The sequence below is a fragment of the Streptomyces sp. NPDC094032 genome, assembly GCF_040303965.1.
GTDB lineage: Bacteria > Actinomycetota > Actinomycetes > Streptomycetales > Streptomycetaceae > Streptomyces.
Genome location: NZ_JBEOUE010000001.1, coordinates 1 through 57671, shown reverse-complemented (window position 1 = coordinate 57671; position 57671 = coordinate 1). Strand labels below are relative to the sequence as shown.

The following is a 57671-nucleotide window of genomic DNA, read 5'->3' as shown; positions in this document are numbered from 1 at the left end:
TCGCCGCGACCGGTGCGGACGGCCGGAGGCGGGCCCCTCCCGCCGGTCGACTCGCTGCTGACCACCGAGGCCGCGCGCAAGGCCTTCGCCAAGGATCTCGGGCAGTTGTTCGGCAGCGTCAGCGACCGGCTGGAGACCGGCTTCACCCGCTTCGGCGAGGGCACCATGGCCAAGGCCTTCGCCGACCGCATGGGCGACCTCTTCCAGAAGCACCTGGCCGGGGACGGCGCGGGCCTCGCGCTCCAGAAGGAGATGCGGAACCTCGGCACCGACTTCGGCGACACCTTCCTGCGCAACTGGAGCAGGCTCGGCGCCGACCACACCGGGCTCTCCGAGGCGCTCCAGAAGGCGCTCGGCGGCCTGGGCGGCAACCGGCACCTCACGTCGCTGGCCGACGCCCTGCCCGGCCTGTTCTCGACGGCCGAGGCCCACGGGAACGCCTTCACGCAGCCCTTCCGCCGCATGTTCCTGGAGCAGAACCCGCTGCACGGCAACCCGCTGTACCAACTGGGCGGAGCGGTCGCCGAGGCGCTCAACGAGGGTGCGGAGGAGGCCTTCAGCGAGGCGTTCTACAACGTCATCTTCGAGGGCAAGGGCTTCGAGATGACCTGGGGGCCGTTCGCCGCCGGTGTGTCCATGGGGCTGCTCGGCAAGGGTCTGCACAAGATGTTCGAGCCGGCGATGATCCGGTACCAGGAGTGGGTCCTCAGCCACCAGTACGCCGACAACCCCAACGACGCGAAGTACTTCGGCATCCTGCACCCCATCAGCATCGCCTCGTTCGTGTCGAACCTGACCGGCCACCCGGCACCCTGGCCGGTGCCCCGCCCGACCGGGGGCGAGCGGGACGGCCTGGTGGTCAACGAGCTCAAGTCCATGGCCAAGTGGGTGTTCTCGCACCCGTGGACGGGCGTGTCCGTCTTCGACATGCCGCTTCCCGGGAGCGGTGGATCCCACCACGGGGCGGACGGCGGTACGGGCCGCGGTACGGACACCGGTACGGCGCCCGCACCGGAGGCGGCAGGCCCGCAGCGCCCGCGCACCGAGAGCGACGGGTCCGTGCCCGACTTCGGGCTGCCGGACGTGCCGAGCGACCCCCGCTTCGCCCAGGACCTCGACGCGGCGCTCGACCAGGTGGCGGCGGGGCTCTCGCCCCGGACGGAGACCGGGTCCCGCGACCCGTTCTCCGGGCTCTTCTCGGGCGAGGACGACGCCCCCGGCACGTACGGCGGGAGCGAGGGCGGCGGGAGCAAGAGCGACGGGAGCCTGGGCGGCGACGCGGGTGTGCCGTTCGGCACGCCGACCGCGCTGCGGGCGGACCTGCTCGACCTCCCCCTGTCCGAGGGTCCGGTCGCCCGGACCCCGCAGATCGTCACCGTCACGGACGGCCCGACCCCCGCCGAGCCCGTGACCGCCGTCGTGGAACCGGCCGCACCGGACGTACGCGGCGACGACGGGACCTCGACCGACCCCGCTCCCCCGGACCTCGCGGGCACGCAGGCCGATCCGGACGTGCCGCCCGTGCCGGAGCCGTCGGTGCGCGACATGCCCGCCGGGCTCATCCTCGGGGACAACCTCAGCCCCGCCCAGGTCGACGCGCTCCGCAAGCTGCCCAGGACGCCGGGTGTGTTCGTGGTGGGCATGCACACCGAGCGCGGCACGTCGCCGGACGTCGCCGGCACGGTCGCCGCGCTGACGAAGGCGCACGACGCGGGGCTCCTGGAGGGTGTCACCCGGCTCCAGTTCACCGGCTGCTCGCTCGGCTTCTCGCTCGACGCCACGACCGTGCGCGCGGTGATGTCCGGGCTCTGGCAGCACCGTGCGCGGACCTCGGACGGCGGCCGTTCCACCCTCGGCGATCCGCTGCGCGGCTTCGCCGCCACCGCCCCGGTCTGGTTCGTCCCCGGTGCGGAGGGCTCCGGCACGCCGGGCACCACCGGTACGGGTCACCTCGTCGTCGCCCTGAAGGTCGGCCTCACCGACGACCTGAAGCCCGCCGTGGTCTCCTCCGGCGCGCTCTGGCGCGAGTTCCACGACCAGGGCGGTCCTGACCACCCGGCGGCCGAGTCGGGCCTGCGGCACGGGCATCTGCCGGAGGACGGTTCGGCGGACCGGCCCGCGCCCGAGGGTTACACGGAGGTACGCGGGGAGGACGAGCTCACGCCGGGCGCGCGGCTCGCCGGAGCCGTGATGTTCGGCACCGACGACGGCACCCCGGACGAGGCGGGCCCCTCCGACTCCAGATCCGACTCCGACCCCAGCACCGACCCCAACACCGATTCCGATTCCGACTCCGACTCCGTCTCCCTCTCGGTGAGCATGATCGGCGGGGATCTGACCAGGGCGAGCCGGCTCACGGTCTCCTTCGACAAGGAGTCCAAGACACTCACCGCCGACGAGCAGAAGCGGCTGCGCGACTTCGCCGAGGGGCTGCTCCCCGAGCTCGCCTACCGGCACGCCCGGCAGGCGGAGAAGCTGGTGGTCGACGTCTCCGCGGGCGGCAACAGCCTGTTCTTCGCCAAGAACACCGGCGCGGAGCGGGCCCAGGTCATCGTCGACGCGCTCGACCGGCACCTCATGGACCTGACCGCGGACCGGCCGCAGTTGCGCGCGCTGGTCGACACGCAAGCCGTGTCGCGGGGCCGTGACCTGGACGAGGCCGATGAGCCCGAGCCCCGGCGCAAGGCGGACCGGCGCCGGTCGGCGACGCTGTCGACGCTGCTGGACATCCAGCCCGACCACAGCGCGCACTACCGGACCGCGGCCGGGCTCCTGTCCGACGGGCGGGTGCGCGGCGTGGACGCGGCGGACCTCACGCTCGCCGTGGCGCATGCCAAGGGCGATCGGTCGATGCCCGCGCGGTCCGACGGGCTCGACGAGGCGACGCTGGCCGGGGTCAAGCGCGGCCAGCTCGGTCTGAAGCGGGTCCACCAGCCCGTACGGCACAGCGCCACGCTGACGCTGGCCGCGGTCGACGCGTACCGGAATCTGGCGGACAACCTCGGCACGGACCACACGGTGCTGCCGAGCCCCGACCTGTTCGGCGCCCCGGCCGCCTGGAAGACCGGCGACTCGCACCGGCCGTCGCCCGACCACAACGTGGTCTTCGAGGTGGAGCCGCAGACGGCGCGGGACGCCGGGCCGATCCTCGGGCCGGGCCGGGTGGTGTTCGCGCCGGACGCCCGCTTCGAGGTGACCGGCGTGGGCCGGACCGACGACGGCCGCAGCCGGATCACGCTGCGCGAGGTCCGGCCGAAGGCCGAGCCCGGCACCGGGGCGGGCCCGTCGCTGCCGCGTCCGAAGGACGCGCCGGTCATCGGGGTGCCCGGGATGGCGTACCCCGGGCCGAGCCGGCCGCTCGACTCCACCCTCGTGTTCGACCCGGGCACGAAGCAGTACGTGTTCCGGGGGCCGAAGTACATCCACCGCGGCGAGGTCGAGGTCGAGCTGGTCGGCGACAAGCCGCACGTGCGCATGTACACGGCGGTGACCAACGAGACCCCGCTCACCGTCGATCCGAGCCGTCCGGGCCGGGCGACCTCGCCCAAGTACAAGGACATCCAGCAGAACCCGGCGGACGGCACCGTCGTCCTGAGCACGGGCGGCACGGGGGACGCGGTGATGTGGACGGGGGTCGGCACCCCGGCCCGCGCCATCGCCTGGGCGATGAAGTACAAGGCGGAGGACCCCTCGGCCAACAGGCCGCTCATCCGGTCCTATCTGGTCCCGATGGACGTCTTCCACCGGATCTCGACGGAGTCGGTCCCCGAGCAGGACGCCAAGCAGCCGGGTGCCGTCTTCCGGGGCGACGCCTCGTTCGGGGGCGCGCCGACGCCCGAGCTCACCGGCGGCCACGCCGGGTACACGGCCAAGTGGGACGCGCGCCGGGACGGGACCGCGGTCGCCAAGCCGCTGGGCGACGGCGACACCCCGAACCGTGACCGCACGATGAACACCGACCAGCCCGGTGAGCGCAACCAGTTCGGCATCCGCGGCGAGGCCCTGGAGCTGCTGCGGCGCAGCATCCTGCCGCACTCCCTCATCACGTACCACGAGGGCGTGGACGGCCCGAGCAAGGACGCCGAGGGCTCGGCGTACTCCAAGCACGGGCGCAGTGTGCATGTGAACGCCCTGCGGCGGCGGCTCGACATCCCCGACGTGGAGAGCAGGCAGCTCCAGCCCAAGTACAACCCGTGGCTCGACGGGTCCCGGCACCGCAACGACGCCGACCAGCTCAAGAAGATCTCCTCGGAGCTGCGGCAGTTCTACGTGACCTGGGTGCACTTCCAGCAGCAGCCGGCCGCACGCATGCCGCACCCGCTGCTGGACGGCACCCAGGCCGGCACGTACGACCGGCGGCTCGCCGACCTGAAGCGCTTCCTGTCCGAGCACGCGGCGCTGTTCGCCGCCGACCAGGGGCTCAGCCCCGAACTGCGGGTGCTCGACCCGGACATCGAGGCTCCCGGGCACGACCGGGCGTCCGTGGACGCCTTCATGCACGACACGGTGCTGAGCTGGGCCTCGCACGCCGAGATCGCGCACCTGCTGTCGCGGCAGGCCGACGAGGTGAGCGCGGACGGCGAGCTCACGGACGCGCCCGTGATGCACGACTTCGCCGACCGGCGGCGGCACGTCGAGGAGAACGTGCAGCTCCAGATCCGCGCCGGTGACAAGATCACCGCGCTCTGGCAGCAGGGCGCGCCGACGTACCGGATGATCGACCGGTTGATGCGCGACTACCCGGAACTGGCCCACCTGTACGGCCAGATCTGCGCGGTCAACGAGAAGTACAGCTTCTTCGAGCACGCCCAGATGGTCGTGGGCCAGTACCTGAAGCTGGCCTCGATCGACGGCGCGGACCCCGGCCGGCTGGTGCCGGTGGACGCCGTGGTCAAGGCCATCCTGTTCCACGACATCGAGAAGATGAACTCGAAGGGCATGTTCGGCGACGGCAAGAGAGAGCACGACGCCGAGCCGGAGCACCGCGGCGCGGTCGAACTGATGGGCCGGTTCCGGCATCTGTGGGGCAGCGGGCCCGAGGCGAACCGTTCCTTCAGGGCCGCGGTGATGATGGTCGACTCCGACCCGTTCGGCTTCTACTACCGGGGGCTGCACCCGGGGAAGACGGAGGAGCAGAAGCGTCAGTACACGTTCCAGTGGCTGGCGGAGGCGGCCCTGCGGCTCGACGGGCGCGACGTGGTCGTCAACCACGGCGACGGCCGCCGGATGGCCGACCTCACGGACGAGGACGTCTCGCGGGTCCAGCGCCTCTTCCACGAGTTCCACCAGTACTACCAGGCCGACCACTCGTCGTACACGAGCTACAGCAGCTACGTCCGGAAGGACCTGCTGATCTGGGACCGGCGGGGTGACGAGGCGGCCGGCGGCGGTCGCCGGGCGACGGACGAGACGTCGTCGATCGAGTCGGGCCGGACGGAGGAGTCGAAGAAGTCGAAGACTTCGGAGGGGTCCGAGCGGTCGGGCGCCACGGGCCGGACCGGGGAGTCGCGTGCCACCACCATCGGCGCGCGTCGCCCGGGAGACGACGCGGTCGACGCGGGGGCCCTGCCCGGCAAGCCGTCGTTCAACGGGCATGTGCTGCCGGCCGACGGGCAGCCCACGCCCGAGGGCAGCCGGTATCCGCTGGGCGGCGGGCCGAAGCTGGCCACGGACGCCTCGGGCGAGCCGGTGCGGCCGCTGCGCTTCGAGTTCGCCAACCGCTACGAGGCGATGTACCACGAGCTCGCGGCGATGTTCGCGACGCCGGACGCCGTGCGGCGGCACTTCCGGGAGATCGGGCAGGCCCGCCTCGATCTGGAGACCCGCCGGCTCGGCGGCGTCCCCGCGCCCCGCGGCCCGAACCCGGGCGCGGAGGCCACGGCCCAGGACAAGGGGAAGGGCAAGGGCAAGGCCGTCGAAAGCCCTGTCACCGAGAGCCAGGCCGACGACGATCTGTTCGGCCCCGGTTTCGGGCTGTTCGACGAGACGGGGTCGGAGGACCCTGCGCCGCCGGACACCTTCGGCGGTCTCCTCCCCCCGGACGTGCCCGTCACGGACCCGGTGGCGAGCCACGCCGACGCGAGCTCCGGGACCTCGTCGGACGACTCCTCGGACGGCGAGGAGATGGGATCGGCGCTGTTCGACCTGTTCGCCACCGACACCGACACGGGGACCGGGATCGACCCGATCGACGGCGCCACGCGGTTCGGCGACGACGACGAGGACGGCACAGGCACAGGCACCGACACAGGCACAGGCACAGACGCCGGTACCGACACAGGCACCGACACCGCCCCCGACGCCGTGGACCCGCTCCGGGTCCGAGAGCTCGTCGACGCGATCACGGACTCGCTCCAGGGCAACGGCGTCCATCACCTCATCGACCCCTCGACCGACCCCGCCGAGGCGGCGAAGCTGCGCGACACGGTCGGCCGCTTCCCGCGCGACGAGCGGTTCCTCACCCTCGCCACGCACGTCGTACGCCCCGACGGCGCGCCCACCTGGCGGGGCCGCCCGGTGCCGCCCGCCGAGCTCGCCGCCGTGCTGTCCGAGCTGGTCGGCAGGGGTACGTGGGACCCGGCGAAGCCGCTCCGGTTCGCCGGGTGCAACACCGGCCGCGGGCTGAACCAGTCGTACGCCGCCGACACGCTGCGCGAGCTGCGCGTACTGCGTCCCGAGGTGCCGCTGAAGGCGTACGCGCCCCAGCGCACCCTGTGGTTCGTGCCCGCGGTCACCGGGCCGCACGCCACCGACTCCACCGGACCCGGCCACAACGTCGCCGCGCTCCAGGTGGGCTGGGACGCCGACGGCAGGGCGCGGGTGCGGCCGGACCACTGGGTGGAGCTGAGCGTGGCGGCCCACCAGGACACCGTCGACGTCCGGGTGCTCGACGCCTACATGCCCGTCGACGACTCCATGCCGCCGCGCACGCTGCCCGCTCCGGAGGGCTACACGCCCCTGGAGCCGGACGGCGGGAGCCCGATCGCGGAGCTCGACGCGCAGGACACGGCCGAGTTCGGGAAGGACGGGGTGCACCGGGCGCTGTACGCCGACCCCGCCTACGAGTCGGCGGCGGTCGCGTTCGAGGAGCGGGTCGGTCTGGCGTTCGTGAACGACCGGAAGGTCGGCGAGGCCGTCGCCCAGTCGCTCCACGACCTCTCCCAGGTCCTGCACGGTGCCCACCCGTCGGCCGATCCCGACGCGCTCTACCGGCTCTTCTTCTCCGACGACACGACCGTCCCCGGGCAGACCGGGCTGCCGGAGCCGGGCAGGGCCGCCGAGGCGTTCACGCGCCTTGTGCGGTCGGGCAACCTCCGGGAGCTGATGACCGCCTTCCACAACGCGGTGACCTCCGACTCCGACCTGTCCCTGGGCAAGGTCGTCGACGAGATCGTGGCCGCGCGGGACTGGACCCGTGCCGACGCCCTCGGCCTCGACTCGTCCGTTCTCCGGGACCGGATGAACGGCGCGGCGCCCGAGGACACCCTGGCGGCGTTCCGGTCGGCGCTCGGCACGGCCGCGGGCGGGTCGGCGCGCGCGTTCGAACAGGACCTGGTCAAGGGCGGCGGCATGCTCCGGCCGACCGACGAGTGGCAGGCGCACACCGGCGAGTACGTCACCTCCGTACTGGCCCGGCGCACCCGTGGGCCGGAGCAGCCGTCCCCGCACCCGGCGCCCCGTACCCCGGGGGACTTCGCCCGGCGCGGCGCCCCGCTCAGCGGCGCCGAGCTGGCCCTGCTGCACAAGGCGGGGAGCGCGCACGGCGACGACGTGCCCACCGGCTGGCGCTCCCGCTCGGACCGTTTCGCGCTCGATGCCGACTCGGCGTGGACGCGGGAGATGAAGGACCGCGGCATCCCGGCGCTGACCGGTGTCTCGGGCACGGCGGCCAAGGTCATGAGCGCCTACCTGGCCCTCGGCTCGGGCAAGCCGGAACGTTTCATCCAGGGACTCTACGGCTGGCTGCTGCCGACCGGGGAGCACTCGCTGTACGAGGTGGTGGCGGGCGTCCGGATGTCCGGCGTGCTGGGCGACCGGCCCCAGCGCGACTACGCCGACGCCGCCGACCTGTACCGGAACATCCCCGGCCTGCCGCTCCAGTTGCTGCGGACGCTGCCGGACCTCTCGACGCTGCCGCACGAGCAGGTGTACGGCGCCGCCGTCACGGCGGGTGCCCTGTCGGAGGCGCACGGCACGATGGTCGCGGCGGCCGACATGAACCGGCGGGACTTCTCCGACGCCAGGAGCGGGCGGCGGGTCATCGGCGTCACGGAGTGGCTGGCCGCCAACGGCACGACCGCCCAGCGCATCGTCGAGACGCTGTCCCCGTCGCACTTCCTGGCCCTGGCCGTCTACACGGGCCCGGCGTACGCGCTCATCAACCCGCTCCTGAAGTACAGCGGGGCAACCCAGGAAGCCGCCCTGCGTACCGCCGTGACCTCGCTGGTCGAGAACTTCGTGGACAAGACCGTCCAGGGCCAGCCGGCGGACGAACTGCCCGCGACGCTCACCGCCCTGCCGGGCATCCTGGGCCTGCTCGGCACGCCGATGGACCGTATCCCGGCGATCAAGGAGCAGTTGAAGAGGGACGCGGTCGCCCTCGTGCCCGCCATCCGCCAGGAGATGGCGCTGCACACGCACATGGCGCTCGACGCGCTGCGGCTGCTGCCGCCGGCCGTGGGCCAGGTCTACCGGGGCGGGCGCTCGATCGGCGCCGACCCGGGCAGCACGCTGCGTTTCCTGTCGGAGTACGGCAGCGACGACGTCACGTTCCAGCACTTCGCCAGCTTCAGCACCGACGAGCAGCAGGCGAAGCACTTCGCCGCCCGTGCCGAGGCCAACCAGCTGTCCCACCGGATCCTGTGGGAGCTGAAGGCGAGCGGTCACAACGGCGTCAGCATCGCGCCGTTCTCGCGGGTCCCCACCGAGGCCGAGGTCCTCTTCAAGCCGGGCACGCGCGTGCACATCACCGAACGCCACGCTGCGGGGCCGAGCGGGATCACCCGGATCGTCGCCACCGAGGAGCCCACGGGGCTGCCGTATCTCGGCACCGGCGCGGGCCCCGGGCTGCGCAGGCTGCACGGCGACATGGCCCGGCATCTGGAGCAGCTGGGGCAGGGGCCCGTGCGCACGGCGCGCGACCTGCGCGGGCTCGCGGAGCGGATCGGGCTTCCGCCGGACCTGTCGGCGTCCGCGAAGGTGTCCGACTGGCTGAACCCCGGCCGGGGTCTCGACCGGTCCGGCACCCGTGTCTGGCACCTCGCCCATGTGACCCGCGAGGTGTACGGCGGCATGAGCCTGGTGAGCGTGCCGACGCTCAAGGCGATGCGGGCGCTCGCCGACGGGGTGCGCGTCTCGCAGCAGCTGAGGGTCGGCGAGGAGGTGCGCTACGAGCACCTGGAGAAGTTCGTCCGCACCCATGCCGGGATCGCCGCCGGCAAGCGGGTGCGGCGGGCGGACATCCAGCAGATCCTCGCGAACATCGAGTACCTCCACGGGTCGGACGTGGAGCTGAACGGGCGGCAGGTCATCGCGCTGGCGAGCGGGACCGGGCAGGGGTCGGGCGGCACGTCCGGCGGTTCGGTGCTCGGCGGCGTGCTGGCCGCCATCACCGGAGCGAAGCCGTTCGGCGAGACCGGCGCGCCGCCCGTACCCCTCACGCCCACGGCGTCGGTCCATCGCGACCCGCGGTACGCCGTGGCCGCCGAGTCCTTCGAGACCCGGCTCGGTGCCTACGCCCACGATCTGCCCGGGGCCAGGGACGCGGCGCGGAAGACCGTACTGCACCTGTTCGAGAAGCTGAGCGAGGCGCATCCGGAGAAGAGCAGCGCGGAGGTGGCGCGGGTCTTCCTCAAGGACGACCCGACCTCGGCCGGGCAGGTGGGCACGGCGCTGTCCCTCGCCGACTTCTTCGACCTCATGGAGCACGGCACGACGCGGGAGCTGATGACCGCATTCTACAACGCCGCCTACTTCAACGACTCGGCGCTGAGCCTGAAGTCGCTGCTCAACGGGATCGTGGAGGACCGGGACTGGCGGCGCGCCGAGGCGCTGGGCCTGGACCGGGACGGCCTGGAACGGCAGGGGGACTTCCTCAACGGCTGGACCCGCGCCGGGCTGCACTCGGTCCTCTCGCGGCTGCTGCCGGGCCGCGCCATGTTCGACAAGGACGTGTTCGCGACCGGCGGCATCCTGGCGCGGACCAGGGACCCGCTGCGGCAGGGCGGGGAGTTCACCTCCAGCATCTCGGCGCGCGGGCCGCGCCCCGAGGCGGAGCGGTACGACAGCCCGCACGCCAGGACGCCGCGCGACTACCGCACGCTCGGCGTCGAACCGACCGGGCGGGAGCTGGACTTCCTCCGGAGCCACCCGGTCGCCATGGAGCTCCTGGGACTGCACGCCGAGGACCTGGCCCCCGATCAGGTCCCCCGCGACACGGACGGCGGGTTCGACCTGGCGGCGCTGCGCGCCCGGGACGACGTGGTCGAAGCGGTGGTACGGACGGACACGGACGGCACGCCGACGGGCGTCACCCTCGTCACCCGGCGCCCCGGCACCGTCGACCACCCCCGCGAAGCCGATCTCCCGCCCGGCGTCGAGGGACCCGAGCTGCCGCTGAGCTGGCAGTCCGGCCGAGCGCTCAACCGTCTGAAGCAGGACAGTCCCTGGTACCAGGACGTCCACGACACGCGCGGCATGCCGGTCGCCGCCGGGATCTCCGCCACCACCGCGCGGCTGCTCAACGCGTTCAAGCTGCTCAAGGTGCCCGGCGTCGAGGACACCGCGATGCTGCACGCCCTGATGGGCTGGATGCTGCCGTCCGGCGACCACTCGCTGTACGAGATCCTCAAGGGCGCCGAGATGGCGGGCACGCTGCCCGAGCTGCCTGCGGACGCCTTCAAGGACGCGGCGACGATGTACGGCAACGTGCCGGGCATCGCTCTCGACGAGCTGCGGGCGAAGGTCGCGAAGGACGGTCTGCTGCCGCACGAGCAGGCCTCCCGGGGCTTCGACCAGGTGCCGGGGGCGGTCCCGTTCGGCGAGACCGCCGGTCCCGCGCTGCTGCCGCTGGCCGGTTCCGTGGCCTTCGGCACCGATCCGTACACCCTGTCCACGGCGCAGCGCGGGCGGCTGGAGCTCGACGAGCAGGTGCCGTCGGTGCTCCGCGACGCGCGGAACATCGACTCCCTCCTCGCCGCGTTCATCGACGGCGGCACCGAGATGCTGCTCGACGACGGCGTGTTCGACTCCGCCGACCAGATCACGGTGGCGGCGCTCCGCGAGAAGCTGGCCGACGACTTCGTGGACGACTGGATGAACGGCGGTGCCCTCGCCCGCAGGTCCGCCCCGACGCGCAAGGAGGCGGAGGTGCTCTCCGCCCTGCTGCGCACGTCGAACGAGTGGCGCGCCGGGTTCGACGAGCTCCTGCCCGGTCTGCTCTACAACATCACCGGCCTGGAGACGGTCGTGACCGCGCCCGACGGCGCCTTCCGCGGCGAGTTCGAGCCGACCCCGAACACCGTCAACCTCTCGCTGCTGCCCACGTCCGGGCAGGACGGCGCCCGGTTCGTCGCCGCCGTCGCCCCGGGCCACACCCACGCGGCACCGGCCGGCAGCTACCGGTACGGCGACACCGACGCGGACGCCGCAACGCGGGACACGTACGCCCAGGACGCCGCCGCCCCCACCACCGACGGCCCGTCGGACAACGGCGACGGCGACGCCGGTACGGCTCCGCCGTCCGCGCCCTCGGCGCGCTGGACGCCCGCCCTGGACGAGGCCCTCGGCGGGACCGACCCGTACGAGCCCCGTCCGACGGAGCGGACGGAGCGCCTGGAGCGGGAGCTCTCCGAGCTCCTCGACACGGCACCCGGCGGCACCCCGGCCGAGCGCTGGACGGCCCTGCTCTCCGACGCCGACGCCCTCGGCTCGGAGGCCGTGCGCGCCTTCCTCGCCGACGCCGTCGCCGACCTGGGCCATGTCCTCGCGGAGCGCGCCGCCGCCGACACGGCGACCGCCGAACGCGAGCGGGCACGCTACGAGCTGCCCCCGGAGCACCCGCGTACCCGGCCGGAGACCGGGGACCCCGACATCCAGCAGGCGGCCTTCGACCGGCGCGCCAACGGGAACCTGGCCGAGGGCCGCCGGATGCACCGCGCGGCCGACAGCGGCCAGGCCGAGGTCATCGAGGACCTGCCCGGCCACTCGGAGCTGAGCGTCAAGGAGGCCGCCGCCTATCTGACGGCCCTCGACCGGGCGATGCGGGAGGCCCTGGGGCGCGACCCGGGCGCCCGCGAACTCGGCGCGTACAAGCGGGCCGAGGCCGCCGCGAAGGAGATCCTGGCGGCGCACCCGCTGCTGCGGCACGCAGCCCGGGACACGACCGGGGCGGCACTGGAGCACCTGGTCCGCACCGACGACACGGCGGCCGCGCTGGACGCCCTGGTCGACGCGGTACGGGAGGCGGGGCCCCGCTCGGGCCTCGCGGCGGCGGACCTGCTCGCGCTGCCCGGCGACGGGCTCCCCCAGCTCCTCGACTTCGGCTCCAAGCACCCGTTCGGCCCGGTCAGCGAGCGCGACTGGTCCGATCCGGGGACGCGGGAGGGCCTCAAGGCGCTGGCCGGGCTGCTGGCCGGGCGCGACGGCGCCGGTCCGGCGAGCCGGGAGGGGTCGCCCTCGCCGCTGGCCGCCGGGGCCGCCGTGAAGGGCTGGCGGGCCCGCCTGGACCGGGTGCCGGTGCTCCTGGCGGAGCTGGACGCGGCGACCGGCGGGCACGGTGCGGACCGGCGCCTGCGCGAGCTGCGGGAGGCCGGCGGCCTGGCGCTGCCCCGGCGTCCACTGGCCCGGCGCGGCGGGCCCGGCGCCCGCACGGCGCAGGAGTCGGTGACGGCGTTCACCGAGGCGGCCCAGCGGTTCCGCGACACGAGGAACACGCCGGTGCCGTACGAGGTCCGCGACAACGTCCTGGGCGACGACGCCGACGGCGGGCGCCCGTTCGGCCTGGAGATCACCTTCAAGTTCCCGCTGTGGATGTCGGACGAGGCGAAGGAGCAGGCCCACCAGGCCATCCGGGAGGAGTTCGTCACGGCCGGTCTCAGCCGCAGCTCGAAGGAGTACCGCTCCGACGAGATCCTCGACGAGGGGTATTCGGAGGACGCCGACACCTGGCGCATCGAGCACGAGGTGGGCGTCGCCGGCGAGGTCGTCACCCCGGTGATGCGGGACACCCGGCAGAGCTGGGAGAACCTGCGGACCGCCCTGGACATCATCAAGCGGCACGGCGGCGAGACCCGCAACGGCATCGGCGGCCTGCACATCAACCTCGGCACGGGCGACTACGGCCCGAACGACTACGCCGCCCTGGTCAAGCTCTTCCTGTGGCGCGAGGACGCGCAGTACCGGCTCTGGCAGGACCCCAACAGCGGCCAGCACCGGGGTCTCGCCAACTGCCGGCCCAACGAGACGCCGCCGCCGCAGGGCTTCAGGTCGCTGGGCGAGGTGCGCAACCCGAGCAAGGGCCGCTACTTCGCGCTGAACATGATGAACACCGACAACCGGGCGAGCGACCGGGTCGAGCTGCGCGGCCCCGACGCGGTCCTGGACGCCGGGGTCATCCAGGCCCGGATCCGCCTCGCGCGGGCGATGGCCGACCTGGCGCCGCACCTGGACTCCGTCCTGCGGGCGGCCGACCGGCAGCCTGACCTCGACGCCCCGGAGCCCATCGGCACCCACTACGGACAACTGCGCGGGCACGGCCGCGACCTCAAGGGCGACGCCCTGCGGCAGGACGCCGAGTCCACCGTCGAGCTGCTGCGCCTGCTGTTCGACGGCGATCCCGCGGCCGAGGAGCAGATCGCCGCCCTGTACGGGAAGACGGTCTGGCCGAAGGACCTCACCCAGCGGCCCGACGCGTTCATGGGAGACCGCACGGACCGGCGGCCCCCGCCCGCCCCCGGCCCGGAGAACTCTCCCGAGAACCCGGCGCACGCGACCGACCCGGTGGTCTCGCGCGACCTGGTGGACTCCTCCGGACGCCAGTTCGGCAACGCGGTGTTCAACGACGCCGACTGGCAGATCCGCGAGGACCTGTACCGGCAGCTCCCGGACCTGGAGTGGTACGAGCAGCGCGACTCCTGGCAGCAGGGCACCGGCCGCTTCCACAAGGTGCCGTGGGACCCGAAGAACGCGTACTTCTTCGCCGGGCACGCCGACGCGGAGGGCTTCCGGCTCGACAAGCCGACCAGCGGCACCGACCTCGGACTCCAGATGCGGAGCTGGCCGTCCTTCCGGAAGTGGACGGCCGGCACGGACGCGCCGACCCCGCCGGAGCAGCCGCGGCGCCGGGCCGACATCGTGCTGGCCGGCTGCGAGTCGGACACGCACGCGCAGGAACTCGCCGACGCCACCGGGCACGTGGTGCACGCCCCGACCGGGCGGGTCGGCGTGGTCAGCGACGACCCGGCGGCGCCCTTCGACGGCGCCAAGCAGGCCGTCCTCTTCGTCCGCAGGACCTCCGACGACACGGACGGCGTGTTCAGGACCTTCCACCCGCGCCCGAAGACCTCCGAGGAGCCCCCCGGCCCGCCGGCCCCCGACCCGGGCGGCCGGTCCACGGAGTACGACGTGAAGGGGCGGGACGACGGCGCGAGCCTGGTCCGCCCGTACGGCGACCCGCAGAACGGCGACGACGAGGGATCCGTCACCCTCGCCTCGGGCGCCCGTCTGGGCGGCATCGCCCGGCGCGGCAACAACATGCCCGCCGACATCCTCGCCCTGATCGACCGGATGGAACGGCTTGGCGTCGGCGGCGACCTGTCCGGCCTCGCCGAGCTGCGCACCACGCTCCGGGGCCTGCACGACACGAACAGGCGCCAGAAGCGCACCTGGGTCGCGGGCGCGGGGCGGCCGCCGCAGGAGCCGGCCCCCGCGTCCGTCGCGCCCGTGCTCCTCGCGTACGCGCAGGCCCTGGCGTCCCCGCTGACGCCCGCGCAGGCCGTGAAGCTGGGCCTGGTGGTCGGCGACTCCGTCGGTCCGGGCGGCGCGAACCGCCCGGCGGACGTCGCCAAGGTGCGGGAACTCCTCGACGGCTTCGACCTCCCCCTGCCCTCCGCCGAGTCCGACGCGGCCGAGGCCGTCCAGGTCCTGGTGAGCGCCTACCTGGCCGGCGACCTCGCCCCCGCCGCGCACGCCGGGCGCCGGGTCTCCCTGGCCCTGGAGGGCCTGGCGGACGACAACCTGTCGATGCACTGGCAGCCCTCCGGGTTCACGGGCGCCACCGACTTCGTCCGGTGGGCGAAGGACACCGCGGCGAAGGGGGAGGCGCCCCCGCTGGGCCCGGACTCGGTGCTCAACTGCTACGAGACGGTCATGCTCGCCGCGTACCACGAGGGTGTCCTCAGCAAGGAGTGGATCGCCGAGACGTACGCCGTGCCCGAGGGCATGACGGCGGACCAGGCCGAGGCGTCGTTCCAGCGGCGCCTGGTGCAGCGGCTGCTGCCCGAGACCCAGAACATCCGGCGCTGGCAGGACGGCCAGGGCCCCCAGCCGCGCAGGGGCTCCCTCATCGTCAACGGCGCCACCGCCGACCATGTCGCCGTGGCCACCGGGGAGAGCTCCGCCACCGACGGCACCCCGGTGACGGTCGGGCTCGGCGCGAACGTCGACGACCGCGATCCCGACCGGGTGGAACGCTTCCCCCTGGGCGAGTACGACCAGGCGTCGTCCGGCGTCCTGTTCGGCGTCCCGCCGTGGGACCCGGTACCCCACGCCCCGACCCTGGACCCGTCGCTCCTGCCCAGCCCGGAGAACGGCCCGGTCCTCAGCCATCCGGTCCCGACACAGACGGAGGCACAGACGCAGGCACCGGCACAGGCACAGGCACAGGCACAGCCACAGGCACAGACGCAGCCCCCGGCACCGGCACCGGCACCGGCACCGGCGACGACCGCGCCCGCCCCCGTGCCCCGCGCCCCCTGGTACGTGGCGGACGGCGCCCTCGGTGACGGATACGTCTCCGCCGTGCGGCCGTTGTCCCGTGAGGAGGCCTCCGTCTGGCTGCTCCGCACCGGCGACACCCTCCGCCGGCTCGGGGTGCCGAACGGCACGGTGGGCAAGCTGCTCGGGCGGCTGCGGCCGCTCCTGACCAGCGAAAGCCCGGGCGAATGGCAGCGCCTCCTCCAGGAGGGGCTGTCCTTCCGCGCCGACGGCAAGCCGGTCCGGCTGACGTTCTGGCCGGAGAACCTGCGCCATTCCCAGGAGATCCCGAAGGCCGACACCCGGCCCTTCACCCGCCAGAACGAGCCGACCGTGAACCAGTCGGTCTCCCGGGACACGAGCGCCCAGTCCTCGGTCCCGCTGGACATGACGCTGCCGCTGACCGGCGCCGCTCCCCTGGCGGCCGTGGCGCCGTCCGTGCGGGTCCAGTTGTCCGGCTCGCAGGGATCGTCCCGTACGGTCAGCGTGGACACCCAGGACGCCAGCCGCACGGTCGCCGACGAGATGCACGCCTTCACGGGCGATGTACGGGTCACCCTGCGGCTCGACGACGGCTCGCCCATGACCTTCCGCGTCCCCGACCGGCTGACCCTGGCGTTCCCGCAGGCGTACAGCCCGGCGGAGCCCGCCGCCTCGGACGGCCCGCGGCCCGTCGTCGATCCGTCCGCCGTCAACACGGTGGTCTCGACGGTGAACGCGCTCGCCCCGCAGCCGCTCGTCGACCGGCTCGCCGAGCACCTCCGCAAGGCACAGGTGCCGCCCGCCCAGGCCGCGTCCTTCCTGAACCAGGTCACCGAGGACCTGCTGAGCGAGAAGGCGCTCAAGGACGGCAACCGGTGGTGGACCACGGACAGTTGGGCCTCCAAGGTGTTCACCGTCGACGCGGGGCCCAGGCGCTCGCTGGCGGGGCACTTCCAGGTGAGCGCCCGGCTGGAGACGGTGGAGCGCAAGGGCGAGACGGACCGGCCGCTGCGGGTCCGCGAGGACCTGTCCGACAGTTTCGCGACGAAGACCGTGGCCAAGTACGGCACCAAGGGCACGCTGAAGGCCGGCATCGGTCTGACGACGCTGCTCACCCCCGCGGTGGTGTCGCCGAGCGTGGAGTTCGCCGTCGGCTCCGCGCGCTCGCACCAGCTCGACACGGCCGGCTCCGACCAGACCAAGGACATCCTCCAGCACGACAGCACACCGCAGGTCGACTACCGCGCGACGGCCACGTTCCGGGTGGACTTCAAGACGCTGTCGACGCACACGATCCCGCCCTTCGAGGCGCCCGTCGTGCTCGCCCTGGGCGTGCCGTCCTCGCAGGCGGCGAAGTTCGAGCGGGCCCTGCTCGGGCCGGGGCACGGGGCTGTCCCCGCCGCGCCGCCGCAGACCCCCGCGCCCGCTCCGGCGCGGCGGCCCATGCCGGTCACCCACGCCGTCCGGGAGCTGCTGCGCCTGGCCCGCCGCGAGCCCGCCCTGAGCCATGACGCGGGCGCCCGGCGCCCGTTCCCGAGCGGCGGGATCCCCGACGTCCGGGGCCTGTACCGGATCGCGAGGCGCCACCCGGTCGAGCTGGCGGTGCCGGACGGCGTCGCCCCGCGCGGCGCGGGCTGGGACAGGATCCTGAACCACCCGAACGTCACCGTGGTGCACGGCCAGGACGGCTACTCGGTCGGAGCGCCCGGCGGAGCCCGGCGCACCCCGGCGTTCCGCTACCTCGCGGACGCCCAGGGCGCGATCGTCGGCGCCCAGCGGCTCGCCACCACCTCCTTCGAGGGTCTTTTCGGGCGCATCGGACGGGCCGACGAGGGCGGCCTGACGACCCTCGCCGACTTCCTGGCGAACCACCCCGAGGTGGGTCTGCGGGTCACCGCCGACCCGGCGTTCGGGACCGGCGACCCGGACGCGGCGGACCGGTTGGCCGAGTTCCTGGCGCATCCGCAGGTCGGGGCGCCTCATGCGGCGGGGGTACGCACCGTGCTCGACGCCCGGATCGCGGCGGACGGCACGATCGAGCTGCCGGCCTCCTTCCGGCACCCGGTCGAGCAGGTCGCGCGCAACCTCGACGTGGCTCCGGCGCCGGGCCCGGGCGGCTCGGGGATCTCCCGCCCGTACGCGTACCACCGCATGGACGACCCGGCGGCGATCGGGCACCTGGAGGACTTCGCCCGGCTGCACGGGCCGGTCCAGGTGCAGATCAGCGACGCGTACGGGGACGCCGACCGGCTGCGGACCGCGCTGCGGGACAACCCGGACGTGCATCTGCTCGACGCGCTGGGCCGGCCGCACCTGCCGGATGCCACGTTCCAGGGCTCACCGACGTACCTCCTGGTGGTCGACGGGCACGGGCGGGTCCTCGACCCCCGGCCGGTCCGGGAGTTCCCCGCCGATCCCCGGGAGCCGGTGTCGCTCGCCGCGCGCAAGGGGGTGGGGCCCGGCATCGTGGCCGAACTGCCCGGTGCCGAGAAGGTGTTGCCCGACCTGCGCACCTGGGTGGACACCCACCTGAGGGCGAGCGGTCTGGACACCGCGCTCAGCGAGGAGGAGTACGGTCTGCTCGGCCGCGAGCTGGGCGCCGCCTTCGGCGCCCCCGGCATCCGCGCGCGGTTCGGCCGGCTGCTCGGCGGCGGAGTGCCGCTGGTCCGGGACATCGGCGGCGCCGAACTGCGGGTGCACCTGCGCACCGAGCTGCGTGAGCTGCGGGGCACGACGGAGGAGCCGGAGGTCAAGATGGACCGCCGCGCGACCCGAGGCGCGAGCTACGCGGTCGGGCAGACCGACCAGTTCTCCGTGTCGGTCGGCGGCTCGACGGACGTGCGGGTGGGCGTCGGCGGCGGCTTCCGCGCCGACGTGCCCGGCGTGGACGTCTCCACCAGTGCCTCGTTCTCCTCCAAGGGCTCCGTGACGAGCAGCGTCAAGGCGTTCCACCGGGAGAAGTCCAGCGGCTCGGTCACCGCCTTCGAGTACGCGGCGGTGCACCACCTGAGCGCCACCCTGCACGACGCGAACGGCAAGCTGGTCGCGGCGCTGCACCAGGAGTACGGCGACGAGCGGACGTCCGCCGTGATCCGGGTCGCCGAGGAGAACCTGGCGACCGCCCCGCACGACCCGGTGAAGCTGGCCACCGTCGGCACCGTGGAGGTGTTCGGGGCCGCGCCGGGGCCCGGCTGGCCGGGGACCGGACGGCCGGACGCCGTCCCGCGGTTGGTGCTGCCCGCGTCCGGTATCGGCGGCCTCCATCCCGAGTTCCTCGGCACCCGGGAACTCGCCGCGGCCGTCGCCGGACTGGTGGCGCGGCGCGGCGGCGGGGAGCACGCCCCCACGCCCGCCGACACCCTGTACTCGGAGCGGTCCGGGGACGCGGTGGCCGGCGTCCGGCGCGGGGTCACGGCCGAGATCGAGGAGCTGTTCTCGTCGAGCCGGCTCCGCGCCGAGTTCGAGCAGCTGGTCGGCGAGGAGGGGGCCACGCTGGCACTGCCGCCCACGCCGGACGGGCGGGAGCAGGCACTCGTCGTCAAGCTGCGGACGGGCACGCCGGAGCACGAGACGAGCGGCACCGGGACGACGCTGCTGCACTCCGCCGAGACCGGCGCGAAGGCCGGCTGGACGACGTCCCGTGGCGGCACGGTCGGGGCGGGCGTCAGCGGCGGCTTCGGCGCGAACTTCGCCACCGGGCCCGCGGCGCCGGGCGCGGCCCCCGCGCCCGGCATGCCGGGCAGGCGCCCGGGTGCGGGCTTCGCGGTGCGCGCCGGTGTCGACGGCAGCCGTACGGCCTCGAAGTCGAGGTCCGTGGTGTCCGGCAACAGCGCGCAGACCACCGCCACGTACGCCGGGACGACCCACCGCTATCGGGCGGACGCCTACCTGGAGATCAGCCACCACACCTGGCTGCCGGGCGGGAAGTTCAAGCCGGTGGCGGACGTGGAGACGCTGTACGCCAAGGTGCACGGAGCCGTGGAGCTCACCGTGCCGCACCTCCAGGCCCAGGACCTGGGCCTGGAGGTCCCCGAGGGTGTCGGACCGGCCCCGCTGATGGGCCCGCATCCGGAGAAGGGATACGTGCACACCCATCTGGCCACCGCGTTCTCCCACGTGGAGAAGCTGGACGCGGAAGGGGTGCTGCCCGCGGTGAAGCGGGCGCTGCGCGACCTGGGGGTGATCCACGAGGCCCTCGCCGACACCCCGACGGATCTCCAGCGCGGCCTGAACTCCGTGTTCTCCAAGGAGGCGCTGCGGGCGGGCTACGCCCAGCTCAGCACCACCTCGGTCCGCCAGCTGATCAAGGTCCAGACGGCGGACGGCGGCACCCGCCGGATCGGTGTCCGGGTCACCGCGGAGGTCGGCGGGCCCCGGCACGAACGGCCCCGCGAGGATGTGCGGATCGCGACGGGCGGCGGCGGTGTCCGTTCCGTCTCCTCCTCCGCCGGATCGGCGGGGAAGACGGGCCTGTCCGGCAGCGCCAACGTCCGCGTCACCGCCGAGGGCGGTGCGCGCGGCGGGCTGAAGTTCGGCGGCGGCGCCGAGCGCGCGGGCGGGACCCGGCGGAGCGAGACCGAGACCGTCCGCGACAGCCGCAGCGCGGAGGCCAAGGACACCTCGCAGGAGTTCTCCCACCCGGTGCGCTACCGGGTGGAGGTGTTCACCGGCAGCGAGCCGCACCAGGCCGTCCGTACGGTCGGCGGTCTCCTCTCGGCGCCGGTCAAGGTGATCGACTGGGCGACGGACGGACGGGCCGGGCGCTGGTTCGACGAGAACTGGGCGGCCGACTGGAACGCGCTGTTCGGCGACGGCCACGAGCCCGCGCGCCAGGTGGACGTGGCGGGCGGGCGGGTCCACCTCCTCGTCCCCGACCACCTGACCCACGACGGGCCCAGTACGCCGACGCCCGCCCCGCCGGTCGTCGGGCACGTGCGCCCGAACGGCCCGACGCCCGTCGACACCGCCGTACGCGAGCTCACCTCGGAACTGTCCGAATCGGTCCAGGCGTTGGCCCTGCCCGGCCTCGAACGCGTCCTGCGCTGGCTCCCCGCCGCGGCCTCCCTGCCGCACCGCGTCGATGCCTCGGACACAGCCCCGCCCCGCCGCCGCGACCTGGCACCGGCGACCATGGCCGGGCTCGCCATGGACCTCATGTCCACCAGCCGCAACCTGCGGAGCAACATCGGCGCGCTGCTGAGCGAGGGGTACGACATCCCCGTGGCCGACGGCGGTTCGGTCAACGCCCGACTCGTCGTACGCCGCACCCGCCACCTGGCCAAGGGCGACTTCGAAGCCGGGATCGACACCCCGCGCGAGCGCGAGACCGAGGCGGAGCGGGAGCAGAACACCCGCGCCTGGTCCGGCCAGGTCGCCCCCGACGGCGGCGGCTACACGCCGGGCGGCCCCTACCTGGGCGCGGGCGGCCCGTCGTTCCAGGCGGGCGGCGAGACCGGCGGCGGAGGGGTGAGCACCGCGAACGGTCAGACGGCGGACGACCGGAGCCCGGTGGAGGGCACGTACCACCACTACGAGGCCGACGTGACCTGGGTCCTCACGGGACCGGACGGGACGACCGTCGAGGTCGACACGGTCGGCGGCTTCGTCGGCATGATCCACGAGACGAAGGTCGACGAGCTGGCCGGCCGCTTCCCCGCCCTGTTCGGCCCCCGCCCGGCAGACCCGCCGCCGGCGACGACGACGGATACGGATACGGATACGGATGGGGGGCCGGAGGCGGTCGCGGACGCGGACACGGCGGCCGAGCCGGGGGTTCCGACGATCGTGGTGACCCCGCCGGGCGATGAGGACGGTATACGGGAGCAGGCGCCGGACCCCGCCCCGGACCTGCCCGCCATCGTGGTGACGGCACCCGAGCCGGACCCGGCGCCCGTGGTGAGCGTCCCCGGCAGCCCCGGCGCCCCCGGGCAGCCCCCGCACCTCCGGGACGACTACGAGACGACTGCGCCCTCCCCCGCCCCGTACCGCTCGGACACGGCCCGACTGCACGTGGAAACGGCCGGGATGGACCCGGTCGAGCTGGCGCTCAGTGGTCCGGCCAAGGACTCCGGGGCCTTCCCGGTCTACCGGTCGGTGCGCCCGACGCACTCCCCCGCGCGCCCGACGCTCAAGGTCTCCGCCGACGGCCGGTTCGCGGTGGCGGAACACGGCGGCACAGCAAGGGAGTTCTACGCGACGCAGGAGCTCGTGGACGAGATCGGTGCGGCGGGGGGCCCGCGTCCGAAGGTGGACCCGGCGTCGACCGTGCGGTTCGAGGACGCCGCCGGGCCCGTGACCCTCGTGCGGGTCACGGTCGAGGGGCCGGTCGGGCCCGGTCCCGTGGTGATCGCGGGTGACCCGGACGGGCACCACGTGGTGGTCCGGGACGTCGCGCGGTCCGGCGACCAGGAGGCGCGGGACATGGCCGAGGCGGTGGAGGCCAATCTGAGGCACTACGGCGACGCGCTGCCGCGGGTGCTCCAGGAACTGACCGACGCCGACCCGGAGGGCCGCGACCCCCGCACCGTACTGGCGAAGGCGCTCGCCGACCTCCGGCGCGTCAGGGCCGACCCGGACGCGTCGCCGGCCGCCGAGGCCGACGCGCTCGCGGCCGCCGTCGCCGCCATGCGCGCCGCCGCCGGCGGGGAGTACGGGGACGACGCCGACGGCGTGTCCTTCGCCTGGGTCGCCCCGCCCGGCACGCTGGCGCTGCCGACCCTGGACTGGACGCGGTGAACCCGGCGGCGGGCGCGGGCCGTTCTCCCGGAACGGACGGCCCGCGCGCCGCCACCCCGCCACCGCACGGTTAGGACCGCCGCCATGACCGCTCCCGAGTTCCAGCTCGCCGCCGTCTTCGACCACGTGGACCCGGTCGCCGGTCCCGGCTTCGCCGAGGACCACCCGGTGGTCACGGACCCGGACACGCTCGCGCTGCTCCTGAAGCGGCTGAAGGCGGGGGCGCCGGTCCTGGTGACGCCGCTGCTGATGAACGACGCCCTGGACGCGGGGCGCACGGCGGCGGTGCCGATGAGCTTCCGTACCGACGGGCGGTGGATCTGGACCGACACCGTCACGTACTACCTGGAGGAGTACGGGCTCGCGCCCGAGCCCGGGCTCCTGGCCCACCTCCGCCGCCCGGAGGAGGCGGCCTCCGAGGGGAACGGGGACGTCACCCAGGAGACGGTCGAGCGCGCGGCGGCGTTCGTACTGGATCCGTCCCAGGCGGGCGAACCGGTCCACCTGCTCGACTGAGGAGGCGGGCGGCGGCCGGTGAACCCCGCGCGCTCACCCGCCCGTTCGACCGTGCGGCGGGTAATCCGCCGTCACCGAGGGGATTCAAGGTGGACGAGACAGCACGACGACACGAGACGGCGGGCGCCGCCGCGGCTCCGATCGCACTGCCCGCGGTTGCCTGGCAGACCACGGAGCCGCCGGAGCCGCCGGAGGCCGAGCCCATGGCCGAGCCCACGGCCGGGCCCGTCCGGGGCGCCGCCCCGGCCCTGCCCGTACCGGAAACGGAGACGCGGGCGGAAACGCAGGCGGAGGCCGAGGCCCAGCCCGACCCCGCACCGGACCACGAGCAGACGCAGACCGCCCCGCGCCCCCGGCGGACCGGGCGCATCCCGAAGCCGATGATCGCCGCGGCCGCCACCTCCGGAGTCGTCCTGATGGGACTGCCCCTGCTGCTCGCCCAGTTGGGCGGCGGGGGTTCGGGTCCCGGCCCCGCGCCGTCCCGGCCCGCCGGGTTCAACCAGCCGGAGAGCGGACCGGACGGCTTCGTGCCCGGCGCCGACCAGCCGGCGAACCGGGCGCTGCCCGGCACGCTCACCGTCCCGGGCGCCGCCACCGGCTCGCCCTCGCCGGCCCCGGCCAAGGGCGGCGGCAACAAGGCGGCGGCCCCGCCCGAAACACGCCCCGGCGGGACCGGCCGGCAGACCGACGTACGGCAGTCCCCGGCCGCGAAGGCACCGCGCACGGCGGCCACCCGGCAGGCGACCCGGCCCGCCGCCAAGGCGCCCGCGCCGACGCCGAAGCCGACGGCGCCGGCCAAGAAGACGTACAAGGCCGTCGCGGGCTCCGGCTGCGGTGGCGGCGGCACCGGCTACAGCCGGTACGGCTACTGGACGAACGGCAAGGAGGGCTGGCTCTCCTCCTCGTCGGGCGGCGCCTGCGGCGGCTTCGACGCGATGCCGATGTCCGGCAGCGCCACCCGCGACTCGGGCAACTACGTGCTGTGGACCTTCCGTACGGGCGCCGTCACCACCGGCAGTTGCCAGGTGTCGGTCTTCATCCCGAACGTGTCCGACATCAAGCTGGTCGGGGGCAAGCCCTCGCTGTACACGGTGCGCGGCGCCGCCGCGGCGAGCGGCACGGTGCTCGGCTCGTTCGCGGTCGACCAGCCGTCGAACCGGGGCGCCTGGGTCAGCGGCGGCACGTACCGGATCTCCGGCGGCGCGCTGTCGGTGCTGCTCAACGACCGCGGCAAGGACTGGACCGGCTCCTCGACCAAGACGTACGCCCATCACGCGGCCTCCGCGGTCCGCGTCACCTGCACCTCCTGATCCGAACGAAGGGAACCATCAGGCATGTCGCGCCATGTGCTGACCGTGTGCGCCGCCGCGCGCAGCGGCGTCGGCCCGTACGGCACCGGCGGCGGCCGGCCCGGGTCGCCCGGCACGTACCGCACCATCGGGGAGGCTCTGGCCGTCGCGCGCAGCGGCGCGGTCATCTCCGTGCGTCCGGGCCGTTACGAGGAGAACCTGGTCATCACCAAGATGGTGACGATCACCGCCGAGGAGGCGCGGGGAAGTGTCCGCGTCAGCCCGCGCAGGGGTGCCGTGGTCCAGGTCGTCGCGGAGGCCGTGCAGCTCACCGGGCTCATCCTTCAGGGCCAGGACGACGAGCTGCCGGCCCTGGACGTGCCACGGGGCCAGGCGGCGCTCCAGGACTGCGAGGTGGTGGGCAACGCGTGGACGGCGGTGCTCACCCGGCAGCAGGGGGCGCTCGCCATGCGGGGCTGCCGGGTCACCAATCCGGGCGGTGCCGGGATCGTGGAGACGTCCACGGGCGCCAGCGTCATCGAGGACTGCGTCGTGGAACACCTCGGCACCTCGGCCCTTGTGATCGGGGAGCGGGCGGATCCGACGGTGCGCAACTGCGTGCTGCGGGACGCCCGCGGCAACGGGGTGTGCGCCAACGGCGAGGGCCGGGGGCTGATCGAGGACTGCGAGATCTCGGCGACCGACAAGCCGGCCGTCGCGCTGGAGGAGAACAGCACCACGCGGGTGGTCAGGACGGCCGTGCGGGACAGCCTGCTCGGGGTGTTCGTCAGCTCCGGCGACCGGGTGGTCCTTGAGGACGTGACGGTGACGGGCGCGAAGGTGCACGGGATCGCGCTGGCCGGGGGCACCGATCCGGTGCTGCGGCGCTGCCGGACCTCGCGTACGAAGGGCGACGGCATCCATGTGACGGGGCGGTCCCGGGGCACGTTCGAGGAGTGCGAGGTCGGCGCCGCCGACGGGTACGGCATCCTGGTCGAGGAGTCCTCCGGGCCGTCGTTCAGCCGCTGTGCGGTGCGTGCCGCGCAACAGGCGGGGGTGCTGGTCTCGGGGGACGCCGCGCCGGACTTCGACCGTCTGGAGATACGCGACACCCCCGGGCCCGGGGTGCGGGTGGTGGAGGGCGCGAACCCGATGCTGCGGCGGCTCGACGTGGCCGGTACGCAGGGCGCGGGCGTGGAGGTGGTGCGCGACGGCCGGGGCCGCGTGGAGGCTTCGGAGATCTCGGCGACGGGCGGGCCCGGGGTGCTCGTCGCGGACGGCGGCCACACGTATCTCGGGAACACGACGGTGCGGGACACCGCCGGGTCCGGGATCGTGGTGGGTGGCGGCGGGGTGGTGCGGCTGCGGGACTGCGAGGTGGCGGACTCCCCCGGCGACGGGGTCCTGGTGGAGGACGGCGGCGAGCTGTCGGCCACCCGCACCCGGGCCCGGAGCTCCCGCAGGCACGGTTTCCGGGTGGCGGCGGGCGGGCGGGCGACGCTGACGCACTGCGAGGCGACGCTGAACACGGGGGACGGCGTCCGGATCGACTCCACGGAGGCCGTGCGCGTGCACGACTGCACCGTGTCGGAGAACCGGGGGTCGGGACTGCGGCAGACGAAGCCGTCGGAGCGGCTCGCGGTGGAGAACCTGATCAGCGTCGGCAACGAACTCCCGGACGCGCGCGGAGAGGCGGGCGGCACCGCGGGCGGGCCCGCGCCGGGGGCGATGAGCCGGATGGCGGAGAGCGCCGGGTACGAGCACGGTGGCGGGGCCGGTGACGCGGCCGACCGGGAGGAGCCCGGCTCCGCGCGGTCCGGCGCGTCGGCCGGGCCGGGCGCGGCCGAGCGGAAGGGCCCCCTGGACGGCCTGATGTCGCTGGTGGGCCTGGACGGTGTGAAGGAACAGGTCGGCACCCTGGTCAATCTGAACAAGCTGGCCAGGCGCCGGGAGCTGGCGGGCATGCCGGCCCTGCCGATGAGCCGGCACCTGATCTTCGCGGGGCCGCCGGGCACCGGCAAGACGACGGTGGCGCGGCTCTACGGCGCGATCCTCGCCGAGCTGGACGTGCTGCCGTCCGGGCATCTCGTGGAGGTGGCGCGGGCGGACCTGGTCGCGTCGGTCATCGGCGGTACGGCGATCAAGACGACCGAGGTCTTCACCAAGGCCCTCGGCGGCGTCCTCTTCGTCGACGAGGCCTACACCCTGTCGCAGGGCGGCGGGGGCACGGGCCCCGACTTCGGCCGGGAGGCCATCGACACCCTGGTGAAGCTGATGGAGGACCACCGCGACGAGGTCGTCGTCATCGTGGCCGGCTACTCCGAGGAGATGCGCGGCTTCCTGGACTCCAATCCGGGCCTGGCGTCCCGTTTCAGCCGTACGGTCGAGTTCGAGAACTACTCGGACGACGAGCTGACCACCATCGTGTCGATGGCGGCGGCCGCGCACGGCTACGAGCTGGCCGACGGCACCCGCGAGGCGCTCACGGCGCACTTCGGCTCGGTCGCCAAGGGCGCCGGTTTCGGCAACGGCCGGGCGGCCCGCAAGGTCTTCGAGGAGATGGTGGACCGGCAGGCGTCCCGCCTGGCGACGCTGGCCGAGATCGCGACCGCCGATCTGGCGCTGCTGCGCCCCGAGGACGTGGGCGGGACCGCCCGCACGACGGCGGCCGGGGGTGACGGCCCGGAGCGGCGGACGGAGCTGCTCGACGAGCTCCGGGCGATGATCGGACTGCCCGAGGCGAAGGAGCAGGTCGAGGACCTGGTCAATCTGATCCGGCAGGTGAACCGGCGCAAGGAGGCGGGGCTGCCGACCGCGACGATCAGCCACCACCTGGTCTTCTCCGGCCCGCCGGGCACCGGCAAGACGACGGTGGCGCGTCTGTACGGGGAGCTGCTCGCCGAACTGGGTGTGCTGCCGGGCGGGCAGCTGATCGAGACGGCCCGCGCCGATCTGGTCGGCCGGTACGTCGGCCACACCGCCCAGTTGACCAAGGAGGCGTTCGAACGGGCCAGGGGCGGTGTGCTGTTCATCGACGAGGCGTACGCGCTGACGCCGCGCGGTGGCGGCGGCAACGACTTCGGCCAGGAGGCGGTGGACACGCTGATGAAGCTGATGGAGGACCATCGCGACGAGGTCGTGGTCATCGTGGCGGGCTACGCGGAGGAGATGCGCGGCTTCCTCGACTCCAACCCCGGCCTGGCGTCCCGCTTCTCGCGTTCGGTGACCTTCGGGCACTACACGGACGCGGAGCTGGTGAGCATCCTGGAGGCGCACGCCGGGAAGAGCGGCTACGTGTGTCCCCCGGAGACGCTCACGGCGCTCGCGGAGCTGTTCGCGGCGGTGCCCCGCGACCGTTCCTTCGGCAACGGGCGTTTCGCGCGCCAGACGCTGGAGTCGATGATCACCCGGCAGGCGGGGCGGCTCAGCCGGCTCGACGTGGCCGACCTGGACGAGCTCAGTCTGCTGCTGCCGCAGGACATCCCGGCGGACCGGTTGGCGGGGGGCGTGGCGTGACGAGGGCGCGCGGGGCGGGCCGTACGGCGGTCGTGGTGACGCGTACGGCGCTCACGGCGGCGCTGGCCTGCGCGACGCTGCTGGGCTCCCCCGGACCGGCGACGGCGCGGGCGTCCGAAGCGGGAACGCGCCCCGGCGCCTCCGGCACGGCCCCTGCCGACTCGTTCCCCACGCTGACCCAGCGGCTGAGCGGCAACCGGGAGGCGTGCCGCAGGAGTTCGGGCCGGACGACCGACCGGACGCCGTGGCCGCAGGCGTATCTGCGGCCGGACCGGGTGTGGCCGCTGACCGAGGGGCGTGGGGTCACGGTGGCCGTGGTGGGCTCGGGCGTGGACGACGCGGCGGGGGTGCTCGGGGGCCGGCTGACGCGGGCGCCGCGCCAGTTCGACGCCGGGCCCGCGGCGGACTGCGTGGGGCACGGCACCTTCGTGGCGGGTCTCGTCGCGGCGGCGCGGACCCCGGGGACCGGGTTCGCGGGGATCGCGCCGGGCGCCCGCGTCCTGGCGGTCGGCGTCACCGACCGGGCCGGGAACACCACGCCCGACCTGCTCGCGCGCGGGATCCGGGTCGCCGCCGACCGGGGGGCGCGGGTGATCGCCGTGGTGGCCGTGGCCGGGCAGGACGACGCGCGGCTGCGGGCGGCCGTGCGGTACGCGACGGGCAAGGGCGCGCTGCTGATCGCCCCGGTGACGCCGGACGGCCAGGGCCGGGGCGTCACGGCGTATCCGGCGGCCTATCCCGAGGTGCTCTCGGTGGCCGCGACGGGCCCCGCCGGGCTTCCGGCCGGGGAGTCCGGCGTCCCGCCCGGCCGGGTGGACCTGACGGCGCCGGGTGTCTCGGTGATGGGCACGGGACCCGGGGGGCGCGGCTATTTCACGGCGTCCGGGCCGAGTTACGCCGTCGCGTTCGTGGCGGGCAGTGCGGCCCTGGTGAGCGGCTACCGGCCGGAACTGACGGGCGGGCGCCTCGCGTACCGGCTGCGGGCGACGGCGGCGCGGCCGGGCGGCGGGGTCCCGGACGTGTTCCAGGGGTACGGGGCGGTGGACCCGGTGGCGGCCGTGACGACGGTCCTGCCGGAGGAGCGGGGCGTCGGCGGGCGGACGCTGCCGCCCGCGCCGCCCGCGGCGATGCCGGCCGGTCCGGGCGCGTCGGCGGCGGGCACGGGCCTGCTCGTCGCGGGAGCGGCGGCGGGGGGAACGGCCGTGGTGGCCGCCGCCGCCTTCGTCGTGCCCGCCGGGCGCCGTCGCGGCTGGCGTCCGGGCCGCCGCGCGGTGTGAACGATATGAACGAAACTCGCCCGTCCTGACCGCCGAAACAGCAGGTCAGAGGCGTGTGGCGGGGGCGCCAACGACGCTTTGGCCGCCAACTGTAAGGAAAGTTGGCGGTTCGTTGGCGTGGCGTTGGACGGGACGGCCATCGTGAGGGGTGTCAAGGGCGACACGTCGGCAGTGGGCGGCGGGCGCGGGGAAGACCGCCGGGTGCGGCAAGGCCCGGACGGACGATCGGGAGGGGAAGCGCCGATGGCGAGCGAGCGGCAGGGCACCGGGACGGGTGGAGCCGGCGTGGCGGGCGAGGGGGTCCCTGCTCGCCCCACCATGGACAGGGACACCCTGGCCGAACTGCACCGCCTGCACGCCCCCTACCTGATGCGCGCGCTGCTCCGCCTGACCAGTGGCGACCGCGGCCGGGCCGAGGACATCCTCCAGGAGACCTTCCTGCGCGCCTGGCAGAACCCGCAGGCGCTCACCCGCGGCCCCGAGCACGGGCGCCCCTGGCTGTTCACCGTGGCCCGCAGGATCGCCATCGACCACTTCCGGATGCAGGCCGCCCGGGTCAAGGAGGTCGGCGACGAGGCGCCGGAGGAGCGCACCACGGGCCATGACCCGTACGACGACGTGCTGTTGGCCCACGACGTGCGCGACGCGCTCGACACGCTGCCCCGGCACCAGCGCGAGGTGCTCGTCGAACTGCACATGAAGGACCGCTCGGCCGTCGAGGCGGGCACCGCGCTCGGCATCCCGGCGGGCACCGTCAAGTCCCGCAACTTCTATGCCGTACGGGCCTTCCGGCCGATCCTGGAACAGCGCGGGCTGACTCCCGCCTGACACGCCCTAGGTCAGCTCGGCGAGCCGGGCCGTGAGGGCGGCCACGGTGACGCCGTCCTCGCGCCGCCGGTACAGCTCGATCGCCGAGCGCAGCCGGCCGGCCGCCTCCTCCCGGCGCCCGAGCCGGGCGAGCAGTTCGGCGTACCAGGTCTCGACGAGCGAGCGGACGTGGTCGTTGCCGCTCTGTCCGGACAGGCTGATGAGGGTCCGCCAGCGCTCCTCGGCCTCCTCGAACCGGCCGAGCGCGCCGAGGGACAGCGCCGCGCAGGCCATCCCGGCCATCTTGGCGTGCCCGGCGGGATGGTCGGCGAGCAGCGCCATGGCCCGTTCCGCGTGCGCGAGGCTCGACGCGGCCCGGCCGCCCGCGAGTTCACCGAGGCACACCGCGTGCAGCACGTACGCCTCGGACCAGGGGTCCCCCGACTCCCGCGCCGCGTCGAGGGCGGTGGCCGCGCAGGCCACGCTCCGTTCGACGTCGCCCAGGTCCCGGTAGACCCCGGAGAGCGGCACCAGCGCCCGTACCCGGTGCATCGGGTCGTCGTGGCCGGGCACGGACTCGGCGGCCTCGGCCAGCAGTTCGGCGGCTTCGGCGTGGCGGCTGAGCTCCTTGTACACGAAGCCGAGCGAGCACTTCATCCGGGGCAGGGCGGCGGGCTCGGCGGAGTGTCCCGCGGCGCGCAGCCCGATCAGGGCGCACTCCTGCCAGCTGCCGTAGTCGCCGGAGGCGAAGAACAGCCCGGTGACGTTGTCGGCCAGCCGCCAGGCCCGGTCGTACTCCCCCGTGTCGGCGCAGCGCCGGGTGAGGGCGCGGATCGTCGCGCCCTCCTGGCCGAGCCAGCGCAGCGCGTCGCGGATGTCCCGGTGCCGGGGCAGTCCCGGCGGCTGCGCGGCGGGGCGGTGCAGGCCGCTGTCGCGCCCGGAGACCAGGACGTTGGCGCCGGCCGTCGCCGCGAGGAAGTAGTCGGTGAGGCGTCGCACGGCGTCCTGCCGCTCCTCGGCTCCGAGTTCCTCGTGGAGCAGCTGCCGGGCGAACAGCCGTACCAGGTCGTGGACTTGATAGCGGCCGGGTCCGGCCTCGGTGACCAGGTGCAGGGCGGCGAGCGCGCCGAGCGCGAGCCGCCCCTCCCTCGGCGGTACGCCGAGCAGCGCGGCCGCCGACAGGGCGTCGAGGCCGCCGACGCCCGGGTAGAGCGTGAGCAGCGGCAACAGCCTGGCGGCGTCGGGGGGCAGTTGGCGTCGGCTGAGGGTCAGCTCGCGGGCGACCCCGAGCTCGCCCGGCGTCCCGAGCCCGCTCAACCGATAGCGCTCGTCCTCCAGTTCGCCGACGATGTCCGCGATCGACCAGCCCGGCCGGGTGGCGAGCCGGGCGAGGGCGATGGACAGCGCCAGCGGCAGGCGCCCGCACAGCTCGATCAGCCGGTCGACGGCCTCGGGCGCCTCGGCGGCCCGTTCCTCGCCGACCCTGCGCAGCACAAGGGCGCGGGCGGCTTCGCCGCTGAACGGGCCCACCGGCAGGAAGGCGGCCGACTCGCGTACGAGCAGCTCGTCCAGGACGTGCCGGCTGCACACCACGGTGAGGGCTTCGGCGCCGTCCGGCAGCAGGAGTTCGACGTCGGCGCCGGACAGCGCGTTGTCGAGGACCACGAGGAGCCGGCGGCCGTGCGCGCGCTCGCGGAAGAGCCGGGAGCGGGCCTCGGGCCGCTCCGGGATCTCGTTCTCGCGCACGCCCATCGCGCGCAGGAAGCCGTGCAGGACCTCGCCGGGGTCTGCGGGACCCTCGGCGCTGAAGCCGCGCAGGTCCCCGTAGAGCTGCCCGCCGGGGAAGTGCTCGGCGAGCCCGTTGGCCCAGCGGACGACCAGGGTGGTCTTGCCGCTGCCGGCCGCGCCCGCCACGATCGCGACCCGGGCGGCGCCGCCGTCCGCCGCGAAGCGGTCGAGCCAGGCGTTCTCCTCGGTCCGGGCCACGTACCCACTGCCGAGCGGACGGGGCAGCAGCCGTGGCACGAGGTACGCGGAGGGGGCGGGCGCGCCGTGCCCGGTGGGCTCCCCGTGCCGCGCCGGATCCAGCCGGGGCTCGGTGACCGCGTGCAGGGCCTCGGTCAGCACGCGGCCCGGTTCCATCCCGAGCCGCTCGGCCAGGAGTTCCGTGGTGCGCTGGTACGCGGCGAGCGCGTCGGCCCGTCGGCCGCACTGCCCGAGCGCGCCGACCAGGAGCGCGGCCAGCGGTTCCCGGAGCGGGTACTGGGCGAGGGCCGACTCCAGGTGCGGGGCGACGGTCTCCGCCTGGCCCGCCCGCAGTCCGGCGGCAGCCCAGGCCTCCAGGGCGGCGAGGCCCGCCTGGTCGAGCCGGGTGGCCTGGGTGGTGAACTCCTCCGTAGCGGGCAGCCCGTCGAGCGCGGGCCCGCGCCACAGCCGCAGCGCGTCGCCGAGCCGGTCGAAGCCGGGGTCGCCGTCGGAGAGGTCGGCGAAGCGGTGCCAGTCGACCGCGTGCGGGTCCCCGATCAGCGCGTATCCGCCGGGGCGCGTCTCCACGGAGAGCGCGCCGCCCGCGAGCGTCTTACGGAGGGCGGCGATGTGTCCCTGGAGCGCCGCCTTGGCCTGCGGTGGCGGGGCGCCCTCCCAGAGCGCGTCGAGGAACCGCTGCGCGGGCACGGTCCGGTTGATCGACAGCGCGAGCAGGGCGAGCGCCGCCTTCCGCTTGCTTCCCGCGACGGGCAGCGGCAGGTCGTCGGCATCGCGCAGTTCGACAGGTCCGAGGACCCGGACCAGAGGGCCGGTCACGCGCCCGTTCTCCTCTTCTACGGGGTCCTGTCGCCGTGGTTTTGACGCCGCCACGACATGGAGGCACATCCTAGCCCGCCCCTCGCTGAACCGTTCCGGTCACGGCATCCGTTCGACGGGATGGCGGGCCCGGCAGGTCGGCCCACCGAGACGAGCGGAAGGGGATCAGCACGGTGACGACCACGGTGCCCCATGTCGTGGACAGGCTCGACCCCGACGACCCCTCCCAGTGGTCCGCGGCGCCCGACTACGGCCCGGCGGTCTGGCCCACGGCGCCGGACGCGAGGGAGGCCACGGCCGTGCCGCCGCTCGCGGCCGTACCGGTGCCGCTCCCGGCTGCCCCGGCGATGCCGACGGCGACGGAGGCGACGGAGGGCCACGATTTCCGCCCGGCGCTCGCGGGCGAGCCGGACGCCGCCGTCGGCGGCGCCGCTCTCGTCCCGGCCCGGGCGCCCCTCCCCGCCGCCCCGGGAGTCCCCCTGGTGACCGCGGGCACCCCGGTGCCGCTCGGCCGGGCCGCCGACCACGACCTCACCGCCGAGCGGCTGATCCGCCGCCCGCCGCGACGCCTGTTCGGGGGCATGGGGCGCCGGACCCGGGCGGTCGCGGCCCACGCGGACGTGCTGCGCACGCCGCTCAACCGCAGCCACCGCATCGCGGTCGTCAGCCTCAAGGGCGGAGTCAGCAAGACGACGACCGTCGTCGCCCTGGGCTCGGTCCTGGCGAGCGAGCGCGCCGACCGGGTGATCGCGGTGGACGCCAACCCCGACTCCGGCACGCTGGGCCGCCGGGTCCGCCGTCAGACGCAGGCGACCATCCGGGATCTCGTGGCCGTGATGCCAGGACTCCGTACGTACATGGACATCCGCGCCTTCACCTCGCAGGCCCCGAGCGGTCTTGAGGTGCTGGCGAACGACTCCGACCCGACGCTTTCGCGCACCTTCGACGACCAGGACTACCGGCGGGTGATGGAGCTGCTGGGCGGCCAGTACCCGATCGTGCTGACGGACTCGGGCACCGGGATGCTGCACTCGACCATGAGCGGTGTGCTCGACCTGGCGGACCAGCTGGTGGTGATCGCGACGCCCAGCGTCGACGGTGCCGCGAGCGCGAGCATCACGCTCGACTGGCTGGCGGCGCACGGATACCAGGAGCACGTGCGCCGGGCGGTCACCGTCGTCTCCGGGGTGCGCTCCACCGGCTCCCGGCTGGTGCGGGTGGACGACGTGGTCGCCCACTTCCGGCAGCGCTGCCGGGGCGTGGTGACGGTGCCGTTCGACGAGCACCTGGCGCACGGCGGCGAGGTCGACATGAGCCTGCTCCGCCCCCGGACGACGGCCGCGTACTACGAATTGGCGGCCCTGGTGGCGGAGGGGTTCGGCGCATGAGCGACGACCTGGTGGTGCCCGGCTTCGTGCGCGAGGCGGTGGCACGGGCCACGCCCGGCGCGTGGGTGGCGGTGGCCGATCCGTCCTGGCGGGGCGAGGGCCCGCCGCCCGAGTGGGCCCTGCTCGGGCACTGGCTGAGCGGCCCGGACGGCACGGTCACCGAGTTCCGCGAGAACCCGGCGCACCGCCCCTCGCCGCTCTCCCTCGACTGGCCCGCGCCGCTCGAAGAGGTCGACGCGGCCGTCCAGTCGGCCGCGACCGGCTACGGGCCGCCCGAGGACGTGCACCGGGCCCTGGTGGACGCGGGGCGGCTGGCGGTGGCGCTCGACCCGGACGGCAGGGTGGACGTGGTCCGCACGGCGCCGGACGAGCCGCCGGTGGTCCTGGTGTTCAGCTCGGACGCGCAACTGGCCGCCGCGGGCGACCCCCCGTACGGGGTGCTCACCCCCGCCGAACTCGTCGCTCTGCTCCCGGCCGGGCATCAGCTCCTGCTGAACCCGGGCGGTGTGGTGGCGATGCGACTCGATCCGCACGATCTGCGTCCCGCCCCGGCCGGCCCGGACGAGCGCCGTCCACCGGCCCGCTGATCGCGGCACGGCCCGGGAGGCCGTCCGGCGGATCCGGTCCGGGCGGCCTCCCCTGCCGCCCGGACCTCCCTGTTTCCCGTTCCCGAAGGAGAACCATGGCCTGGTACGAAGGCCCCTGCCGCATCACGGTGATCGGCGTCGACGCCGACTGGCCCCAGCGCGCGGTGGTGACCGTACGCGGACCGGGCGGTGCCCGCATCGTCGTCCCCGGCACGGTCGGCGCCGTCGCGTACGTCGACGCGCCGAGCTGGGACCTGGCGCTGGAGCACGAGTACGAGGGCATGTGGCGGCCCAACGTCCGTGCGGTCACCAGCCGTTGGACCGAGGTCGGCGGCGTGCCGACCCAGACGGTCCGCAGCAAGGACGCGGACCAGCCGCGCGACCGGCGGGAGAGGAACCTGGTGCTGCGCCTGGAGCGGACGGCCGCCCCGGCCGACCACCACCGCCCGGCGGAGGCGGAAGGGGACCGGACCTGGTCGCACCGCCGTCCGACGGAGTCGAGCTCCCCTTCCGCCTACGGCAGCCGTACGACGGGGGCGTCGCCGACCTCCTCGACGGGCACGAGCACGACCTGGCACGTGCCCCGGCAGCGCCCGGGCGGCCTCGGCACATCGGGCGGCGGCACGGGCTGGTCGGCCCCGTAGACTTTCCATGATCAAGAGGGAGAAAAAATGAAGGATGCCAAGGAACTCGCCGTATCGTGGACGATATGGGTGATCATCGCCGTGTGGGTGATCACCGACATCGACTTCGGCGCGCCCCGGGACTTCTGGGACAACACCCGGCTCGTCGCGGTCGCCCTGTGGGCGCTGGGCTGCGTACTCCTGACCGCCAAGGCGATCGTCAGCCGTAAGGCGGCACGCGGGGAGAAGACGCCGCGCGGCTGACGCCCCACCCGTACGCCAGAGGGACGGCCCTACGAACTCCAACGAGTGACAGATCGTTCCCAGGACCCCTCGTAGGCGTTCACACCGTGTCGCGCATATGCGCAGATAACGGTCAGGACAACGGGAGGCGCGGGCGTGGTCGGCATCAGGTCGGAAGCCGTGCTCCGGGAGCTGGAACCTTCGGTCGGGCGGCTCCTGGAGTGGCATCTCTCGGTCGCGCGTGACTGGCTGCCGCACCAGTTCGTGCCGTGGAGCGCGGCGCGGGACTTCGACGGGCCGTTGAACGGCTCGGCCTGGGAAGAGGCGCAGTCGCCGCTGTCGCGGCCCGTGCAGGACGCGCTGATCATCAATCTCCTCACCGAGGACAACCTGCCCAGCTACCACTTCGAGCTCGCGAGCCGCACCGGGCGGGACGGCGCCTGGGGCGCGTGGATCCACCGCTGGACGGCCGAGGAGTCCCGGCACGCGGACGTCCTGCGGGCCTACGTCCACGCCCGCCGGGCGCTCGACCCGGTGGCCCTGGAGGAGCTGCGGATGCGGCACGTCGGCACCGGGTTCCGCAGCGACCTGCCGACCGCCCTGCACGGGCTGGCGTACGTCACCGTGCAGGAGCTGGCGACCCACCGGGCCCACCGCAACGTCGGCGTGTCGTGCGGCGACCCGGCGGGAGAGCGCCTGATGGCCCGGATCGCGGCGGACGAGAACCTGCACATGCTGTTCTACCGGGGCCTGTACGCCGACGCGCTCCGGCTCTTCCCGGACGAGTCCCTGATCGCCCTGGCGGACGTGGTGTGCGGCTTCCGGATGCCCGGGGCCGGGATCCCGGGGTTCGGGGCGCGGGCCATGCGGGTCGCGGCGGCCGGCATCTTCAACCTCGACGTCCACCGCGAGCACGTGGTGGGGCCGCTGTTGCGTGCGCTCCGCGTGATGTCGGCGACCGGTCTCGGCGCGACCGGGAGACAAGCGCAGGACCGGCTCGGCCGGCACGTGGAGTGGCTGGAGACGCAGGCCTCCCGCGCGCGTGAGCTGTACGAACGGATGAACGCGGGCAGCGCGGCGGGGCCGCTCGCGGCGAGGACGAAGGAGACCCAGGCATGAGGCAGGCGGCGGAAGGCACGGCGGAGTCGGCCCTTCCCGAGGAGTTGGTGGCCCTGCTGACCGGCCACCTCAAGGTGACGGCGGACGCCGGTGAGCTCTCCGGCGGGACGACGTTCGACAGTCTCGGCATGGACTCGCTGTCGCTGATGGAGATGGTCGTGGCGGCGGAGGAGGAGTTCGGGATCGTCCTGCCCGAGGACGCCCTGGACCTGCGCCCGTCCTCGACCCTGGGCGAAGCGGCGCTGGCCTTCGCGCATGCGCGCTGAGATCGCGGTCACCGGGCTGGGCCTGGTGACTCCGGCCGGGCATACGGCGGAGGCGAACTGGGCGGCCCTGTGCCGAGGGCGCTCGCTGGCCGCGACGGATCCCGTCCTGGCGGGACTGCCCGTCGACTTCTCCTGCCGGGTGACGGACTTCGACGCCGAGGCGGAACTCGGCCGGACGTCGGCGCGGCGCATGGACCGCTTCATCCGGTTCGCCCTCGTCGCCGCCCGGCGGGCCGTCGCGGACGCGGGCCTCGACCGGCGTGACTGGGACGCGGACCGGGTCGGTGTCGTCCTGGGCGTGGGATCGAACAGTCTGAGCACGTACGTCACCGAGTTCGGGCACCTCGGCGCCGGGCGGCCGGAGCGGGTCTCGCCGCTCGCGCTCCCGCGCAGCGTGCCGAGCATGGCCGCGGGCGAGGTCGCCATCGACCTGGGCGTACGCGGCCCCAACTTCACCACCGCCAGCGCCTGCGCGTCGGGCGCCACCGCGATCGGAGTGGCCCGGGACCTGCTGCGATCCGGGACCTGCGACATCGTGCTGGCGGGCGGCAGCGAGTCGGCCCGCTCGCGCATGACGGCCACCTGCTTCACGCGGATGCGGGCGCTGTCCCGGCGCGGGGCGGAACCCGCCCTGGCCAGCCGGCCGTTCGACGCGCGACGTGACGGCTTCGTCCTGGGCGAGGGCGCCGGCATCCTCGTACTCGAACGGGCCCGCGCGGCCCGGGCCCGCCGGGCTCCCGTCCTGGCGCTGCTGCGGGGGTACGGTGCCGGCGCCGACGCGCACCATCCCCTCGCCCCCCACCCGCGGGGCGACGGCGCGGTCCGCGCCCTCCGCACCGCTCTCGCCGACGCCGGGTGCGAGCCGGGGAACGTCGGCCACGTCCACGCGCACGGCACCTCCACCCCGCTGAACGACGCGGCCGAGGCGCACGCCCTCGTCCGCGTCTTCGGTGACGACGGGCCGCCGGTCACCGCGTCCAAGGGCGTGATCGGGCACGCGCTGGGGGCGGCCGGGGCAATCCAGGCCGCGTACACGGTGCTCGCGCTGCGCCATGGGGCCGTCCCGCCGGTGGCGAACTTCGAGGGCCAGGACGGGGACCACAAGCTGGACGTCGTCGCCGGACGTCCCCGCCCCACGCGCGGCGACGCGGGGATCAGCTGCTCCTTCGGCTTCGGCGGGCAGAACGCCGTTCTGCTGTTCACGGCGTCCTAGTGGGCGACCGTACGCCGTGGCTCCCCCTCGCCCGTTGTCGATCACCACACCCGTGCAGAGAGGCGGAAGCCGATGCCGACGCGTCAGGCGCCCCATGAGCGCACCCGGCGGCCGGCGGCCGCCGCACCACGGGTGGCGGCGATCGAGACGGCCTTCCCGCCGTATCTGTACCGGCAGGAGGAGATCCTGGCCGCCCTGGCCCGTACGACGCTGCGGGAGTCCGAGACGGGCGCGCTGGTCCTCCGCAAGATCCATGCCAACTCGGGCGTGGAGACCCGTTCGCTGTCGCTGCCCCTGGACAAGCTGGTCGAGCTCGCCCGCCGGGAGGACTTCACCGAGCAGAACCGCGTCTGGCTCGACACCGCCATGGAGCTGGGGGAACGGGCGCTGCTCGGCGCGCTGCGCACCGCGGGCGTCCGGCCGGAGGAGGTCGACGCGGTGTTCAGCACCACCGTCACCGGCCTTGCCGTGCCGTCGCTGGAGGCCCGGCTCGCCCACCGCGTCGGGCTGCGGCCGGACGTCCGGCGCGTCCCGCTGTTCGGCAGCGGCTGCGCCGGAGGAGCGGCCGGTCTTGCCCGGCTCCACGACTACCTCCTGGCCCACCCCGGCCAGGTGGCCGTCCTACTCGCCGTGGAGCTGTGCTCACTGGCGTACCAGCTCAAGGACGGCTCCGTGGCGAACGTCGTCGCCGGCAGCCTCTTCGGGGACGGCGCGGCCGCCGTCGTGGCCCTCGGAGCCCACCGGGACGGCGGCCCCGCCGGGCCCCAACTGGTGGACACCCACAGCCTGCTGCTCCCCGGCACCGAGGACGCCCTGGGCTGGGACATCGGCTCCCACGGCTTCCGTATCCTGCTGTCGCCCGAGGTCCCGGCGCTCACGGAGCAGCACCTGCCCACGGCCGTCCACGGCCTCCTCGCGCGGCACGCGCTGACCCCGCGCCAGATCACCAGCTGGATCGTCCACGGCGGCGGACCGAAGGTCTTCACCGCGGTGCGGCGGGCCCTGGACCTGGAGCCCGGCGCCCTGGAACTCACCCGGCGCTCCGTGGCCGAGCGGGGCAACCTCTCGTCCGTGTCCGTACTGGACATCCTGCGCGCGGCCATGGAGACACCACCCCCCGCCGACGCACCCGGCCTGGTCGCCGCCATGGGACCGGGCTTCGCCATCGAACTGGTCCTCCTCCGCTGGTAGGGGGAGAGGAAAGGTGTCACGGACCGTGCCCGCCATCGCCGCAGACGTACGCATCCTGATCGACCTCGAACCGGTGGCCGCCGACGCCCTCGACACGCACTTCCGGACCACCGTCGACTGGTATCCGCACCAGTACGTCCCCTGGAGCCAGGGCCGTGACTACGACGGCCCCCTCGGAGGCGAGCCGTGGGACCCCTCCCAGCGGAGACTGAACGCGGCCGCCCGGGACGGCCTCCTCCACAATCTGCTCGCGGAGGAGAACCTGCCCAGCTACCACCGGGTGATCGGGGACATGCTGTCGCTCGACGGCCCCTGGGGCGGGTGGGTCAATCGCTGGACCGTGGAGGAAGCCCGGCACGGCACCGCCATCCGCGACTACCTCGTGGTCACCCGCAGTGCCGATCCGGTGCTTCTGGAGGACACCCGCGCCGCGCATGTGCAGCACGGCTACGAGATCGACCACCGGGGCGACCTCATCGCCTCCCTGGTCTACGTCACCCTCCAGGAACTCGGCACCCGCGTCAGCTACCAGGGAATCCGCCGCCTGTGCGACGAGCCGGTCTGCGAGGCCCTGATGAGGCGCATCGCCCACGACGAGAACCGGCACATGCTCTTCTACCGGACCATCCTCCAGGCGTGCGTGCGCATGCACCCCGACCGCACGCTCCAGGCCGTGGCCACCGTCCTCAGGACCTTCCGTCCGCCCGCCCACGCCGCCCCCGGCTTCGGGCGGCTGATCAGCTCCATGGCCAGGTCGGGCATCCTCTCGCCGGAGATCTACCACAGGGACATCGCCCTTCCCTTCCTCCGTATGCTCGGCGCACTCGACACCACCGGACTCGCACCGGCCGGACAGCGCGCCCAGGAGGAGATCGCCGCCCACCTGGAGGAATCGGCGGACCGCGCCGGCAGATACCGCGCCCTGGCCGAACGCCTCGGCCGACTCGCGACCGCGTAGGACGAGGACTCCATGACGATCCCCGCGAGTCTGCTCGCTCTCATCGCCGCCATGGGCGTCGTGCGCCTGGTCGAGCTGACGACCGCCCGCCGCAACGCCCGATGGGCCTTCGCCCACGGCGGCGTCGAGTACGGGCGACGGCAGTACCCCGTCATGGTCGCCCTCCATGTCTGCCTGCTCGTCGGGACCGTCGCGGAGGTCGCCCTCACCGGCCGCGCCTTCGCCCCTGCGACCGGCTGGCCGGCCCTGGCCTTCCTCGTCCTCACGCAGGCGGGCCGCGCCTGGTGCATGAGGACGCTCGGCCCCCGCTGGAACATCCGCGTCATCGTCGTACCCGGACTGCCGCCGGTCACCACCGGGCCCTACCGCCTGCTGCGGCACCCCAACTACCTCATCGTCCTGTGCGAGGGCATCGCCCTGCCCCTCGTCCACACCGCGTGGATCACCGCCCTGCTCTTCACCCTCGCCAACACGGCGTGGCTCGTCGTCCGCGTCCGCACGGAGAACGCGCTGCTGTGGCCCGCGGCGGGACCGGCGGCGGCGGGCGGTCCGCCGAGGCCCGTCATGGCGGAAGCGGGGGAACGGGGCTCCCCGGGCGGCGGAGCCGCCTAGGGTCGGGGCGTGGCTGGTGCCGCCCGGGGCGGACGGGGCGGCTGCGGCGGGCGGCCGACCGGGAGGTGTACGTGGCCGCGCACACCGCGCTGCGGGTGCTGGCCGGGGGGTATCTCGGACTCGGGCCCGCCGGGCTCGTGTTCGCGCGGCTCGACTGCCCGGGGTGCGGCGGGCCGCACGGGCGGCCGGTGCTCGCCGGGGAGGCCGGCCGGCTGCACTTCTCGCTCTCGCACAGCGGGGAGCTCGCGCTGCTCGCCTTCGCGCGCTGCTGGACGCGCAAGGAGGCGTATCTGAAGGGGACCGGCCAGGGGCTGTCCGGCAGCGGGTTCGCCGACACCGTCGTGGGGACCGGCGCGCGTCCGCTGCCCGTCCCCGGCTGGACCCTCACCGACGTGCGGGTCCCGCCCGGCTTCGCGGCCGCGTGCGCCGCGCGCGCGGCACCTCACACCGTGGCGTAGTCGCGCAGCGAGATGTTCTCGGCGGTCCTGCGGGCGATCTTCGCGGCCATGTTCCGGCCGGGCAGGTAAGGCATCAGCCGGTAGTAGCGGTTGAGCGCCGCCGCCGCGAACCGGCTGCCGGGAACCATCAGTCCGGCGACCCCGTCGCCCATCTTCCGGCAGCCCTCCGCGTACGCCCGGAGCTCCCGCTCGTAGCGGGCGAAGGCGACCTCGTGGTCGCCCCCGGCGGCGGCGAGTTCGCCCGCGAGGACATAGGCGCCCACCAGGGCGAGTCCGGAGCCCATCCCCGACAGCGAGGAGGGGCAGTACGCGGCGTCGCCGACCAGCGCCACCCGGCCCCGGGTCCAGCGGTCCATGCGGACCTGGGCGACCGAGTCGAAGTGGAAGTCCGGCGCGTGCCGCATCGCGTCGAGCAGCCGGTCGCTCTCCCAGCCGTTGCCCCGGAACCGCTCGGCCAGCACCTCCTGTTGGCGTGCCACGTCCCGCCGGTCCAGGTCCACGTCCGGGGAGCCGAAGTAGAAGACGGCCTTCGCCTCGGTGTTGTGGCGGGCGCTGTACATGGCCACCAGCCGGTTCGCGGTGCGGTAGGCGTGGCCGGTGTGGTCGAGGCCCAGGTGGTTGTCGGTGGTGAAGACCGCGCAGTGCACGCCCAGGTGCCGGACGAAGTCCTCCTCCGGGCCGAAGGCGAGCCGCCGGGTGGTGGAGCGCAGCCCGTCGGCGCCGATCACCAGGTCGAAGCGGCGGGGCGCGGCGTGCTCGAAGGTGACGGAGACCCCGGCGGCGTCCTCGGTGAGCGAGGTGACCGAGTCGCCGAAGAGATACGTCGTGTACGGGCGGGTCGCCTCGTACAGGATGCGGGCGAGGTCGCCGCGCAGGATCTCGACGTCCCCCGCGAAGAGGTCGGCGGGCAGCTTCGCGACGGGCTTGCCGGCCGCGTTGACGTACGCCATGGAGCCGTTGCCCGTACGGGCGGCCTCGACGGCCTCCAGGATGCCGAGGGCGCGCAGCACCTTCAGGTGGGCGTGGCCCCGGAAGTCGACGGCGTAGCCGCCGTCGCGGAGGGCGGGGGCGCGTTCCACGACGGTGGCGTGGAAGCCGTGGCGGTGGAGGAGCAGGGCGAGGGCCGGGCCCGCGACGGAGGCGCCGGAGATGAGGATGTCCAGTTTCTTCCCGGGCCGCGGGGAGTGCGTGTGCGTCGTCTTCGTCATGCCGCCCAGCTTGTCCGGGGGCGCTCACCGGGTGCTCACCGCCGGCTCACCACCCCGGTGAGCCGGCTCGCAGGACGGCCTCCACGGTGGTCTCGGGCAGGCCCATCAGGCGCAGGGTCCTGGCGGGTCCGGGGCCGAGGCCCGCGACGGCGGCGGCCGCCTCCCGGTAGCGGTCGCGGGCCGTCGCGAGGTCGCCACGGGCCTCGGCGACCCGGCCGAGCCCGGCGAGGCAGCACACCCGGTTGCCCAGGTTCCGCACCCAGGTCGGGTCCATCCGGCCGAGGGCGTCGCCGTAGCGGCGGAAGGCCTCGTCCAGGTCGCCGTCCAGGAGCGCGAGGTCGCCGAGGCCGCGCAGCGCCGCCGCGAGTCCCGCCGAGCCGCCGCCCGCGCGGGCCAGGGCCGCGGCCTCGGTGTAGTCGGCGCGGGCCCGGCCGGGGTCGCGGCCGACGAGGTGGTCGCCCCGGTTGACGAGGAGGTCGGCGGAGTCCTCCAGGGCGCCGAGCTCCCCGGCGAGCGTGAGCGCCCGGTCGGTCAGGGCCACGGCGGCCTCGTGGTCGCCACGGGCTCCGGCGAGAGCGGCGAGGGCGTCCAGCGCGAGGGCGGTGCCCCAGCGGTCGCCGAGCGCGCGGAAGCCGTCGACGGCCTCGCGGAACGCCCGCTCAGCACCCTCGGTGTCCCCGTCCGCCAGCGGCCCGTACCCGGCCACGAAGGCGGCCGCCGCCCGCGCCCAGGGGTCCGGGGAGTCGCGCTGCGCCGACACGAGCCCGAACGCGGGCCCGGGGTCGGCCTCCCCCGCGTTGCGCAGCATCCACACCAGCAGCGCCGCCGGGCGGCGCCCCGCCCGCTCCCCCGACCACACGTCCTCCAGGGCCCGCTGCGCGGTGGCACGGTGGCGCCGCCAGGCGGTCGGCCCGCCGCCGTCGGCGGTCCCGGGCGCACCGGCCGCCGCGAGCAGCACGCACACCGCGTACTCCTCCGCGAGCCCCTCCGGGGGCGTGCCGTCGAGTGCGTCGAGCACGGCGGCGGCCGCGGGGCCCAGCGGTGCGGAGGCGCCCCGGATCCACAGCGAGGGGGCCGCGGCGGCCAGCAGGCGCAGGGCCGTGTCCGGGTCGTGGGCGGCGAGGGCCCGGCGCACCGCCGCCGCGAGGTCGCCGTCCTCGGCGGCCGTGCGCGGGAGCCAGTCGAGCTGCGCGTCCCGCAGCAGGTGCGGGGCGGCGCCGTCGAGCAGGTCCAGGAGGTGCTCGGCATGCCGGCGCCCGGTCGGCTCCTCCTCGTCCGCTTCCCTCAACTGTTCGGCCGCGTACGCCCGTACGGTCTCCAGCATCCGGTGGCGTCCGCCGCCGACGGGCTCGATCAGCGACTTCTCGACCAGCGATTCGAGGGTGTCGCCGGCCATGCCGCAGACCCGCAGCGCGGCGTCGGCGGTCGCGCCGCCGGTGAAGACGGAGAAGCGGCGGGCGGCGCGCTGTTCGTCCGCCGAGAGGAGGTCCCAGCTCCAGGAGACCACCGACCGCAGGGTGCGGTGCCGGGCGTCGGCGGCCCGGCTGCCGCGCGCGGTAACCGCGAGCAGGTCGCCGACCCGGCCCGCGAGCTCGTCGAGCTCCAGGGTCCGCAGCCGGGCCGCCACCAGCTCGACGGCCAGCGGCAGCCCGTCCAGGGCCGCGCAGATCCGGCGTACGGTCACGGGGTCCGGCGCGGGCCCCGGGCGTACGGCACGGGCCCGGTCCTCGAAGAGCCGTACCGCCGCGGCCTCGTCGAGCGGACGGACCTGCCGTACGTGCTCGCCGATCACCCCGAGCGGCTCCCTGCTGGTGGCGAGCACCCGCAGCCGGGGGCAGGCCGAGAGCAGCCGCGCCGCGAGGGCCGCGGCCTCGTCGACGACGTGCTCGCAGTTGTCCAGGACGAGGAGCAGCGGCCGGTCGGCCAGGGCGGTGATCAGCCGGTCCACCGGCGCGAGCGGGCCCTGCGCCGGCTGGAGGCCGCTGCCCCGCAGCCCCAGTGCGGCGAGCAGCGTCGGCGCCAGGGCGGAGCCGTCGCGCAGCGCGGCCAGTTCGACGAAGCAGACCTCGGCGCCGCCATCCCGCACCCCGCGCGCGACCTCGGCCGACAGGCGGGTCTTGCCGACGCCGCCGGGGCCGGTGAGGCAGACCAGGCGGGCCGCCCCGAGGAGGGCGGCCAGCTCGGCGGTCTCCGCTTCGCGGCCGATGAAGGCGGTGAGCGGGGCGGGCGGCTGTGTGGGGGCGGGGAGGCCGCCCGCGTCGAGCAGTTCGCGGTGGAGCCGGGTCAGTTCGGGGGACGGGTCGGCGCCGAGCTCCTCCGCGAGGCGGCGTCGGGTCTCCTCGAACACCAGCAGCGCCTCCGCCGGGCCGCCCTGGGCGGACAGCGCCCGGATCAGCAGCGCGGCCGGCCGCTCGCGCAGCGGGTGCGCGTCGACCAGCTCGCGCAGTTCGGGGACGGCGGCGCGGTGCTCGCCGGTGCGCAGTTCGGCTTCGATCCGGTCCTCGACGGCGGCCAGCCGCAGCTCGTCCAGGCGGACCGCGGCCGTGCGGGCCGTCTCGCTGTCGGGCAGCCCGGCCAGCGCGGGCCCCCGCCACAGCCCGAGCGCCTCGCGCAGCACCTCCGCCGCCCGTCGGGGGTCGCCGTCGCGCAGGGCGGCGCGCCCCTCGGCGACGGCGCGCTCGAAGCGTACGGCGTCGACGGATTCGGCCTCAGTACGTCCGAGCACCAGGCGGTAGCCGGAGCCGGTCCGTTCGATCGACGCCCCTTCGGGCAGCGCCGCGCGCAGCCGGGACACCTGGGACTGCAACGCGTGCGCGGTCACCGCGCCGCCGCCCGGTTCGATCTCCTCGGCCAGCCGCTCCGCCGGGACGACGGCCCCGGGGCGGACCAGGAGCAGCGCCAGCAGGGCCCTGCGCGCGGGCCCGCCGAGGGGCACTTCGGTGCCGTCGTCGTACCAGGCCCGGGTGTCGCCGAGGATTCCGAAACGCATTCCCGGAATTAGATCACGCGGCGGTTCGCGGGGCCGGTCGCGCGCCGCCCTCTCACCGACCGCGCAGGGCGGGGAACCCGGCCGGGAGCGGGGCCGGTTCGTCCCCCTCGGCCGCCAGGACCCACGCGGCCCCGTCGGCGACGACGGAGGGCCGCGCGCCGTGCTCGGAGCGGCGCCGGGCGAGGGGGGCGCACACGTACTCGTCCTCCTCCGGGACCGGCAGCCGCAGCGTCGCCGCCGTCTCCCGGCCGCGCGGGGTGCCGCCCAGGAGCAGCAGGCCGTCCTCGCGCAGGGCGGCGCCCGCGAGGCGCACCGTCCGTGCCGCCTTGGCCGTATGGATCAGGGGGCGCAGCGCGGAGAGGGGCACCGTCCGGAGGCGGACCCGGCGGAAGAGTTCGATGACGCGGGAGACGTCGTCGGGGTGGGCGAGGATCGCGTCGCGGGTCTCCGGGTCGAGGTGCAGGAGCAGGTTCTCGGGGAGCGGCGCGTCCCGGTGCAGCCAGAGGACGGCGGTGCGGTGCGCCTCCGCCGTGAGGGCCGCCAGGCCGTCCCGCTCGGTGACGGATGTCAGGTGCTCGGGCCGCACCCGGACGAGCCCCGCCGACCAGGTGCTGCGCGCCTCGTCCACGTACGCCATCAGGGCGATGGTCCCGACGGCGCCGGGGCCGAAGGTCTGCCGGGGTCCGCCGAGGGAGAACTTGACGTCGAACGGCACGTCGCCCTGCGGCCGTTGCCAGACCAGGCCGAAGGTCCGGCCCCGCACGAAGGGGAAGACGGTCTGGAGGCCCGACCTCACCTCCCCCCGGATCCGCGCCACTTCGTCGGGCAGCAGCTCCGCCGGGTCGAACCGCCCGGTGTTCCTCAGATCGAGCAGCCCGTCGATGCGCTCCCGCAGGATCCCGGCGAAGCGCCGCCCGTCGGGATCGAGTTCGTTGAACACCCGCGCGAGGGCGATGAGTTCACCGTCGTACGAGGAGAGGTCGAGGCGCGGGGTGAGGATCACGCAGACCTCCGCGCCGTCCTGGGTGCGCACCTCCTGCGCGGTGAAGCGCCCTGCTGTGTCGGTGTCGCGCAGGGTGGCGAAGGCCTCCGGGGAGACGCACAGGGTGGTGTCGTCCGGGTAGTTCTCCGACACCCTGCGGAATTCGGCGTGGCGCAGCATGGTCCGGGTGTACTCGACGCCCGGTTCGAGGCGCGCGGGCCCGGTGTGCACGCCGATGCGCAGGGGGCGGCCGACGCCGCTCGCCGCGAGCCGCCCCGGGAGCTGTTCGACCAGGTCGCGCAGCACGTCGCCGACGGGGACGGCGGTGTCGACGAGCAGCAGGACGCTGTCGTCCAGGCGGCGCGTCTCGGACCGGTCGGCCAGTCCGGCGCGGGCGAGGAGGGCCGCCGTCTCGACCTCCAGGCGGGCCGCGTCGTCCGGGCCCTCCAGCACGACGAACGTCCGCCCGGTGGAGGGGCGGGCGGACTCCCGGGCGGTACGGAGCAGACGCAAGGCGATCTCCAGGCCCGACGCGTCGCCGGCCGCTTCGAGGAGCTCCACGGCGCGCCGGGCCGGGGCCTCCGCCTCCGCTCCCCGGTCCAGGAAGAGGAGGGTGTCGGCGAGGCGGACCAGCACCTGCCCCTCCTCGTCGGGCAGCCCCCGGGCCGCGAGGTGCAGGCTCAACCTGCGCTGGGCGACGGCCAGTTCCTCGTAGTCGCGGGACGCGGCGAGGGCCTGCTCCAGACAGTGGAGCGCGTCGGTGGTCTCCGGGCTGCGGGCGGTGGAGCCGACGTCGAGGTAGGCCAGCGCCTCCTCGGCCCAGGACACCGCCACCCCTGGGCCGTCCGGTTGCCCGCCGAGGGAGAGCCGGGCGAGCAGCAGTGCGGCGGGGCCGTAGGTGGCCGCGTCGCCCTGGAGCTGGAAGGTGCTCGCCTTGTGCACGGTGTCCCAGGCCTCGCGCGGGCGCCGGGAGGCGTGCTGGGCGTGGGCGAGCGCGACCACGGCCCGGACCCAGGCCTCGTCGGTGTACAGGGAGCGCCCGTCGATCAGCGAGCGGGCGGCCTGCGCGAAGCGCGTGCGGTACAGCGGCGACGCTCCGGACTCGTGGAGCAGGAAGAGCGTGTCGGCCTCCAGGCCGGTGGAGCCGACGCCCGAGGGGGCGAGGGCGTTGGGGATCCACACCTCGGGGTGGGGCGCCGGTTCGGGGGTCACGCCGAGCAGGGCGGGCAGCGCGCTGCCGGGGTGCCGCTCCTCGCGGAGCGCGGCGGCGGCGGCGCGGCGGAAGCGGGCGACGCGCTCCCGGGCCACCACGCGCCGGGGCTCGAACGGCCTCCCCTTCTCGACCTCCGCGTGGACGGCGCCGGGGAACGCGTACCGCTCAGGACCCGCCGCCTCCAGGAGGCCCGCCCGGACGAGGGTGTCCAGCTGACGGGCGGAACCGGCCGGGTCGCCCTCCAGGACGGCCAGGGCCTCCTGGAGCGTGAACGCGCCCGAGCTGACCACCGCGAGGCGCTCCAGGACCCCCGCGAGGCCTCCGTGCCACCGGTCCGCGTCGAGCCGCTGCCGCACCAACAGCGAGGGATCCAGGGCCTGTTCGGTCGAGCGACGGCGCCCCGGAAGGTTGTCGAGCGTGTACGCCGGGTCGATGTCGGAGATCAGCGCGCCGGCCAGGATCCGCAGGGAGAGCGGCCACCACGCGTCCAGTCCGATCGCCTGCCGCGCCAAGGCCGCGTCGGCGTCCGGGCCCATCCGCGCGAGGAGCAGGCCCACCGCGTCGCGGCCGATCAGCGGGGCGAGTTCGACACCCTGGTACGGGTGGCGTGAAGGGACCAGTTCGCGACTGGTGAGGAGGACGGCGCAGCCCTCGGGCGGAGTGGTGGCGAGGTGGTGCACGGCCGTCTGGCCGGCCAGGTCGTCCAGGACCACCAGGACGCGCCTGCCCTCCATCGCGGTGCGCAGGGTGGCCGTCAGGGCGGCGAGGACGTCCGGCGCGCGCGGTTCGGGGACGTCCTCGTCCGCCACGCCCAGCTCCCGCAGCACCTGGTACAGCGCCGCCTCCGGCGGCACCGGGTGCGGGGTGGAGCCGCGCAGCAGCACGAACACGACGCCGTCGGGGAAGTGCTCCCGGACCTGGTGGGCCACGTGCCGGGCGAACGCGGTGCGCCCGGCGCCAGGGACGCCGTCGCGCGCGCTCACGCAGAGGAGCCGGGTCGTCCCGTCGGCCAGGTTGCGGGCGACGCGTTCGACGAGTGCGGTGTGCCCGACGAACGCCTCGGGCGCGGCGTCCTCCGGCCCGGCCGGGCGGCCGGGCTCCGCGAAGCCCAGGAGTTCCAGGGTGCGCCGCGACGCCCGCGCGAAGGCCTCCTTCTCGGCCGCCCAGTCCTGCGGCCCCTCCCCGTCGTGGGCGACCGAGGGCAGCCGGGCGGGGCCCGCGCCGCGCGTGGCGACGTACCGGTCGAGCTCCTCGTGAACGGCCCACAGCTCGTGGGCGGGCAGCTCGGCGCGCAGGACGGTCTGGGCCTCGGGCGGCAGCAGGAGCTCGATGCCGCCGGTGGCGTTCTCCTCCAGGTCGAACACCCCGCTGGTGACGAGCTCGGCCACGTCCGCGACGCCGGCCTCCGGGACCAGCTGCTCGCGGAGGAGGTGGATCAGGCGCAGGCTCAGCCGGTCGAACGGGGAGCAGAGCACGGCCAGTCGGGCCGCGCGGGGCGAGGCGGTGCGCAGCAGGTTGCGGGCGAGCGTCCCGGGCGGCAGCGGGACCGCCGGGGGGCGGGCGGGTCCTGGGGTGCGCCCGGTCGGCGGGACGAGCACGGCGGTGCAGCCCTCGGGCGCGCCGCGCATCAGGGTGTGCGACCAGCGGCCGAGGGAGTGCGGGGTGAGGGAGAGCACGGGGAGGGGGAGCCAGTCGCCGTCGGCGTCGGCAGGGGTGTCGGGGGCGCCGTCCTGTCCCCCGGGGCCGCCTGCCGGGTCTCCCAGGCTTCCCAGGCTTCCCGGCAGAAACAGACCCGGCGGTTCCACCGGCACGCGGCTCCGATGCGTACCCGGCGCGGCGGGGGTGAAGCGTGTCGTCGGAAGGTTGAGGCCGCCGCGCCGCCACAGCCGGGTCGGGAGCGGGTTGAGCACGGCGGTGGGGGTGGCGCCCGCCCATTCCCGCAGCAGGTGCCAGACCTCGGGGCGGCGCCAGGCGTCGGCCATGCAGTCGGAGACCACGACGACGAGCCGGCGCCCGTCGGAGGAGCGCAGTTGTCCGGGGACGAGGGGCTCGCCGGAGGCGTCGAAGGCGAGGTCGGTGACCTGGAGGGTGCGGAAGGCGCCGAGCCGGTCGAGGACGGCGGTGAACTCGGCGACCGTCTCGCGCCAGACGCGCATGCCGGGCGAGCGGTCCACGACGAGGGCCAGGTCGAACCAGCGCTCGGGCGCCGCCGCCAGGACCGGGATCAGCTCGCCGCTGCGGGCGTAGCCGTCGACGGTCGCGTCGATGTCCAGCTCGGCGTGGCGGCCGCGCGGCCAGCGCCGCTTCCAGGGGCGCAGCGCCCGGGTGAGTTCGAGCGCGCGGGGCAGCCCGGTGGCGCGGGGCGCGGCCACGGCGTGCCCCCGGACGCGGGCGCCGCTGCCGGGGAGCCGCTCGTGCAGGGGGCGGGTGGCGTCGGCGGTCGGGGCGCCGGTCGCGGGCGGGCGGGGCGCCGGGGCGGCTTCGCGGGGGCGGGGCGGGGTGGCCGGCGGGCTCGGCGGCTCGGCCGGGCCGGGGGCGGGCGGTGCCGGTGGGGGTGCGGGCCGGTCCGTGGCGGCGGTCCGGTCCCCGGCCATGTGGGCGGCCAGCCAGAGCGCCTCCGCCAGCGCGGTGCCGTCCAGGTCGGGGGCGGCGGCGCGCAGGGCGGAGAGCAGTCCGGGCAGCGGATCAGGCATGCGAGAGCTCGCGCAGGATCAGGTCCTCGATGGCCTGCCGCCGCTCCTCGTCGGGCGCGCCCGCCCCGGTGAGCAGGTGGACGGCGTTGAGCAGTTGGTCGACGGCGAGGCTCTCGCCCGCCGTGAGGCGTTCGAGGAAGACCGTGAGCAGCCGGTCGGCCTCGGGGGTGCGGGCGGTCTCGGGGCCCATGTGGGCCTCGACGATCCGCAGCAGCGTCTCGGGGGTGGGCAGGGGCATCGTGAAGCGGACGCAGCGGCGCAGGAAGGCGGCGGGGAAGTCGCGTTCGCCGTTGCTGGTCATGACGATGAACGGGAACTCGGTGCACTGCACCCGCCCGCGCCGCACCTCGTGGTGGGTGTCGCCCTGCCATTCCCGTACGGCGACCAGGTCCGTTCCGTAGCGGGCGAGTTCGGGGATCTCGAACTCGCCGCGTTCGAGCACGTCGAGGAGGTCGCTGGGGAGGTCCAGGTCGCTCTTGTCGATCTCGTCGATCAGCAGCGCCCGGGGCCGCTCGGTGGGCAGCAGGGCGGTGCCCAGGGGGCCCATGCGCAGGAAGGGCGCGATGTCGTCGCCGCCGTCGCGCCCCTTGAGGCGCTGCGCGTGGATCCGGCCGAGGGCGTCGTAGCGGTACAGCGCCTCGGTGAGGCTGCTGCGGGAGGTGATGTGCCAGCGCAGGACGGTGCCGAGGGCGAGTTCGGCGGCGACCTGCTCGATCACGGTGGACTTACCGGAGCCCGCGGGTCCGGTGACGAGCAGGGGGCGGCGCAGCGCGAGCGCGGCGTTGACCGCCTCGACGAGGCCGGGCGGCGGCACGAACCGCTCGTGCAGGGAGCGGCGCGGGAACTCCCGCCAGGGCGGGGCCTTGGGGAGCGCGACGGGTCCCTCGGGGCCGGTCGGGGCCTCGCCGTCGCCGACGTAGAAAGGCTGCCAGGTCATGCGGGACTCTCCCCCTCCGTCGGGAACCGTTCCCCGGAGAACTGTTCCCGAGCCGTGTGCTCGCTATCGAACCATTTGCAGAAATCCAGCCACTCGGGACCGTCCCACACGGTACGCAGTCCCGCGAGATGGCGTCGCCCCGCGTCGGCGTGCCCGCACGCGCCGTCGCGCGCCCCCGGTCCGGACCGCCTGCGTTCCCGGTAGGCGCGGCTGAACTCGGCGGGCAGCAGGTGCCAGTACGTGTCGACGGATCGCCGTACGGGCTCGGGGACGGGCGCGCGGTCCGCCTGTTCGGCCGGTTCGGGGTTCGGCCACATCACGATGGGCGAGGCGGCCAGCAGGGACTCCATCATGTCCTTGAGCTGGGCGGGCCGGTGTTCCAGGGCGACGGCCCTGCCGTGGAACGCCGTCCTGCGGAGCCGTTCGAGGAGTTCGTCGGCGCGCCGGGTGTCGGCCTCGCCGAGCCAGTCGACCCGGCTGCCCTCGACCTGGTCCTTCAGGGCCTTCAGGGCCGTACGGGCCTGGCCGTTGATCCAGAAGAGGTGGTCGGGTGGCTGGATGCGGTCGCTCCAGCGCAGGACCACGTCGTGGAGGTCGCCGAGTCGGCGCATCCCGAAGTCGGCCTCCTCGGGGCGCCAGACGGCGAGCAGCGGGGCGGGGGCGGCGATCTCGACCCGGCGCAGCGGGGTGTCGAGGGCGTCGGCGTGCCGGGTCGCCCACTGGAGCACGTCGCCGAGGGCGCGTTCGACGCCGGAACGGTCCTGCGCGGGGCAGGGGAACTCCTCGTGCCGGCGTACGGTCCCGTCGTCGAGGAGCCAGACGGCGAGCGACTCGGGCCAGTCGTCGCCGACGGCGCCGTGCAGGCTGACGACGAGCCGCAGCCTGGTCTCCCGGTTGTGTTCGGCGAGCCGCTCGAAGGCGTCGTTGAGGTCGATCAGGGCGTCGACGGCGACCGCCCAGGCGCGCAGCGCGGGGTGGCGCGGGTCGACATGGGTCTCGCGGGCCAGGACGGCGACGAAGGAGGCGAGCGGTTCGGTCGGGCGCCGCTCGGCGCGCGGGGCCCGCAGCAGCAGGTACTCGACGGCGTCCCGCAGCAGTTCGCCGCCGGTGGAGTCGGGCGGCGGCGCGAGCGGGGCCGGGCAGGCCTCGGCGAGGGCGCGCCGCAGCAGCGCGCTGGTGAGGTCGTCGCCGGGCCAGTCGGTGAGCAGGGCCTGGGTGCGTACGGCGCTCTGGAGGGCGGTCGTCACCCGGCGGGCCCAGCTCCGCCGGGGCTCGCGCAGCGCGGCGGCGCGGGAGCGCAGCCCGTCCAGGTCCCGGGGGTGGGTGACGGTGTCGGCGGCGGACCCGTCGGCGGTGCCGAGGGCGCGGTCGAGGTCGGCGCGGCCGAGCGGGCCGAACAGGGAGCCCGAACCGCCGTCGCCGTGGCGGGCGTTGTGGGCCAGCCAGAGCACGCCTTCGGCGAACGGGGCGCCGTCGTAGTGGGTGTCCTGGACGGTCTGGCCCTCGGCGCCGCCGTCCGCGCGCACGGCCCGGACGACGACCGAGGGGACGAGGGTCTCCCCCGCGTCGGCGACGCCCGCGTCGAGCACCTTGACGAGGGTGCGGCTGAAGCGGAGCTCGTACGCCTCCTCCTCGGCGCCGGAACCCATGAGGAGCGAGAAGCGGGTGTCGCCGCGCCGGATGCCGTGGGCCAGCGAGTGGAGGTCGGGGTGGGCGTTGCCCGCGTGGCAGGTGTCGACGAGGGCCACGACCCCGTCGAGTCCCGGGGTGTCGAGGAGTCCGGTGAGCAGCGAGCCGACGTCGACGGCGCTCAGCGGGTCCTCGGCCCGGGAGTCGCCCGCCATGAAGTAGAGCCGGGTGCCGGCCGCCATGCCGTGGCCGAGGAGGCAGAGGACGAGCACCGCCCCGGCGTCGGCGGCGGCGCGGCCGGCCCGCCGTACGGCCTCCTCGACGCCCGTGCGGGTGAGCTCGGGCCCGTACAGCAGGGTCGGTCCGTGCGGCTGGTCCTTCTCGCAGGCGCCGGCCCACGGGGTGGTGAGGGTGTCGTGGAGGGCGCGGGTCGCCTGCTCCAGTTCGTCGAGGAGGCCGAGGTCGGGGCACTGGGCCCCGATCACCAGCACATGGCGCGGTCCGCTCATCGCTCCGCGAGGGTGGTCAGCGCCTCGACGAGCGGTCCGGCGACGGCCGGCTGCGCCAGGTACTTCGCCGCCGGGTGGACCCAGGCCCCGTCGGAGTCGACCCGGCGGGAGGCGGGGACGACGGCGGCGGCGTTGGGCCGTACGAAGCTCTCCAGGTGCGGGCGGGCGGCCACGAGGTCGTCGCGGTCCCAGAAGTTGAGCCAGCGTCCCACGGAGGCGGGGGTGGCGAGGGGGTGGGGGCGGACCCGGGGCTGGACGGCGGTCCGGATGCCGAGGGGCGAGCCGAGGGTGACGAGGAGCGGGACGTCGGGGCGTGGAGTGTTCGGGGCGTCGGGCCGGGTCCCGTGCTCGTGCAGCGTCTCCAGGGCGACGACGGTGCCGAGGGAGTGGGCGACGACGACGTTGGGGCCTTCGGGGTCCAGGCAGGCGGCGACGCGGGCGCGGATCCGCCGGTCCAGGGTGGCGCCGGTGGTGTCGGGTTCGGCGCGGTTGAGGTAGCGGGCGACCTGGCCGAGCATGCCGGCGGTGGTGCGGGCGCTGAGCCAGCCGCCGAGGGCGCGTACGCCCGGGACGGCGAGCAGGGTGGTGACCGCGTTGACCACGCGGCGGGCCGGGGCCCCCGCGCCCTGGGCCCCGGGCGGCGGCGCGAGCTGCGTGCGGGCGTGCCGCAGGGCGCGGGTCTCGGCGGCCGAGAGGGGGGCGCCGGAGTCGGCGAGCCGCTCGTCGACCGCCTCCAGGAGGAGCTCCGCGAGCACGGCGTCGTCCTGGTCGTCCGCCGGGGCGCCGCCGCTCCCCTGGCTTCCGGCGGAGCGGAACAGGTCGCCGTAGTAGGCGAACCGGGCGTCGGCGGCCCAGCCTCCCGTCAGGCCGGAGACCCGTGCGGAATGCCCGGCGGCGCGCGCGCCCGCGGCCACGGCCCGCAGCCATTCGTCCAGGTCGGCGGCGGCGTCGCGGGGGCCGCCGATGCCGTGGACGAAGACCAGGCGAGGTTTCATGGCGCCCCCCGTTCGACACGATGCTTGCGGGCGATCCTTACGGGTGGGGCGGGGCGGGAGCAAGCCGTTGCGGAACCTTCACCTGGTCTCGGCCAACTCCTCCGTCAGCTTGGCGAGATCAGTGCGGTCGGGCTCAGCGGGCGGCGGTCTCCCGGACGAGGCCGTCGGCCTCCCGGACGAGGCCGTCGATCAGGGCGAGGGCGTCGTGCGCGGCGTACTCCTTGGCGAGGGCGGCGGCGCGCTCGCGGTAGGAGGGGACGGACAGGACGGTGTCCACGGCCTCGCGGAGCGCCTCGACGGTGGGGTCCGCGGTACGGAGGTTGACGCCGGTGCCGGACCACTCGACGCGGGCGGCGACCTCCGGCTTGTCCTCGGTGTCGCCGCCCACGATCAGGGGCACGCCGTGGGCGAGGGCGGCCTGGGTGCCTCCGTAGCCGCCGTTGGTGACCAGCAGGTCGGCCAGCGGGAGGAGTTCGGCGAAGGGCACGTACCCGGCGATACGGGCGTTGGCCGGGACGGCGGGCAGGTCGGCGGCGATCCGCTCGGCCGCGTCGGGGCGCCCGGTGGCGGCGACGACGAAGACGTCCTCGCGGTCCGCGAGCGCCCGGACGGTGGGGACGACGAGCCGGCCGAGGGCGGTGTTGGCGAGGGTGCCCTGGGTGACCACGACGATCCGCTTCCCCTCGGCGCGGGCCGCCTGGAGCTCGGGCCACCAGGCGGGCGGCTCCTGGGCGGCGCCCGCCTCGATGGGGATCGCGCCGACGAAGCGGATGTTGGCGGGCTGGTCGCTGCGCGGGTACTCGAATCCGGCCACGGTGAGCTGGAGGAACGCGTCGGCGGCCTGGATGCGGAGCCAGCCGAGCGAGCCCTCCGCCAGGGTCACTCCCGCGGTGGTGAAGCAGCCGCGCAGGTGGGTGGCGAGGGGCTTGCTCCGTTCGGCCATCCGCGCCGCCATCTCCGCGTACCGCGCGCGCTCCGCGTCGTCGGCGGGCGGCAGCAGTCCGAGCAGGTGGGGCGCGGTGTCCCGGCTGTCGACGCCGAGCGGCGAGATGCCCACGCTGAAGACGGCGGGGCGGTGGCCGGCCTCCTCGCTCAGGGCGAGCGCCACGCCGCCGAGGAACAGGTTGTCGTGGATGACGACGGAGGCCGGGAAGTCGGCCAGGACCTCGCGCACCGCGCCGAGCTGGGCGGGGATCGGGTCGCCGAAGACATGCATGACATCCCACATGACCTGCTCGGGCCCGGCGGGGATCGCCTCCCGGCCGGGGAACCGGGCCGTCAGGTCACGGTCGTCGTAGTCGGCCGCGGCGGGCAGCGCCCGGAAGGCGGGCCCGGCCGCCTCCACCTGGGCGGCGAAGCGGGAGCCCCCGAGGAAGACCACCTCGTGGCCGAGGCCGGAGAGATGGCGGGCGATCTGGAGCAGCGGAGCGTGGTGGCCGGACACGGGCGTGGCGGCGACGAGGATCCTGGACATGGTGACGTTCCCCCCTGGGTACGTACGTCGAGCGGTGGGCGCGCCGTCGTGGATGACGCGCGTAGCGAGCCTACGACCTGCGGTGACGCGGCATCGAAGCGTTGCCGGGCGACGGCGCGTCGGGGCTCCTCGGGGTCTCGGGTTCTCGGGGTCTGGGGGTCTCGGGGAATCGGGTTCTCGGGGAGAATGCCCCCGTGAAGATCACCGCGCGTGAGCTCAATCGCGCCACCCTCGGCCGTCAACTGCTCCTGGAGCGCGCGCCGCTGAGCGTCGCCGACGGCGTACGGCGGGTGGTCGCGCTCCAGGCGCAGCACCCCGGTTCGCCGTATCTGGCGCTGTGGAACCGGCTCGTGGGGCTGGATCCGGACGAGGTCGACGCCGTCTTCGCGCGCGGTGAGGTGGTGAAGGCGACGCTGATGCGGATCACCGTGCACGCGGTGCACGCCGGGGACTACCGGATGTTCCGGGAGGCGCTCCAGCAGACGCTGTACGGGTCGCGGCTCGGGTTCCGCTTCGCGGAGACGGGGCTCACGCCCGCCGACGCCGAGACGCTGGTGCCGGAGCTGCTCGGGTTCGCCGAGGAGCCGCGGACGATGGCCGAAATGCGCGGGTGGCTGGCGGGGCGGGTCGGCGAGGAGCGGGCGGAGGGCGCGTGGTGGGGGCTGCGGGCGTACGCGCCGTTGCACCACCATCCGACGGGCGGCCCCTGGTCGTTCGGCCGGAGCCCGTCGTTCGTGGCCTCCGGCGGTGCCCCCGTGACCGGCCGCGAGGTCAGGCCCGAGGCGCTGCGAGGTCTGGTGCTGCGCTATCTGGAGGCCTTCGGCCCCGCGTCGGTGGCGGACGTGGCGCAGTTCGCGATGGTCCAGCGGGCGCCGGTCCGCCGGGTCCTGAAGGAGCTCGACGCGGACCTCGACCACCTCGAAGGACCCGACGGCACGGCGCTCTTCGACCTCCCGGGCGCCCCGCGCCCGCCCGGGGACACGCCCGCGCCGCCCCGGCTGCTGCCCATGTGGGACAGCGTCCTGCTCGCGTACGCCGACCGGAGCCGGGTGATACCGCCGGAGCTCCGCCGGGTGGTGATCCGCGTCAACGGCGACGTGCTGCCGACGCTGCTCGTCGACGGGTACGTGGCGGGGGTGTGGCGCCCGGTGGAGGGCGGCATCGAGGCCACGGCCTTCCAGGAGCTCCCGGAGACGGCGTGGCAGGGGCTCGCGCAGGAGGCGCGCGCACTGTCCGCGCTGCTCGCGGCCCGCGACCCCTGGCTCTACCGGCGCTACGACCACTGGTGGGCCAAGCTGCCGGAGGGGCGGGTGCGGGTCCTGCCCGCGTAGGGGACGACACCCATGTAAGGGACGGCACCCCCTAGGGTGGACCCGCCAGGAAGCCCCCGGGCGCACGCCCGCGCGCGGGGGCTTCGGCTTCTGGCGTGGTGGCCCCCCCCCCGGGGGGGCCCCCCACGCGCGGGATAAGGGTCAGAAAAAAAAGTGC

At 75.0% G+C, this 57671-nt stretch carries 26 protein-coding genes (1 of these 26 running past the window's edge); 18 read left to right on the top strand and 8 right to left on the bottom strand.

Annotated elements, in window-relative coordinates:
* The 6 genes from ABTZ54_RS00130 to ABTZ54_RS00105 all read left to right on the top strand — a co-directional run.
* Window positions 1-22689: the 3' portion of a WXG100-like domain-containing protein gene (locus ABTZ54_RS00130; protein WP_351654665.1), read on the top strand. Its footprint begins 933 nt before the window's first position; the window shows 22689 of its 23622 coding nt (coding positions 934-23622); its start codon lies off the left edge, out of view; the stop codon is at window positions 22687-22689.
* An 84-nt stretch (window positions 22690-22773) separates the two neighbouring features.
* Window positions 22774-23205: a hypothetical protein gene (locus tag ABTZ54_RS00125; protein ID WP_351654662.1), complete on the top strand. Its 432-nt coding sequence runs from the start codon at window positions 22774-22776 to the stop codon at window positions 23203-23205.
* Window positions 23206-23294: 89 nt separating this feature from the next.
* Entirely contained in the window at window positions 23295-24515 is a 1221-nt protein-coding gene (locus ABTZ54_RS00120) for a hypothetical protein (protein ID WP_351654660.1), read from the top strand.
* A gap of 24 nt (window positions 24516-24539) precedes the next feature.
* Window positions 24540-28010, top strand: coding sequence for a right-handed parallel beta-helix repeat-containing protein (locus ABTZ54_RS00115; protein ID WP_351654657.1), 3471 nt, complete (start codon window positions 24540-24542; stop codon window positions 28008-28010).
* Entirely contained in the window at window positions 28007-29287 is a 1281-nt protein-coding gene (locus tag ABTZ54_RS00110; protein ID WP_351654655.1) for a S8 family serine peptidase, read from the top strand. Before ABTZ54_RS00115 ends, ABTZ54_RS00110 begins: the two co-directional genes overlap by 4 nt.
* Before the next feature lie 243 nt (window positions 29288-29530).
* Complete coding sequence (locus ABTZ54_RS00105) at window positions 29531-30115, top strand: sigma-70 family RNA polymerase sigma factor (RefSeq protein ID WP_351654652.1); 585 nt, start codon at window positions 29531-29533, stop codon at window positions 30113-30115.
* Between the two features lie 6 nt (window positions 30116-30121).
* Here the strand turns inward: ABTZ54_RS00105 and ABTZ54_RS00100 are convergent, their stop codons facing one another.
* Window positions 30122-32896 carry an AfsR/SARP family transcriptional regulator gene (locus ABTZ54_RS00100; RefSeq protein WP_351654649.1) on the bottom strand — a complete coding sequence of 925 codons (2775 nt, stop codon included), beginning with the start codon at window positions 32894-32896 and terminating at the stop codon, window positions 30122-30124.
* 173 nt (window positions 32897-33069) lie between these two features.
* Here ABTZ54_RS00100 and ABTZ54_RS00095 point away from each other — a divergent pair, with 173 nt between their 5' ends.
* The 11 genes from ABTZ54_RS00095 (at window position 33070) to ABTZ54_RS00045 (ending at window position 41554) form a co-directional block, all read left to right on the top strand.
* Window positions 33070-34284, top strand: a complete 1215-nt coding sequence (locus ABTZ54_RS00095; protein ID WP_351654646.1) for a MinD/ParA family ATP-binding protein — start codon at window positions 33070-33072, stop codon at window positions 34282-34284.
* Complete coding sequence (locus tag ABTZ54_RS00090) at window positions 34281-34871, top strand: type VII secretion system-associated protein (protein WP_351654643.1); 591 nt, start codon at window positions 34281-34283, stop codon at window positions 34869-34871. Before ABTZ54_RS00095 ends, ABTZ54_RS00090 begins: the two co-directional genes overlap by 4 nt.
* A 95-nt stretch (window positions 34872-34966) precedes the next feature.
* Window positions 34967-35515: a hypothetical protein gene (locus ABTZ54_RS00085; RefSeq protein WP_351654641.1), complete on the top strand. Its 549-nt coding sequence runs from the start codon at window positions 34967-34969 to the stop codon at window positions 35513-35515.
* Window positions 35516-35542: 27 nt separating this feature from the next.
* A complete protein-coding gene (locus ABTZ54_RS00080) occupies window positions 35543-35758 on the top strand; it encodes a hypothetical protein (protein WP_351654638.1) in 216 nt (71 codons plus the stop codon).
* 135 nt (window positions 35759-35893) lie between these two features.
* Window positions 35894-36856, top strand: a complete 963-nt coding sequence (locus ABTZ54_RS00075) for an acyl-ACP desaturase (protein ID WP_502997153.1) — start codon at window positions 35894-35896, stop codon at window positions 36854-36856.
* A complete protein-coding gene (locus tag ABTZ54_RS00070) occupies window positions 36853-37122 on the top strand; it encodes an acyl carrier protein (protein ID WP_351654635.1) in 270 nt (89 codons plus the stop codon). The genes ABTZ54_RS00075 and ABTZ54_RS00070 overlap by 4 nt, the downstream gene beginning before the upstream one ends.
* Entirely contained in the window at window positions 37112-38335 is a 1224-nt protein-coding gene (locus ABTZ54_RS00065) for a beta-ketoacyl-[acyl-carrier-protein] synthase family protein (RefSeq protein WP_351654632.1), read from the top strand. Before ABTZ54_RS00070 ends, ABTZ54_RS00065 begins: the two co-directional genes overlap by 11 nt.
* Window positions 38336-38407: 72 nt before the next feature.
* Complete coding sequence (locus ABTZ54_RS00060; RefSeq protein ID WP_351654629.1) at window positions 38408-39526, top strand: type III polyketide synthase; 1119 nt, start codon at window positions 38408-38410, stop codon at window positions 39524-39526.
* Between the two features lie 25 nt (window positions 39527-39551).
* A complete protein-coding gene (locus ABTZ54_RS00055) occupies window positions 39552-40484 on the top strand; it encodes an acyl-ACP desaturase (RefSeq protein ID WP_351654626.1) in 933 nt (310 codons plus the stop codon).
* A gap of 12 nt (window positions 40485-40496) precedes the next feature.
* Window positions 40497-41096, top strand: coding sequence for an isoprenylcysteine carboxyl methyltransferase family protein (locus ABTZ54_RS00050; protein ID WP_351654623.1), 600 nt, complete (start codon window positions 40497-40499; stop codon window positions 41094-41096).
* Between the two features lie 71 nt (window positions 41097-41167).
* Window positions 41168-41554, top strand: coding sequence for a 4'-phosphopantetheinyl transferase family protein (locus ABTZ54_RS00045; protein ID WP_351654620.1), 387 nt, complete (start codon window positions 41168-41170; stop codon window positions 41552-41554).
* Here the strand turns inward: ABTZ54_RS00045 and ABTZ54_RS00040 are convergent.
* From ABTZ54_RS00040 to ABTZ54_RS00010, 7 genes are all read right to left on the bottom strand, one after another.
* Window positions 41539-42762: an FAD-dependent monooxygenase gene (locus ABTZ54_RS00040; RefSeq protein ID WP_351654617.1), complete on the bottom strand. Its 1224-nt coding sequence runs from the start codon at window positions 42760-42762 to the stop codon at window positions 41539-41541. The genes ABTZ54_RS00045 and ABTZ54_RS00040 overlap by 16 nt on opposite strands.
* Before the next feature lie 46 nt (window positions 42763-42808).
* Window positions 42809-45751, bottom strand: coding sequence for an AfsR/SARP family transcriptional regulator (locus ABTZ54_RS00035; protein WP_351654612.1), 2943 nt, complete (start codon window positions 45749-45751; stop codon window positions 42809-42811).
* A 52-nt stretch (window positions 45752-45803) separates the two neighbouring features.
* Window positions 45804-50639, bottom strand: a complete 4836-nt coding sequence (locus ABTZ54_RS00030) for a NaeI family type II restriction endonuclease (protein WP_351654608.1) — start codon at window positions 50637-50639, stop codon at window positions 45804-45806.
* On the bottom strand, window positions 50632-51576 hold the full coding sequence (locus ABTZ54_RS00025) for an AAA family ATPase (protein WP_351654605.1): 945 nt from the start codon (window positions 51574-51576) through the stop codon (window positions 50632-50634). Before ABTZ54_RS00025 ends, ABTZ54_RS00030 begins: the two co-directional genes overlap by 8 nt.
* Window positions 51573-53714, bottom strand: coding sequence for a vWA-MoxR associated conflict system protein (locus tag ABTZ54_RS00020; protein ID WP_351654603.1), 2142 nt, complete (start codon window positions 53712-53714; stop codon window positions 51573-51575). Before ABTZ54_RS00020 ends, ABTZ54_RS00025 begins: the two co-directional genes overlap by 4 nt.
* Window positions 53711-54709 carry an alpha/beta hydrolase gene (locus ABTZ54_RS00015; protein ID WP_351654600.1) on the bottom strand — a complete coding sequence of 333 codons (999 nt, stop codon included), beginning with the start codon at window positions 54707-54709 and terminating at the stop codon, window positions 53711-53713. Before ABTZ54_RS00015 ends, ABTZ54_RS00020 begins: the two co-directional genes overlap by 4 nt.
* A 133-nt stretch (window positions 54710-54842) precedes the next feature.
* Window positions 54843-56183, bottom strand: a complete 1341-nt coding sequence (locus tag ABTZ54_RS00010) for a nucleotide disphospho-sugar-binding domain-containing protein (RefSeq protein ID WP_351654597.1) — start codon at window positions 56181-56183, stop codon at window positions 54843-54845.
* Between the two features lie 194 nt (window positions 56184-56377).
* Here ABTZ54_RS00010 and ABTZ54_RS00005 point away from each other — a divergent pair, with 194 nt between their 5' ends.
* Window positions 56378-57514: a winged helix DNA-binding domain-containing protein gene (locus ABTZ54_RS00005; protein ID WP_351654590.1), complete on the top strand. Its 1137-nt coding sequence runs from the start codon at window positions 56378-56380 to the stop codon at window positions 57512-57514.
* Window positions 57515-57671 lie beyond the last annotated feature (157 nt).

What these genes read in the sequence shown, in the direction of transcription:
- ABTZ54_RS00085 (WP_351654641.1), top strand. Translation starts at nt 34,967, where the DNA reads ATGGCCTGGTACGAAGGCCCCTGCCGCATCACGGTGATCGGCGTCGAC.
- ABTZ54_RS00090 (WP_351654643.1), top strand. Translation starts at nt 34,281, where the DNA reads ATGAGCGACGACCTGGTGGTGCCCGGCTTCGTGCGCGAGGCGGTGGCA.
- ABTZ54_RS00015 (WP_351654600.1), bottom strand. Translation starts at nt 54,709, where the DNA reads ATGAAACCTCGCCTGGTCTTCGTCCACGGCATCGGCGGCCCCCGCGAC.
- ABTZ54_RS00125 (WP_351654662.1), top strand. Translation starts at nt 22,774, where the DNA reads ATGACCGCTCCCGAGTTCCAGCTCGCCGCCGTCTTCGACCACGTGGAC.
- ABTZ54_RS00060 (WP_351654629.1), top strand. Translation starts at nt 38,408, where the DNA reads ATGCCGACGCGTCAGGCGCCCCATGAGCGCACCCGGCGGCCGGCGGCC.
- ABTZ54_RS00040 (WP_351654617.1), bottom strand. Translation starts at nt 42,762, where the DNA reads ATGACGAAGACGACGCACACGCACTCCCCGCGGCCCGGGAAGAAACTG.
- ABTZ54_RS00115 (WP_351654657.1), top strand. Translation starts at nt 24,540, where the DNA reads ATGTCGCGCCATGTGCTGACCGTGTGCGCCGCCGCGCGCAGCGGCGTC.
- ABTZ54_RS00030 (WP_351654608.1), bottom strand. Translation starts at nt 50,639, where the DNA reads ATGCCTGATCCGCTGCCCGGACTGCTCTCCGCCCTGCGCGCCGCCGCC.
- ABTZ54_RS00070 (WP_351654635.1), top strand. Translation starts at nt 36,853, where the DNA reads ATGAGGCAGGCGGCGGAAGGCACGGCGGAGTCGGCCCTTCCCGAGGAG.
- ABTZ54_RS00050 (WP_351654623.1), top strand. Translation starts at nt 40,497, where the DNA reads ATGACGATCCCCGCGAGTCTGCTCGCTCTCATCGCCGCCATGGGCGTC.
- ABTZ54_RS00025 (WP_351654605.1), bottom strand. Translation starts at nt 51,576, where the DNA reads ATGACCTGGCAGCCTTTCTACGTCGGCGACGGCGAGGCCCCGACCGGC.
- ABTZ54_RS00105 (WP_351654652.1), top strand. Translation starts at nt 29,531, where the DNA reads ATGGCGAGCGAGCGGCAGGGCACCGGGACGGGTGGAGCCGGCGTGGCG.
- ABTZ54_RS00020 (WP_351654603.1), bottom strand. Translation starts at nt 53,714, where the DNA reads ATGAGCGGACCGCGCCATGTGCTGGTGATCGGGGCCCAGTGCCCCGAC.
- ABTZ54_RS00035 (WP_351654612.1), bottom strand. Translation starts at nt 45,751, where the DNA reads ATGCGTTTCGGAATCCTCGGCGACACCCGGGCCTGGTACGACGACGGC.
- ABTZ54_RS00010 (WP_351654597.1), bottom strand. Translation starts at nt 56,183, where the DNA reads ATGTCCAGGATCCTCGTCGCCGCCACGCCCGTGTCCGGCCACCACGCT.
- ABTZ54_RS00080 (WP_351654638.1), top strand. Translation starts at nt 35,543, where the DNA reads ATGAAGGATGCCAAGGAACTCGCCGTATCGTGGACGATATGGGTGATC.
- ABTZ54_RS00065 (WP_351654632.1), top strand. Translation starts at nt 37,112, where the DNA reads ATGCGCGCTGAGATCGCGGTCACCGGGCTGGGCCTGGTGACTCCGGCC.